This window comes from Haladaptatus sp. SPP-AMP-3, assembly GCF_049568665.1.
Taxonomy (GTDB): domain Archaea; phylum Halobacteriota; class Halobacteria; order Halobacteriales; family Haladaptataceae; genus Haladaptatus; species Haladaptatus paucihalophilus.
Genome location: NZ_CP145901.1, coordinates 1 through 57,671, shown reverse-complemented (window position 1 = coordinate 57,671; position 57,671 = coordinate 1). Strand labels below are relative to the sequence as shown.

The 57,671-nt window shown below is 55.2% G+C and carries 47 protein-coding genes and 2 pseudogenes; 15 read left to right on the top strand and 34 right to left on the bottom strand.

Annotated elements, in window-relative coordinates; genetic code table 11:
- Nucleotides 1-856: 856 nt before the first annotated feature.
- Nucleotides 857-1,615: a DUF7260 family protein gene (locus V5735_RS20535; RefSeq protein ID WP_423747223.1), complete on the bottom strand. Its 759-nt coding sequence runs from the start codon at nt 1,613-1,615 to the stop codon at nt 857-859.
- Between the two features lie 153 nt (nt 1,616-1,768).
- Here V5735_RS20535 and V5735_RS20530 point away from each other — a divergent pair, with 153 nt between their 5' ends.
- Nucleotides 1,769-2,041 carry a hypothetical protein gene (locus V5735_RS20530; RefSeq protein WP_423747008.1) on the top strand — a complete coding sequence of 91 codons (273 nt, stop codon included), beginning with the start codon at nt 1,769-1,771 and terminating at the stop codon, nt 2,039-2,041.
- On the opposite strand, the gene V5735_RS20525 is transcribed toward V5735_RS20530, so the two are convergent.
- The 8 genes from V5735_RS20525 to V5735_RS20490 all read right to left on the bottom strand — a co-directional run bounded on the left by V5735_RS20525 (nt 2,016) and on the right by V5735_RS20490 (nt 10,142).
- Nucleotides 2,016-2,708 carry a DUF4397 domain-containing protein gene (locus tag V5735_RS20525; protein ID WP_423747007.1) on the bottom strand — a complete coding sequence of 231 codons (693 nt, stop codon included), beginning with the start codon at nt 2,706-2,708 and terminating at the stop codon, nt 2,016-2,018. The genes V5735_RS20530 and V5735_RS20525 overlap by 26 nt on opposite strands.
- Nucleotides 2,709-3,989: 1,281 nt before the next feature.
- Nucleotides 3,990-5,147 carry a methionine synthase gene (locus V5735_RS20520; RefSeq protein WP_423747006.1) on the bottom strand — a complete coding sequence of 386 codons (1,158 nt, stop codon included), beginning with the start codon at nt 5,145-5,147 and terminating at the stop codon, nt 3,990-3,992.
- Nucleotides 5,148-5,331: 184 nt separating this feature from the next.
- Nucleotides 5,332-6,006 carry an ABC transporter permease gene (locus V5735_RS20515; RefSeq protein ID WP_007983272.1) on the bottom strand — a complete coding sequence of 225 codons (675 nt, stop codon included), beginning with the start codon at nt 6,004-6,006 and terminating at the stop codon, nt 5,332-5,334.
- A 1-nt stretch (nt 6,007) separates the two neighbouring features.
- Complete coding sequence (locus V5735_RS20510) at nt 6,008-7,015, bottom strand: ABC transporter ATP-binding protein (RefSeq protein WP_423747005.1); 1,008 nt, start codon at nt 7,013-7,015, stop codon at nt 6,008-6,010.
- Between the two features lie 35 nt (nt 7,016-7,050).
- The gene (locus V5735_RS20505) at nt 7,051-7,782 is read right to left on the bottom strand and encodes an ABC transporter permease (RefSeq protein ID WP_423747004.1); all 732 of its coding nucleotides are present in this window, start codon (nt 7,780-7,782) and stop codon (nt 7,051-7,053) included.
- Nucleotides 7,783-7,787: 5 nt separating this feature from the next.
- A complete protein-coding gene (locus V5735_RS20500; RefSeq protein WP_423747003.1) occupies nt 7,788-8,741 on the bottom strand; it encodes a glycine betaine ABC transporter substrate-binding protein in 954 nt (317 codons plus the stop codon).
- A 72-nt stretch (nt 8,742-8,813) separates the two neighbouring features.
- Nucleotides 8,814-9,263, bottom strand: a complete 450-nt coding sequence (locus tag V5735_RS20495; RefSeq protein ID WP_423747002.1) for a universal stress protein — start codon at nt 9,261-9,263, stop codon at nt 8,814-8,816.
- Nucleotides 9,264-9,362: 99 nt separating this feature from the next.
- Nucleotides 9,363-10,142: a carbon-nitrogen hydrolase family protein gene (locus V5735_RS20490; protein ID WP_423747001.1), complete on the bottom strand. Its 780-nt coding sequence runs from the start codon at nt 10,140-10,142 to the stop codon at nt 9,363-9,365.
- A 177-nt stretch (nt 10,143-10,319) separates the two neighbouring features.
- Here V5735_RS20490 and V5735_RS20485 point away from each other — a divergent pair, with 177 nt between their 5' ends.
- The 4 genes from V5735_RS20485 (at nt 10,320) to V5735_RS20470 (ending at nt 14,046) form a co-directional block, all read left to right on the top strand.
- Nucleotides 10,320-11,426, top strand: a complete 1,107-nt coding sequence (locus V5735_RS20485) for an amidohydrolase family protein (RefSeq protein ID WP_423747000.1) — start codon at nt 10,320-10,322, stop codon at nt 11,424-11,426.
- A 10-nt stretch (nt 11,427-11,436) separates the two neighbouring features.
- On the top strand, nt 11,437-11,910 hold the full coding sequence (locus tag V5735_RS20480) for a Rieske (2Fe-2S) protein (RefSeq protein ID WP_423746999.1): 474 nt from the start codon (nt 11,437-11,439) through the stop codon (nt 11,908-11,910).
- A gap of 1 nt (nt 11,911) precedes the next feature.
- Nucleotides 11,912-13,231, top strand: a complete 1,320-nt coding sequence (locus V5735_RS20475) for an MmgE/PrpD family protein (protein WP_423746998.1) — start codon at nt 11,912-11,914, stop codon at nt 13,229-13,231.
- A gap of 119 nt (nt 13,232-13,350) precedes the next feature.
- Nucleotides 13,351-14,046: a helix-turn-helix domain-containing protein gene (locus V5735_RS20470; protein WP_423746997.1), complete on the top strand. Its 696-nt coding sequence runs from the start codon at nt 13,351-13,353 to the stop codon at nt 14,044-14,046.
- A gap of 160 nt (nt 14,047-14,206) precedes the next feature.
- On the opposite strand, the gene V5735_RS20465 is transcribed toward V5735_RS20470, so the two are convergent.
- Nucleotides 14,207-15,190 carry an LLM class flavin-dependent oxidoreductase gene (locus tag V5735_RS20465; protein WP_423746996.1) on the bottom strand — a complete coding sequence of 328 codons (984 nt, stop codon included), beginning with the start codon at nt 15,188-15,190 and terminating at the stop codon, nt 14,207-14,209.
- Between the two features lie 419 nt (nt 15,191-15,609).
- Between V5735_RS20465 and V5735_RS20460 the strand changes: the two genes are divergently transcribed.
- Both V5735_RS20460 and V5735_RS20455 read left to right on the top strand, forming a co-directional pair.
- Nucleotides 15,610-17,157: an amidase gene (locus V5735_RS20460; protein ID WP_423746995.1), complete on the top strand. Its 1,548-nt coding sequence runs from the start codon at nt 15,610-15,612 to the stop codon at nt 17,155-17,157.
- Between the two features lie 334 nt (nt 17,158-17,491).
- Entirely contained in the window at nt 17,492-18,001 is a 510-nt protein-coding gene (locus tag V5735_RS20455; protein ID WP_423746994.1) for a VOC family protein, read from the top strand.
- A gap of 121 nt (nt 18,002-18,122) precedes the next feature.
- Here V5735_RS20455 and V5735_RS20450 read toward each other — a convergent pair whose 3' ends face one another.
- The 5 genes and pseudogenes from V5735_RS20450 to V5735_RS20430 form a co-directional block, all read right to left on the bottom strand.
- Nucleotides 18,123-18,281, bottom strand: coding sequence for a hypothetical protein (locus tag V5735_RS20450; protein WP_423746993.1), 159 nt, complete (start codon nt 18,279-18,281; stop codon nt 18,123-18,125).
- A gap of 1,002 nt (nt 18,282-19,283) precedes the next feature.
- The gene (locus V5735_RS20445; protein WP_423746992.1) at nt 19,284-19,640 is read right to left on the bottom strand and encodes a hypothetical protein; all 357 of its coding nucleotides are present in this window, start codon (nt 19,638-19,640) and stop codon (nt 19,284-19,286) included.
- Between the two features lie 228 nt (nt 19,641-19,868).
- On the bottom strand, nt 19,869-22,856 hold the full coding sequence (locus V5735_RS20440) for a prolyl oligopeptidase family serine peptidase (protein ID WP_423746991.1): 2,988 nt from the start codon (nt 22,854-22,856) through the stop codon (nt 19,869-19,871).
- A 124-nt stretch (nt 22,857-22,980) separates the two neighbouring features.
- Nucleotides 22,981-23,109 (bottom strand): hypothetical protein, encoded by a 129-nt coding sequence (locus tag V5735_RS20435; protein ID WP_423746990.1) that lies wholly within the window; start codon nt 23,107-23,109, stop codon nt 22,981-22,983.
- A 56-nt stretch (nt 23,110-23,165) separates the two neighbouring features.
- Nucleotides 23,166-23,561: pseudogene (locus V5735_RS20430) on the bottom strand (enolase C-terminal domain-like protein); the annotation flags it as partial.
- A 773-nt stretch (nt 23,562-24,334) separates the two neighbouring features.
- On the opposite strand from V5735_RS20430, the gene V5735_RS20425 reads away from it, so the two are divergent.
- Nucleotides 24,335-24,514: a hypothetical protein gene (locus V5735_RS20425; protein WP_423746989.1), complete on the top strand. Its 180-nt coding sequence runs from the start codon at nt 24,335-24,337 to the stop codon at nt 24,512-24,514.
- Between the two features lie 114 nt (nt 24,515-24,628).
- Here the strand turns inward: V5735_RS20425 and V5735_RS20420 are convergent, their stop codons facing one another.
- The 7 genes from V5735_RS20420 to V5735_RS20390 form a co-directional block, all read right to left on the bottom strand.
- Nucleotides 24,629-25,564, bottom strand: a complete 936-nt coding sequence (locus tag V5735_RS20420; protein ID WP_423747222.1) for an ImmA/IrrE family metallo-endopeptidase — start codon at nt 25,562-25,564, stop codon at nt 24,629-24,631.
- Between the two features lie 297 nt (nt 25,565-25,861).
- Nucleotides 25,862-26,866 (bottom strand): DUF6610 family protein, encoded by a 1,005-nt coding sequence (locus V5735_RS20415; RefSeq protein ID WP_423747221.1) that lies wholly within the window; start codon nt 26,864-26,866, stop codon nt 25,862-25,864.
- Nucleotides 26,867-27,104: 238 nt separating this feature from the next.
- Nucleotides 27,105-27,380 carry a DUF7389 domain-containing protein gene (locus V5735_RS20410; RefSeq protein WP_423746988.1) on the bottom strand — a complete coding sequence of 92 codons (276 nt, stop codon included), beginning with the start codon at nt 27,378-27,380 and terminating at the stop codon, nt 27,105-27,107.
- A gap of 169 nt (nt 27,381-27,549) precedes the next feature.
- The gene (locus V5735_RS20405; protein WP_423746987.1) at nt 27,550-28,041 is read right to left on the bottom strand and encodes a hypothetical protein; all 492 of its coding nucleotides are present in this window, start codon (nt 28,039-28,041) and stop codon (nt 27,550-27,552) included.
- A 204-nt stretch (nt 28,042-28,245) separates the two neighbouring features.
- Nucleotides 28,246-28,695, bottom strand: coding sequence for a hypothetical protein (locus V5735_RS20400; RefSeq protein ID WP_423746986.1), 450 nt, complete (start codon nt 28,693-28,695; stop codon nt 28,246-28,248).
- The gene (locus tag V5735_RS20395; protein ID WP_423746985.1) at nt 28,688-29,254 is read right to left on the bottom strand and encodes a DUF7342 family protein; all 567 of its coding nucleotides are present in this window, start codon (nt 29,252-29,254) and stop codon (nt 28,688-28,690) included. The genes V5735_RS20400 and V5735_RS20395 overlap by 8 nt, the downstream gene beginning before the upstream one ends.
- A gap of 267 nt (nt 29,255-29,521) precedes the next feature.
- Nucleotides 29,522-29,959: an SWIM zinc finger family protein gene (locus tag V5735_RS20390; protein ID WP_423746984.1), complete on the bottom strand. Its 438-nt coding sequence runs from the start codon at nt 29,957-29,959 to the stop codon at nt 29,522-29,524.
- A 907-nt stretch (nt 29,960-30,866) separates the two neighbouring features.
- Here V5735_RS20390 and V5735_RS20385 point away from each other — a divergent pair.
- The gene (locus V5735_RS20385; RefSeq protein ID WP_423746983.1) at nt 30,867-32,039 is read left to right on the top strand and encodes a hypothetical protein; all 1,173 of its coding nucleotides are present in this window, start codon (nt 30,867-30,869) and stop codon (nt 32,037-32,039) included.
- A gap of 50 nt (nt 32,040-32,089) precedes the next feature.
- Here the strand turns inward: V5735_RS20385 and V5735_RS20380 are convergent.
- The 3 genes and pseudogenes from V5735_RS20380 to V5735_RS20370 form a co-directional block, all read right to left on the bottom strand.
- Nucleotides 32,090-32,761, bottom strand: a pseudogene (locus V5735_RS20380) (IS6 family transposase).
- Nucleotides 32,762-33,102: 341 nt separating this feature from the next.
- Nucleotides 33,103-34,638, bottom strand: a complete 1,536-nt coding sequence (locus V5735_RS20375) for a PQQ-binding-like beta-propeller repeat protein (protein ID WP_423746982.1) — start codon at nt 34,636-34,638, stop codon at nt 33,103-33,105.
- Nucleotides 34,639-34,705: 67 nt separating this feature from the next.
- Nucleotides 34,706-36,091: a PQQ-binding-like beta-propeller repeat protein gene (locus V5735_RS20370; RefSeq protein WP_423746981.1), complete on the bottom strand. Its 1,386-nt coding sequence runs from the start codon at nt 36,089-36,091 to the stop codon at nt 34,706-34,708.
- A gap of 108 nt (nt 36,092-36,199) precedes the next feature.
- On the opposite strand from V5735_RS20370, the gene V5735_RS20365 reads away from it, so the two are divergent.
- From V5735_RS20365 to V5735_RS20350, 4 genes are all read left to right on the top strand, one after another.
- Nucleotides 36,200-36,391 carry a hypothetical protein gene (locus tag V5735_RS20365; protein ID WP_423746980.1) on the top strand — a complete coding sequence of 64 codons (192 nt, stop codon included), beginning with the start codon at nt 36,200-36,202 and terminating at the stop codon, nt 36,389-36,391.
- A complete protein-coding gene (locus V5735_RS20360) occupies nt 36,388-39,507 on the top strand; it encodes a hypothetical protein (protein ID WP_423746979.1) in 3,120 nt (1,039 codons plus the stop codon). The genes V5735_RS20365 and V5735_RS20360 overlap by 4 nt, the downstream gene beginning before the upstream one ends.
- 836 nt (nt 39,508-40,343) lie before the next feature.
- Nucleotides 40,344-40,793 carry a DUF1254 domain-containing protein gene (locus tag V5735_RS20355; protein ID WP_423746978.1) on the top strand — a complete coding sequence of 150 codons (450 nt, stop codon included), beginning with the start codon at nt 40,344-40,346 and terminating at the stop codon, nt 40,791-40,793.
- 24 nt (nt 40,794-40,817) lie between these two features.
- Entirely contained in the window at nt 40,818-41,279 is a 462-nt protein-coding gene (locus V5735_RS20350) for a DUF1214 domain-containing protein (protein WP_423746977.1), read from the top strand.
- A gap of 617 nt (nt 41,280-41,896) precedes the next feature.
- On the opposite strand, the gene V5735_RS20345 is transcribed toward V5735_RS20350, so the two are convergent.
- The 4 genes from V5735_RS20345 to V5735_RS20330 form a co-directional block, all read right to left on the bottom strand.
- Nucleotides 41,897-42,295 (bottom strand): type II toxin-antitoxin system VapC family toxin, encoded by a 399-nt coding sequence (locus tag V5735_RS20345; protein ID WP_423746976.1) that lies wholly within the window; start codon nt 42,293-42,295, stop codon nt 41,897-41,899.
- Nucleotides 42,292-42,435, bottom strand: coding sequence for a hypothetical protein (locus V5735_RS20340; RefSeq protein WP_423746975.1), 144 nt, complete (start codon nt 42,433-42,435; stop codon nt 42,292-42,294). Before V5735_RS20340 ends, V5735_RS20345 begins: the two co-directional genes overlap by 4 nt.
- 298 nt (nt 42,436-42,733) lie before the next feature.
- Nucleotides 42,734-43,648, bottom strand: coding sequence for a hypothetical protein (locus tag V5735_RS20335; protein WP_423746974.1), 915 nt, complete (start codon nt 43,646-43,648; stop codon nt 42,734-42,736).
- Nucleotides 43,649-44,029: 381 nt separating this feature from the next.
- Nucleotides 44,030-44,374, bottom strand: coding sequence for a hypothetical protein (locus V5735_RS20330; protein WP_423746973.1), 345 nt, complete (start codon nt 44,372-44,374; stop codon nt 44,030-44,032).
- 354 nt (nt 44,375-44,728) lie between these two features.
- Between V5735_RS20330 and V5735_RS20325 the strand changes: the two genes are divergently transcribed.
- Nucleotides 44,729-44,980 (top strand): ArsR family transcriptional regulator, encoded by a 252-nt coding sequence (locus V5735_RS20325; RefSeq protein ID WP_423746972.1) that lies wholly within the window; start codon nt 44,729-44,731, stop codon nt 44,978-44,980.
- Nucleotides 44,981-45,150: 170 nt separating this feature from the next.
- On the opposite strand, the gene V5735_RS20320 is transcribed toward V5735_RS20325, so the two are convergent.
- Complete coding sequence (locus V5735_RS20320; protein ID WP_423746971.1) at nt 45,151-46,011, bottom strand: DNA-binding protein; 861 nt, start codon at nt 46,009-46,011, stop codon at nt 45,151-45,153.
- 672 nt (nt 46,012-46,683) lie between these two features.
- Between V5735_RS20320 and V5735_RS20315 the strand changes: the two genes are divergently transcribed.
- A complete protein-coding gene (locus V5735_RS20315) occupies nt 46,684-47,910 on the top strand; it encodes a PQQ-binding-like beta-propeller repeat protein (RefSeq protein WP_423746970.1) in 1,227 nt (408 codons plus the stop codon).
- A 926-nt stretch (nt 47,911-48,836) separates the two neighbouring features.
- Here V5735_RS20315 and V5735_RS20310 read toward each other — a convergent pair.
- The 4 genes from V5735_RS20310 to V5735_RS20295 are packed head-to-tail and all read right to left on the bottom strand — an operon-like array spanning nt 48,837 to nt 57,671.
- A complete protein-coding gene (locus V5735_RS20310) occupies nt 48,837-50,342 on the bottom strand; it encodes a primase-associated protein (RefSeq protein WP_423746969.1) in 1,506 nt (501 codons plus the stop codon).
- On the bottom strand, nt 50,339-51,238 hold the full coding sequence (locus V5735_RS20305; protein WP_423746968.1) for a DNA primase: 900 nt from the start codon (nt 51,236-51,238) through the stop codon (nt 50,339-50,341). The genes V5735_RS20310 and V5735_RS20305 overlap by 4 nt, the downstream gene beginning before the upstream one ends.
- Nucleotides 51,235-55,422 (bottom strand): hypothetical protein, encoded by a 4,188-nt coding sequence (locus V5735_RS20300; protein ID WP_423746967.1) that lies wholly within the window; start codon nt 55,420-55,422, stop codon nt 51,235-51,237. Before V5735_RS20300 ends, V5735_RS20305 begins: the two co-directional genes overlap by 4 nt.
- A gap of 32 nt (nt 55,423-55,454) precedes the next feature.
- Nucleotides 55,455-57,671 carry a VirB4 family type IV secretion system protein gene (locus V5735_RS20295; protein WP_423746966.1) on the bottom strand — a complete coding sequence of 739 codons (2,217 nt, stop codon included), beginning with the start codon at nt 57,669-57,671 and terminating at the stop codon, nt 55,455-55,457.

Genomic DNA, 57,671 nt, shown 5'->3' with positions numbered 1-57,671 from the left:
TCCGAAGCCGACGGAAATAGTCCCCCGTTCGTCCCAAATATCGTCCGCATCGCCGATTATATTCCAGCGGAAGGTGCGACCGAGTGAACCGCTCCGACCTGTCCCGTCTGTAGACGCCTGACGTAGCCGACTTTCTGTCCGCCGATCGGGATAATAAGCGGCAAAACGTTGATCAACTCCGACTAGGCTACCGTGGAGCGGCATCGTGACCGTTGTGTCAGCGACTTTCGGAACTGAGGGGGAACCGCGAAGAACGACGGATAACAGGGACGCGAACAGATCGATGTAGCAAGGTGATACTTTTTCGAAGGACAGAATATAATGATAGTTGATGAATTGGATGGATGATAGAAGTGACCAATATCCGCTCAATAAATTTAATGGTGGTGATTTTATGACGTTTATATACAACGGATAGTTTCCGTCATAAAATGATTCAAAAATGTGGTGGAGAAATTGGCGGCGACACGACATATTCTAGACACATATACGTACTGAAAAAGAACTTATCGTGTTAGACTTCAAATAGCAATCCGAGTGCTCAAAGAGAAAGCATACTGTCCACGATGCGAAAAAGAACAGCCAGTGGTTGCAACTGTGAGCTGGCAATCGGATATGTGTCGAGTGTGTAGTGCGTCCATCGAGACCGAGGAATCAGACACCTAGAGGAGGCGGTCGGACGCCGAGATGACCAAATAGCGACGGTATCGACGATACGAGCGACGTATTGGGTACATCGACACTACCATTGCTAGTCGGGGAGACTACCCTGCCGAAGACCCCCGTTAGGAGTGCACCACTATCGATGAGCGGGTCAGTTCTCCAGAAACCCGACGCGAAGTAAAATATCTCTCCGTTACTGGGTCAATCCAGCCCAATGGCGGAGCTCGATACGGTCTAGAATCCGGCGGGCCGTCGCAAGGGCTGCTAAGCCCGGATAATCAGCGTCGAGATCGGCATACAGATACACGGTGAACAGTTTCTCGTTCGACCGCTTGCGGCGCCGCAAGTGCGCTTGCTGGTCACGTATCAGCGCATCTATCCGTTCCTGAATCGACGTCAGCTGCTCACTCCGTTCGCCAAACGGGTACTCGGCCCGTTCGATTGCAGCGAGGTCCATACCGATTTCAGCCAGTGAACTACGAAGTCGTTCGAGTTGTTCCCGCTCTTTTGTCAGTACCGGGAACGCTTGTTGTCGGCTTTCGAGGGCTTCCTCGGTGGCGTCCTGCAGTTCGTCCATGAGGAGTTGTGACCACGTCGCTGACCCACCCGCCAAGCCGGCAGTCACTTCGGGACCGAATTCGTTTTCGATACTCTCGAGAACGGTTTCCTCGCCGTATTCGTCTTCCCAGTGGGAAACTGATAGCACTGTTTCGCGGTATGCAGTTCGAACGGCCCCCTGCAACGTCGGTGAACTTCGTGGTCGAGATTGAACGGCCCCTTGCAGCGACCCCCCACCGGTTTGGTACGGGTGTGGCGAAATCTCATCGAGTCGATCGAGAAAGTCCTCAAATGCGTCTGCTTCGGCTCGAATCTGGGATTCCTCTTTCTCGACGAGTTGCTGCGCTTCCGAAAGTTGGGTGTGATTGATGAGCTCTGTTCCACTTCGAGTCATTGTTAACCAGTACCATACTACCGAGGGCAACTATTATACATTATTGGCCGAAAACAAACAATGAATTATAATGGGCGGAACATGACTGATTTGGTGAAAAACATCCATCTGCGTCGCCCCGTACAACGGTGATGTCCACCGAATAAACGACAGGTGCTCGTCGATATCGAGCACATCCTCGTGGTGTTCACGGCCGTAAGTCGCATCGTCAAATCCTATCGCGGCTTCATGCCGGACGCGCCTTACGACTCGCTTGCTGTGCGTCATGTAGGTCGAATTCCGTCGCTGGGCCGATTGAGGACGAACCCCTCGACGGTGGAAACGTATCTCGATTTCGTGCAAAAAGGGGCGATACGCCGGACCTCCTTGATTCTCACCCCGTTTTCTGTCGGTATCAACGTCACCGGCGGGCATCAACCGCGGTGACGAGGTCGAACGCTTGCGATGAGTCGATGGTGGTGACCAGTCCGACGGCGAAGGCGGTCACGACTGTTCCACCAGTGAGTGAGACGGAAAACGTTCCGACGGAATCCGTCTCGCCTGCAGACGTTACACGAAGCGTGGAGGACCCGGTCGGGACGGTGAGATAGTCGCTGGCATCGCCGAAGCCGAGATTCGAAACGAGTCGCGTGCCATCCGCCGCCACGTCCACCGCTGGTGCATCCGGCGAGAGATGAATCACGCGAAGTCGAACCTCGTCGCTCGCCGAGACGGCATTATCGTCGACGTAAACCTCCGAGTCCGGGCTTTGCAGTCGACCCGTCGCTGCGACGGTGTAATCCGTCCCCGATTCGAGGGTCGCCTCTCGTCGGACGCTGCTCACTCGCGGTTGACCGACTGGTACCACTCGAATGGTGTGTTGGCCGGAAGCGAAGTCGAAGTACCGACTCACTCGTTCGTACGAGAGGTCGTTGATGATTCGGGTGCCGTCGACGAAGACGTCGACAGGTGGTCCCCCGGGAATGGCGTAGATTCCCCGAACGCGGGCCGTATCCGCTCCGTCGGTCGTCGTTTGCGCGGTCGTGACTCCACTGAAACCGGAAACACCCCCGAGACCGATGGCTTTGAGAACGTTTCGTCGTGTCTGTTGCATTTTCTCCCCCAGTCGTCCTTCGACGGCCGAGAACAAAATGCTGTTTCGATATATTCTCTGTCTGGATGTGGATTTATCGCTCTCTCTTCGCGTGATTCTGGAGGAGAGACGAACGGGGGTGGAATCGAACCACCGGGGCCACGAAGTGGCCGCCATCGACACGAGGTCGATGGTGCTTCTACCAACAAGCAACCCGTTCTCACCCCAATCTGTGTGGGAGAGACTGGTCGTGCCGGGATAGTGGGCACGACCTCGTTGGTGTCAGTATGACGTACAACACGGCGTTTGTTAGCGGTGCTCGAGCGTGTAGGGGACATGGCGACTCGGGAAGCATCCTACGACGCCCGCACTCCATCCAAGGACCGCATCCGGTATTGTTATGCGGTCCCTTCTGTTGAATTCGCTAACAGGAACACACCGAAACGGTCCCTGAACCGATACCCAATCGACCCAATCACGACTCGAGATTTCTTGTGGATATCCGCTGCCGAGGTAGACAACGGGGATGGTGGTTTATCACGGGGTCCAGAAAAGTTGCGAATTCTTATTACGTTGGACGCGGAAGGACAAATGCCATGTCACTCTCCGCCAAGGTTCGGCGGTGGTTGTCCGAGGATGAGAACACCGTTTACGAGTGCAGGCATTGCGGAACGACACTCATGTCTGCTACACAGCAGTGTCCCACCTGTGGCTCGACTGAAATAGTGACGTTCGACGTCTCCTGATTTCGATCGGTGTGGTAGCCAGCGTGACCATCGATTCCCGTCGTGGTGAACCCATTCAGCAACCGCAATAGAAGGAGAGGGCCAGTTCCGTGACCAGTTGGAGTAGTACTGAAGCTTCCACTTTGGAGGAAATGCCTCGGAATACAACTCGCATTAGCAACGAACAGATCAACTGGTTGTCAGACAGTACTATATGGAAGAGACGATTGGGAATCCCCCCGACACCGAACCGAGTGTACTGAGACCAGCAACACCACTAGAATAGCGTACCGCAATGTCGGTTTCACAGTCTTCCTCCAACGAACGGGTCGAACAGTGCGAAAATTGTGTGGCGAAAACCTCCCACAGCGTATGAGTCGAGTTGATCACGGAAAGCGGGAAGGAAACGAACGCCGCCTCCTCTCGGAAACCGTATCGAATCGCGGAATGTACACACTGTGGGACGAAAACCCGTCAGCGGATGCACGAGTAGGGGGAAAGTGTCCTCGCTGGCGGTCGAACCAACCAGCGGATGTCAGTCCCCCCCTTGAAGCCTCTCCGAGACACTTCGTCCCGTTTAGCTGTCGATGCGCTCGGTTGCGATATCGGCACCCTCGACGAGTGCCTCCAGTTTCGCCCACGCTATCTCCGGGCTCACCATTCCGAGTCCGGCCTGCGTGCCGAAGCCACAATCGGGCGCGGCGACCAGCGGCGTCGCGTCGTCGACCTCGTCGGCGACTCGTTCCAGACGGTCAGCGATGGTCTCGGGGTGGTCGATGATGTTCGTCTTCACGTCGACGACACCCGGAATCAGCGCCCAGCCGTCGGGGACCGGGTGTTCGGCGAACGCGCGGTACTCGTGCTGGTGGCGGGGGTTCGCCTGCTCGATGCTGAGCCCGGTGATATCGGCCTCGTAAATCTCCGGGAGCATCTCGACCAAATCCGTATCGAGATGGTGGGGACCCTCGTAACTCCCCCAACAGGTGTGAAGCCGAACCTGCTCCGCCGGGACGTTCGACAGCGCCTCGTTAAGCGCCTCGACGTGGAGGCGCGTCGCCGCTTTGACCTCCTCGAGGGGTTCATCCGCGTACGCCGCGGTGTGGCCAACGGTGAGGAGTTCGGGGGCGTCGATTTGGAGGGTCATCCCGGCATCGGCGACGAGTTCGTACTCCTCGGCCATCGCATCCGCGACGGCGAACAGAAACTCCTCGTAGGAGTCGTAGTAGTCATTGACGTGCGTGGCGGTGACGACGCTCGGCGACGCCGAAGTCATGAACGTCCCCTCGAAATCGGCGTCCACGGCGGTAAGCGCATCCTGGAACTCCGCGAGTTCGGTCTCGGCCTCGTCACGGCCGGTGTACTCGACGGGACCGGTGACGACGGGGTGCATCGAGAGGTCGATGACGTCCGTTTTGAACGTCTCGTCAGCGTAGTCGGGGAACTCCTGCAAGTCTGCCCAGAGTTCCTGTTCGCGCTTCCCCTCGATGCCGCTGAGGCGGTCCGCGACGTACCAGTTGAACGAAACACGGGACTGCTCGCCGTTGTTGGCGACGTCGATACCGACTTCGGCCTGACGCGCAACGACGTCGCGGGTCGCGTCCGCGACGGTCGCATCCCACTCGTCGGCGTCGACGGTCTCGCCGTCCTGGCGTCTCGTGAGTAGGTCCAGTAGCTCCGGAGGTCGAGGCAGGCTTCCGATGTGCGTCGTGCGAATCCGGTCGTCGTTTGCTGTCATTAGATACTCACATGAGTAATAATTCTCACCCATAAAATAACTCACGGTATTCGAAACGGATCGGTTCCTCTCGGCAGTGACCGGGTGAGAGTTGCGAGGAGGAGCCATTCGGATAGGGAACCCACCCAACCACTCATCGACGGGGGTCGCCTTGCCAATCCACAGTTGGAGTGACGAAGATGGATTATCCGGTCGCGATAGTCTGTGTCTGGGCCGAATTCGTCCCGAGCCGTCGCTCGATGAGCGCGAAGAGGAGGTCCAGCCCGATAGCGAGCAGCGCACCCGGAATCGCCCCCGCGAGGAGTTGTGGCGTGTCGAAGAGAGAGATGCCGGTTATCACCCACACCCCGAGTCCGCCACCGCCGATGAAGAACGCGAGATAGGCGGTGCCGACGTTGAGGACGGCGCTCGTCCGGATTCCCGCGAAGATGACGGGAAGCGCGAGCGGCAACTTGATCTTTCGCAGAATCTGGTTCTCCGTCATTCCCATGCCGCGGGCCGCCGCGACCGTACTCTCGTCGACGTCTTCGAGGCCAGCGACCGTGTTCGTAAGAATCGGCAACAGCGCGTAGGTGAACAGTCCGACGAGCGACGGGAGGAATCCGAGGCCGAGCAGGGGAAACACGAGGGCGATAATCGCGAGCGTCGGCACCGTCTGTGCGACGTTTCCGACGCTCATCACGACCCGTTTCACCTGCTTGTTTCGGGTGGCGAGGACACCCAACGGAATAGCGACGACGATAGCGAGTACGACCGACACGAGAACGAGCGCGAGGTGCTCCCGCAACAACGTGAGGAACGTATCGAAGTGCGAGAGGATATAGGTGAGCGCCGCATCGAGCGTTCCGAGGACGCTCATATTACGCACCCACCTCGGTCATAGACCGGTAGTCCCGGATATCCCGTTCGGTGACCCGTCCCACGACATCGCCGTCCTCGACCACACGGAGTGCTTCGGTGTCCGTTTCTATCATCCGAGAGAGCGCCACCTCGGCGCTATCGGTCGGCGACACGTGAACGTCAGCAACCGACGCCGCCTCGGCGTCCGACGTACCCCCGTCGACCGCGGCCGCCTGCGGTTCGCTGTCGACCGTTGCCGGGCGCATGATTTCCTCGACACGGGTTATCTGTAACTCCTTGAGCGCCCGATTGTCGCCGATGAACTCCCTGACGAAGTCGTTTGCGGGATTCTCCAGTATCTCCCGCGGCGTTCCGTACTGGACGAGTTCGCCCACGTCGAAGACCGCGATTTTATCGCCCATCTTCAACGCCTCGTTGATGTCGTGTGTAACGAAGAGGATGGTCGTGTCGATGCGTTCCTGAATTTCGAGGAACTCGTCCTGCAGTTCGGCTCTGGTGATGGGGTCGAGCGCGCCGAACGGTTCGTCCATCAAAATCACGTCCGGGTCGGCGGCGAGCGCACGCGCGACGCCGACTCGTTGCTGTTGCCCGCCGGACAGGGCGGACGGGTACTGGTTGCGGTACGTCGCGGGTGGAAGGCCCATCAGTTCGAGGAGTTCGTTCACGCGACCGTCGATTCGGTCTTCGTCCCAACCCCGAAGTTCGGGCACCGTCGCGACGTTCTCGCCGACGGTCATGTGGTCGAACAACCCGATTTCCTGAATGACGTAGCCGATGTCCCGTCGTAGCTCGACCTTCTCCAACTCTTGAATGTCCGTTCCGTCGTAGTAGACCGTCCCTTCGGTCGGTTCTTCGAGTCGATTGACCAGCGTCATCGTCGTCGTCTTCCCGCAGCCGGAAGGTCCGACGAAGACCGTCGTCGTCCCTCGCTCGACCTCGAACGTGATGTCCTCGATTGCGACCGTTTCGTCCGGGTAGACCTTCGTGACGTTCTCGAATGTTATCATGCTGGATGCCTCCTGTGTGGATTCGTGTGTGTCGTTCATGCTATCGACCGCCGAATGATGCGCGTGACGAGCGCCTGTTCAACGTCCTCTCCGTTTCGAAGCCGGAACAGCTGTTCCAACACGCCGAAACCGTAGTCGAACGCGAGTGCGAGCAGCGAGACCGCCACAGTCGAGACGACGATTGCCGCCGGATAGGCCTCGCTGATACCGTTGAAAATCGGGTCCCCGAGGTTGTTCGCCCCGATGAACGCGCCGATTGCGGCGATACCGATGAGGATGACGACCGCGTTGCGGACGCCAGCCATGATGACGGGTATCGCTTGGGGAAGTTGGATACGCTGGAGGCGCTGTCGTCGGGTCATACCCATCCCACGACCGGCTTCGATGGTCGCGGAATCAACCTGCGTGAGACCGACGTACGTGTTCCGAACGATGGGTAGCTGTGCGTAGAGAACCAGCGCGATGACGACCGGTATCTTCCCGATGCCGACAAGGGGGATGAGCAGGCCGAACAGGGCGATGCTCGGCACCGTCATGAGCATCCCCGCGGTCCAGAGGATGCCCTTCCCGAGCCGGTCGTCGAACGTGGCGAGGATTCCGAGCGGCACGCCGATGACTACCGCGAGCCACACCGAGTCGACGACGACGATGACGTGATTGATGAGTAGCTCCCAGAGGAGCGATTGGTTCTTCGTGAGATACTCCACGTAGCTTTCGAGCGCTAACGGCGTAACCGCGTGCGAGAGTGCGAGGTGGCTTTCGAACATCGATTTTAGATGACCTCCTTTCGCTGCAGATACTCTTTCGCGACCGTCTGTGGGTTCTTCTTCTCGATGGCCACCTGCTTGTTGAGGCGTCGCATCACGTCGGTCGTGAGCCCGTCGCTGGCCGCGTTCAGGATGGATCGAATCGACGGGTGGTTCTCCAACGTTTCGCTGTCCACCAACGGAGCCGCGTTGTAGACCGGGAAATATCCCTTGTCGTCGGTGAGTACGCGGAGACCGAACTGGAGGATTCGGGGGTCGGTGTTGAAGCCGACGCCGACGTCGGCAGACCCCTTGCCGATGACCTGATACAACAGGCCGGAGCCGATGTTGTTCACGGTGACGTTCCCGAGGTCGTCCGCGAACCCGTAATGCTCGCTCAGTCCCGGCCAGCCGTCGGCCCGACTCTGGAACTCGGCGTTCAGCGCGACTGTGAGGTTCGAACCGCCGTTCTGGAGGAACTGCGCGAAGTCGGAGAGGGTCTCGACGCCCGTCTTCTTCGCCCAGTCCGGGTTCGCCAGAATGACGTACGTGTTGTTGAGCTGTGCACGCTGAAGAAACGTCAGCCCGTGCTTCTGTTCGAACTCCGCCTTCACCTTTCGGTACAGCTTCTCGGGGTCGGAGATAACCGTGTCGTGTTGGGGCGGGAGCGTCTGCCACGCCGTCCCGGTGTACTCCCAGTACAACTGTACCTCGTCGGTATCGAGGGCACGAAAGTTCGTCGTCGTTCCACCGAGACCGACTTGGTCGGTGACGTTCAATTCGGTGTTCGCGGAGAGCGCCTCGTACGCGATGTAGCCCAGAACCTCCTGTTCGGTGAATCGCTTGGAGCTGACTTTGACCGACCCGCCACCGAGTTCGGTAGCGAGGGTGAGACAGCCCGAAAGCCCCCCGATACCGGCAGTAGCGGTGAGACCACCTCCTGCCGCGAGGAACCTTCGTCGTGTGACTGACTGTGGCATACCCCGTCTTTGTGCGAAGAGGGGCCTAATAATTGACCCGTATTAGTTCATCATTTATAAGACGAGACCAAATTACCCGGTCACGTTCGACGGAACGACGGTGACCGGAACGGTGGCGTTGAGTAGTATCCGCTGAAGCGTGCTTCCGAACACTGCCTTTCCGGTCGGACTACGCTTTCGTCCGTAGAGATACAGGCGCTCTACTCCCGCTTCATCGGCGACGGTGAGGATGCTGTCCGCCGTCGTCTCCGCCTGTTCCAGTCCTCGAACTTCGACGGACACGCCCGCGTCTTGGAGGGTTTCACGCGCCGCCACGATGCCCGACTTTCGTGCCGCGAGGTCGTCCACCGTCATCGACCCGCTCGAATCGATGTTCTCACGGGTGGACGAGAGTTCGTCCCCGTCGAACACGTGGAGCAAGAGGGCGGTGACGTCGCCCGATTCGACGGTTGCAGTGGCATCCGCGACGGCTTCCGCCCACGGTCGGTAATTGCGCAAGGGGAGCAGTATCGTCTCGCTCATATCGTATCGGACGGACTCCGATTCGATAGTCGATTCGTCGCACATGGTCGCCTATTAAATACTCCACCGAAGGCGACGGCGAGTGAGCATCGCCGATAGCTACTCCGACCGCACCTGAGTCCGTTCCCTGCTCTTCCGAACCGGGTTCTTGTCGCGTGCCCGTGCGAGCGCCGACGACGAGACGGACGCGGAGACGGCCACATTGCCGTCGGTCGTCTTTGCGACGATATCGCCGCGCGGTCCGGCGATACAGCTTTCACCGGCGTGGCGACGACCGGCCTGCGTTCCGACGTGATTCGACCCCACGACGTAGCAGGTGCCGTCGAGTGCCCGTGCGCGGCACAGCAACCGCCAATCGCGTTCGAACGACCGTCGCCACGCCGCGCTCACGGCGAGCAGGTCACAGTCCTCGCGTCCGTATTCGAGCGCCAGTTCGGGGAAGTTCAGGTCGTAACAGAGCAGTAATCCGAGCGTGCCGACCGGCGTCTCGACCGTAACGGGACCGGTTCCCACCTCGAAATGGTCCGCCTCCGCACCCCAGAGACGGCGTTTTCGATAGGTCGCCACGACGCCGTGTTCGTCGACGTACACGAGCGAGTTGTACACCGATTTTCCGTCCGCTTCCGGTAGCCCGACCACGAGCGCGACCCCGGACTCGCGCGCGACGGTTGAGAGTCGGTCCGTTATCGGCCCCGGAACCGGGGTGGCGGCGGTCGAAACGTCGGCGAGGTCGTAGCCGGTTACGCAGAGTTCGGGGAAAACGGCGAATTCGACGGTCTCCGGCAATTCAGATGCCAGTACCGATATCGACTCGATGTTCGCGGCCGTCTCGCCGAGACTCGGCTCGAACTGACACGTGGCGACCCGCGAGGTCGTCATGGTTCCATCCCCGTACGGACTCGTTGCATGGTCGTTCGAAGCGACGCCATCACGGTAGCCCTTCGCACCTACATCTCAAGGTCTTTTATGGACTCCGAGAATTCGGGAGGGGATATATATCCGTTACAAGTTCGCCCTGACCTATAACGGGATTTCCCGAGTTGCTACTTCCAATCGATGACAAGACGACGAACGCAGCGGTCCACCGATGGCGCACCGACGCTCATCGACTGTGACATCCATCAGCGGTGGAAAGACGAATCGGAGGTTATCCGGTATCTCCCCGAGCAGTACAAAGACCGGGGACTGCAGGCACCGGAAATCCTCTACGACAACGTTGCGGAGTTCTCCCGACGCGACGCCATCCCGGACGACGGGAGCCATCCGGGGTCGGACATCCCGAAGATGAAAGAGCAACACCTCGACGAGTTCGGGGTCGATTACGCGATTCTGACGGGCAACTCGTACCTCAACCTCTCCGCACTCCCGAACGACGATTACGCGGCCGAGCTCGCCGTCGCGAGCAACGAGTGGGCCATCGACCGCTGGCTTTCGGAGGGTGGACCGTTCGTCGGCTCGCTGCTGGCGGCACCGCAGAAACCGAAGCGGATGGCAGAGATGATCCGAAACCTCGGACAGCATCCACGCGTCGTCCAAGTCGTGATGCCGATGGCCGCACAGCTCCCCTACGGACACGAGTACTACTGGCCGATGTACGAGGCCGCCGAGGAGATGGGGCTTCCGATAGCGCTCCACCCGTACACGGAGGGACACGGCGTCACCCGACCGCCGACCGGGGCGGGGTACCCGCGCACCTACTTCGAGTGGCACACACTCCTCGGCACCTACGCGATGGGCCAACTCGTGAGCCTCGTCGCTGAGGGCGTCCTGCCGTCGTTCCCGGACCTCGATTTCGTCGTCATCGAGGGGGGCCTCAGTTGGGTGCCGCACTTCCTCTGGCGGATGGACAAAGACTGGAAGGCGCTCCGCGCGCAAGTCCCCTACCTCGAAAAGCCGCCGAGCGAATACGTCAAAGATCAGGTTCGTTTCACCACCCAACCCATCGAAGAACCTGACGATCCAGAACACCTCCTCCAGATTCTGAAGATGATGAACGCCTCGGAGACGGTCATGTTCGCCAGCGACTATCCCCACTGGGACACGGATTCGCCGCTCTACGCACTCCCGCCGATGCCCGAGGAGATGGAGACGGGTGTGATGGCCGGAAACGCACAGGAACTCTACGGACTCCCGGACGACCCGGCGAGCCTTCCGACCAAGTGAGGTATCACATATGGAAAAACGATTCGAGATATGTCCGACGACGGAGCTACCGCCCGGAGAACGAACGATAACCGAGTTGAACGGCATCTCGGTGGGAGTGTTCAACGTCGATGGCGAGTACTACGCGCTGAAAAACGATTGTCCACACCAACGAGCGCCCCTGTGCATGGGGAAGGTGACCGGCACGACGTCCGTCGAGCGCACCGGCGAGGTAAATTGGGAGGACAACGGCCACATCCTGCGCTGTCCGTGGCACGGCTGGGAGTTCGACATCGAAACCGGCCGCTCCGTGTTCAATCCGCACAAGGTCCGCGCCCGGTCGTTCGAAGCCACGGTCGAATCGGTCGACGAGGACTCCGCGGACCATGAAGCCGACCGTCCGTCCACGCCCGATGAATGTGACTGCGGTTCGAGCGGCGACGAACCACCGGTCGAAACCTACGAGGTGACCGTCGAGGACGAAATCGTCGTCGTCTACCTCTGAGATGACCGCGAACACGATGGACACGACCGATGCGGTCGCGTTCGTCCACTCGGCCACGCTCCGCGAACTTCCATCGTCGGTCGAACGAGCGGTCAGAGTCCGCGTGCTCGACACGCTCGCCGCGATGACGGCGGGGTATCGACAGGACGGAATCGATATCGTCCGCCGGTACGCCCTCGACCGGTTCGGCGGCGAATCGACCGCGACGCTGTTCGACGGCAGCGGGACGAGGATACATCCGGAAGGTGCGACGCTCGCTAATTCGACGGCGGCGAACGCCCTCGATATCGACGACGGTCATCGGGAGGTGAAGGGGCACCCGGCCGCGGTCGTGGTCCCCGCGGCACTCGCCACTGCGGAATCCGTGGATGCGACCGTCGAGACGTTGCTCGATGCCGTCTACGTCGGCTACGAAATCGGCGTCCGGGCCGGACTGGCGATACACGAAATCGACGGTGTGTACACCGGAACCGGGTCGTGGGGTGCGGTGGGTGCCGCCGCGGCCGTCGCCCGCCTACGCGATTTTTCGCCAGAGAAAACCGCTCACGCGCTCGGAATCGCCGAGTATCACGCTCCACGGACACCCATCATGCGTGGCGTCGAACGGCCCGGTATGACGAAGGACGGTATCGGCTGGGGGGCGTACGTCGGCACCGTCTCGGCCCAACTCGCCGCGTCCGGTTTCACGGGGTCCGGGACGGTCTTCGACGAGGTTGATACCGGCGTCGTCGCCCCGTTCGGCGACGTCAATCACGTCACGGAGGCGTACCTCAAACCGTATCCGTGTTGCCGGTGGGTACAGCCCGGCGTCGAAGCCGCGTTGTCGCTGGCGGAGTCGACCGCTATCGACCCGACGAGCGTCGAGACGGTTCGCGTCCACACCTTCGAGGAGGCGACCCACCTCCGAACTCGGTCGCCCGATTCCCCGGAAGAAGCGCAGTACTCCTATCCGTTCCCGGTCGCGGCGGCGCTCGTCCGCGGGCAGTTCACGCAGGACGAACACACGTCGGACGTGCTATCCGACCCCGACATCCTGGCGCTTTCCGACGCCGTGGAACTGCGCGTCGATGAGGCGCTCGACGGACGGTTCCCCGGCGACTGTCTCGCTCGTCTCGAACTCGACACCGGGGACGAAACGTACGCCTCCGACGTCACCCGCCCACCGGGTGCACGAGAGCAACCCCTCGCCGACGACGTGCGACGGGAGAAAGCCCTCCGTCTCGTCACACCGACGCTACCGTCGTCGGCTATCGAAAAAACGGAGCGGCGTCTCCGTGATTCCGTCTCGGTTGCGACCCTCCTCGCCCCGTGGCGAACGTGATCGTCGTCCTGCTGCTTGTCGTCCCGCCGCTCGCGCACATCTCGTCGTGCTGCTGGCACAGGCGATTGCGATGCGGTAACGAAGAACACTTATAAAACCGGCACGCTGTCCTCAGTACGATGTTGACGTCCGAGGTGCGAGTCCGGTACGACGGCGATTGGACCGCCCAACTCGCCGAATACGATGTCTTCGGCGAATTTATCGCATCGACGTTTCGTAACCACCGGTATATCGGAATGTTGGCGCTGGAAACGAACGACTACGAGGAGACGCTCGACGTCATTCGGACGCACGAGATGGTCGATAGTATCGACGTCGTCGAACGGTACGAAACGTCCGAAGGTCGATTTGCGGCGACCGTATTGCTCCGCGGTCGTCTCACCGAACTCACGCCCTTCCAGGCGCTCATGTACGAGGGATACCTCCCCATCGGGCCGACGAAACTCGAGAACGGCTGTGAGTATTTCAATCTGCTTCTGGGTGACCGCGAGGAACTCGCGAAAGCCATCGAACTTCTCTCGGATTTCGGGAGCGTGTCGGTCGAACGCATCACCAGGGATTTCCGTCGGGAGGTCATGCCGAGTCGTGCAGAGTGGCAGGAACTGTTCGCATCGATTCCACCGCGACAACGCGAGTTTCTGAACACCGCGGTCGAGAGGGGCTATTTCGAAATCCCGCGGGAAGTGACGCTCGAAGAACTCGCCGACGAGATGGGAATCACGAAAACTACCGCATCGAACCACCTCCGAAAAGCCGAACACACGCTGATAACGTTCGTCCTTCCGTACATCAACCTCGCCGTCAGCGACGACTGACGCCGCTAATTTCCACGCGCGGGAAGTGGCTGTTAGTCGTCGGCACTTGACCGCGGATTCTGGTTGGATCACGAGATAGAGGCTCGTGAACGCTGACAGAGGATTCTTATTCGAAAACGCGCTCGATGAGAGCCATCTCCACGGGGTCCGAACGCGGCCGTCAGTTGTTCGACGGTGCCAACGCTTCGATGGTCCGCTCGGTCATCCCTTCGTCGGCGTTGCTCGGGATGGTCACCAGCGGTCGGGTGATGCAGTCGATGTCGGTGATCTGCTGAAACTGTTCACGGGCTTGTTCCGGCGTTCCCGCGACACCGAGCGCCTCGACCATCTCGTCGGTGACGTACTCGACGGCCGTCTCGCGGTCGCCCTCGCGCCACGCCTCGGCGACGGCGGCCGCCTCGTCCGGGAATCGACGTGCAACCGATCGCTCGTAGCCTCGACCGTTACCGACGTAGTAGGCGACGTGCCCCCGTATGGCGTCCTTGGCCGCCTCGACATCGTCGCTGACGGCAGCGGGGACGTACGGCGCGACATCGATGTCCTCATCGCGACCGGCTTCTGCCGCGTGGTCGGCGATGTACTCGAAGGCCTCCTCGAGGTCGGGGAATGGCACGTTGTGAGGAATCCAGCCGTCGCAGAGCCGTGCGACGACGCGCCGATTTGCGCGACCGAGCGCGGCGTGATAGATGGGTACGTCGACGTCTAGCGACGGGAAGTCCCGAACCGAAAAGACGTCGCCATCATACTCCACACGGCCCTCGTCACCGAGGAAAGCCCTGGTCAGTTCGATAGTCTCGTGCGCGCGTCGGATCGGGTTGGGGTCGTCCCACTCCACGCCGTGGAGGTCCTCGATGGCCTTTTTCGTCGACGTTCCGACGCCCAGCCGAAACCGACCGTCGGAGACCTGGTCGAGCGTGGCTGCCGTCATCGCCAAGACGGCGGGAGTCCGCGAGAAGACGTTGAGGATTGCCGTCCCGAGGTCGACCGTCTCGGTGTGGGTGGCGATATCGGTGAGCTGGACGACCGAGCTCGTCCCCCAGAGTTCGCCCAGCCAGAGCCCATCGTAGCCGAGTGCTTCGGCGCGAACGCCGAGTTCGGTCTGGTCGAGGGTCGTCACCTGTGGCAACAACAGATCGGTTGGCATGGTCTCTCCCACGTGCTGGCGAGTGAAAACAGGGCCGATGGTAGAGACGGGATTTCTCCGTCCAGTCAAGAATTCGATCGCGTTACATCGAACAGTCTGACTGGTAATACTGAATAGTCATACTTTCCAGTAAGACTATTTGGGGAGTGGTTCCTCATTAGAAGCCGCCAAGGACATTCTGCGGTCGACGCAAGATGCCGAACGGGTTCGCGGAACCGGATTCACGATACCCCGGAACGGTCGCAGGTCGCACGCCCGGGCCGGTCGGTCGTGAGCGAAGCAAAGGAGACGCCAGTGAGCAGTACTCACTGGAAGACGGTACGCGGCGCGCGGACATCTCGTTCACGTACATCAGAAAACCAAGGATATTGTTACCAACCCACGTGATTAATGGGGTCGTAGAACGCCTTATAGAGGGTATGTCAGACGTTCCACCGAACATTCAGCCACCGACGCCCGAGGAAATCCGCGAGAAAGCGGCCGAACACTATATCGACCTCACTGACGAGGAAGTCGAAGACTTCCGCGCAGCAATTCCGGGGATGCTCGAAGGCTACGAACGCCTCGACGAACTCGTCGAGCCGCGGCCGAGTCGGAAGTACACTGACCGAGAACCGGGATATCGACCGAGTGCCGAGGAAGACCCGCTAAATGCGTTTGTGACGAAATGCGAGGTCCGCGGTGCCGATTCCGGGCCACTCGCCGATTACGAAATCGGGGTGAAGGACAACGTCGCAGTCGCTGGCGTCGAGATGACGTGCGGTTCGAAGCTCTTCGAGGGCTATGTACCTTCGAGGGACGCTACAATCGTCACGCGCCTCCTCGACGCCGGTGGCACCATCACCGGAAAGATGAACATGGAGGATATGGCGTTCTCGGGGAGCGGTGAGTTGTCGGCGACGGGCCCCGTCTTGAACCCACGTGACCCGGAGTACATCGCTGGCGGCTCTTCGAGCGGGTCGATAGCAGCGGTCGTCAACGGCGACGTGGACGTGGCCATCGGCGGCGATCAGGGCGGGTCGATCCGTATCCCGGCGGCTTGGAGCGGCGGTGTCGGCCACAAACCGACCCACGGCCTCGTTCCCTACACGGGCATCGCGGGCCTCGGTCGCTCGTTCGACCACATCGGCCCGATGGCCACCACTGTCGGAGACTGTGCTCGTGTCCTCGATGTTATCGCTGGCGCGGACTCACTGGACCCGCGTCAAGGCCACGCCCCAACTGACGACTACACGAATGCACTCACGAACGACCCCGAAGACCTGACAATTGGCGTCGTCGAGGAAGGCTTCGGCCACGAACAGAGCGAATCAGGTGTCGACGAAATGGTTCGCGACGCGTTGGATCACTTCGCCGACGCTGGTGCCGAAGTGACAGACGTCTCGATTCCGATGCACAGGGATGGTTTGCCGATTTGGAACGGCATCGTCATCGAGGAGACGACGGCTACCGTCAACGCCGACGGTATCGGCCACTTCGGCGACGGACACTATGATACACAGTTCATGGACGCCTTCGGCAAGGCACGTCGCGTACAGGCCGATGACTACCTCACGACGGTCAAGTTGACGCTCGTCCTCGGTCAATACCTCGCTGACGAGTACCGTAGTCACTACTATGCGAAAGCGCAGAACCTCAGCCGGGCGTTAGCCGACGAATATGACGACGCACTCGCCGACGTTGACGTCCTGGCGATGCCGACTACCCCACAAACCGCCCACCGACAGGACGACGACTTGAGTCGCCTCGAAGTCATCGACCGTGCGCTCAACATGCTTTCGAATACGGCACCGTTCGACGTTACAGGTCATCCGGCGCTCTCTGTTCCCTGTGGAACGTCCGATGGCCTTCCGGTCGGTCTGATGTTCGTTGGTGAACGATTCGACGACGATACCGTTCTCCGCGTCGGTCACACATTCGAACAGCGACACGACTGGAAGGAGTTCCAAACGGAATCGGCGATGTGAGGTCGTTTACTCGTCCTCAAGTGCTGCGTAGATGGCGGCGTGACGGCGTCCGTCAAACGTTCCCATCTCCAGAGCCGTCTTGTGACGTTCGCCGTTGCCCTCAGCGGACTGACATCTCTCGCGCAGTCGACGGGCTTCTCATCAACCCCCGAAGAATCGGTGCTGGACGCCATCTCTGTTGTGAATGTACTCACTGTCCCCGGAGGTGCGACGAGCGCCTGCGCGGAAGTAGATACCACGAGAAAATTCCGTCAGTGACAAGACACGACGGAGGGCAAGAGACTATATTTAAATCCAGAAAAAGAGGTAAGTCGTAGTACATCTAGTACATATCATGGTATTAGATAACATGCCACAACTGGATGTCGGGATTCCGGAACTAACCCAAGTTGGGTTCGTTGTCGAAGATTTAGATGATGGGATGGATCGGTTTGGCGGATTGTTAGGTGTTGGGCCATGGGAGGTATATCGTTTCGAACCGCCGCGATTGACTGAGACGACATTTCGTGGAGAGGAACACGACTACTCGATGGCGTTAGCGATCACAGATTTAGCCGGAACGATGATCGAACTCATCGAACCCCTCGAGGGTGAGAGCCTCTACACCGAACACCTTGCCGAACACGGTGAGGGGCTCCATCACATCGCGTGTTTCGCCTTCGATGACACGGAGGCGGTTATCGATGAGTTCGAGGATGCGGGGATGGGTGTCATCCAAAGTGGCAACTTCAACGGTACCGAGTACTGGTACTTCGATACCGCGGCGGAACTGAACGGCGTTATTTTCGAGACGGCCGCAAATCTCGAGGCGCTTCCTGCGCCCGATCGAGCGTATCCCGAGTGAGGGTCGCAATTGGCGGAGTTTTGACCATCATCGAATGTGATGCCACGAAGGACACATAATAACGAGAATTCAGAACACTTCACCCCATCTAAAGAACCTTCGACAGTCGATATGAGGTAGCTTACGGAGAGCCCTCGGTAACGGGGTACCCGATGCGTTCGTTCATGTACCCTGTTCCGGTATCCACACTTTGTTCCTCTTCGAGTTTTATCTCGACGCCGCTGCCCGAGAGCTTCCGATACCGAAGGTTCACCGTGTCCGACCCGTTGAATGTCTGCATACCGGCGATAAACTGCGGTTGGTCGTACTGGTAGTCGAACGTAAGGTTCGTCCAATTCTTGTCGACCGTCGTTCCAGGTTGCTGGACTTCGAACGGTCGTCCGTTTAGATGACTTTTTGCGAGATCCCGAGGTTGTCGATATACCGGTCACCGTCCAGTGCGATAAAATTCGCCTCGATGTATAGTTCGACCTGTAGGAGCATAACCCATTCCGAGATAGACTGGTGGTCGGGTGGAATGAATGGCGGAAAGAACCGTTCCCACCTAGTCGTCACCGGCGTTCTTGATGCCTTCCCAATTATATTTAATAGACTATATAATCTTTATAACCCTCAGAACGGAATGGCTAGTTGGTAGTGGGAGGCTACCACGGTAATAGATAACAACACCCCCATGACAACAGTGCACCAACAACGGTCTAATGAGACGGACACGCACCAAGAGTCAGAACCATATGCAGTGGTGGTTGCCACAAAACGAGAGGATATAGTGGTCGTTCTGCGTGGGTTATCGGCAGACCGAGCGGAACGGATCACCACTCGAAAAAATCGAGAGATGAGCGGGGAATCTTCGACTCATGCATTACCAGAAAAGGAATTGAGGGGAACGAACTACAACGACCACCAGATAGTTACATCGTTGTAGTTCAGTTCTGTTGAGACCCTCTGGCGTATACAAAACCTTGGGGCTTGACCCCGAGGCTTTCACGTGGACTCCAGTTCTAACCGCTAAGAGCAGTAGGCGAATATTCGCCATTCGCGTACAGCGTCCCGTAATTCAATCGAACATCTATAGATACACTCTTGTCGTTCGCGTTTTGCCGACGTTGACATGAGTCAACGCTCGTGTGCACCAGAACGCTCCGTGCTTGAGGCGTTCGACCCCGCTATTGACGCCTTCAATCAAACAACGACTCCCTTTTTGGATGAGGTTCGCAGTGTGGTCGGCAGCAATCACCGTACGAGGATTTTAACAAGACAAAGATAGGAAATTCCTGTGTAGTCAATGATACTCAAGGAGATCGTCTTTTGTGATTGCTTCGGCATCGCGTTCAGCAGCACGCATCGCCGGATCATCAACTATCCCAACGATATCCGCTGCACTGCGATCCGCTGTTTGTTCTGCAAGCGTTTCAAAATCCTCGTCATCGAGATTTGATGGTAATTCACGGAGTCGTACGCGGAAAATCAGCTTCCGTGCCTCCTTGTCAGGAAGGTCAACCTCGTATAGGATTGCAGGCGAGACTACTACGCCCTTGAAGGCGTGGATGAATCGCCGTCTTCGGGTACTTTCACTGTACGGTACTGTCTTAGGTACTTTTCCCGTGTCCCTGTGGCCGTCAATCCGATGGCACCCCATCGAATGCTGACAGTCCGAAAACTAGCAGTTGGCTAAGTTTTCATATAATCAAATAAGTAACATATATGATAGATATAATAACATAAAATAACCATGTGCCACCAAGTCTCGTCCGCTGTCCGAACGAGAGAGGTGTAACGGTACTGTGGCAGTGCCAGCACCTCGTTGAGGTTCGAACCATAACCGTCCCAACGAACCGCCCAGTGGTGGCCGTGGGAGGATGTCACTCTAAGGGCTATCGTCCTCCTCTCCGATGTCTCGTTCGTCGTCCCCCCGACCGACTCCGACGGAACTAGTCGAACGCAGGTAGCCGAGTTCCAGCGCGACCTCCCAGCGTTTGTCAAAGAATCCGGCGGCCCGACAGGCGTTCCACGACTGGAAACGAATCGAATCATCGAAGACGGCGTAGTCCGGCGTGGCCTTCTGTGTCGGTATCCAGTTGCGAACGCGCGTGAGTTGGACGCCCGCAATCGACGTGCCGGTTTCGACCTGCACAAGCTTGTCGTGGTGTTCGGGGTTCGGGTAGACGAATTCGACACCAAGATCACCGGAGTAGTCGTGGCCGGCGATGCTGGCGTGGCCATCGTGCACGTCGATAGGGAACCCGTCTTCGAGTCGCTTGTAGACCGCGTTCGAGGACGGACGGCCAAACAGCACGAGGTTGTACTCGGCCATTACCGACCTATCGACGGCAGTATCCGGAATCACGGTGGCTGGTGCCCGCGCGCGTTCGACAAGGCGCTGTGAGCGAATGTTCGCGAGATTACGGTTGACGGTGGTTTCGACGTCACTCCCCTGTGTCCCGTAGACGAGACGGTAGGGGTCGTGGTGGATCTCCTTCAGCGGACCGTACTGGTCCGGGCTCTTCCGGAGAGCGTTCCGTGGTCCCCGTCTCCAACGGCCACCGCGTGAGGCTGACGGACCATTCTCGAGGTTCACGATGATACGTTTTCGACCCCCGCTTCCGGGCAGCTTCACCGTCTTACCGTTCACCGTCGCGGTCGGTTTCCCGCGAACGCGGACGGGAGCCTCCCTGAACACTTGCGGATCGATGGAGAGGATGGCAACGTTCTCAGTGGCGATTCGGAGTCCGTCGCTCGATATCTCGGCGTCTACGCGCGTCGGGGCGTGAACCGTCTCTTGTTCGAGGACAGCGACCCAGTATTTTCGATGTTCGATTCGAAGATTCGTTGTGAACAGATGGACGTGAGCAGGATAGCGGTCCCGAGTGGTTGAACGCAGGAAGGTTCGGAGGTCGGGGTGGTTCACCGAATCGTTACCCTCGCCGATGCCCGCGTCCCACCAATGGGATTGCCCGGGCACTTCGAGATACGCCACGTCTACTTCGGTGGAGTCGGGCGTCGAGTACCGCTCGCCGACTTCGCCCTTCACGGAGAGGCCGCGATTTGACAGCGCCCGGAGATAAGTTCGAGGGTGGAGCGACGGAACAGATGTGTCCGCGCCGCCGTGGAGTGCGAATATCGGGAGGGTGCCGTCCACGGCGTTCTCGGTCTTCGGCAGCGCGAGGTTCTTCTGAAGACTGCTCTCGGCGACCGTCTTGAGTCGCGGGAAAGTATGGAGTTTGTCGTGGTCGAACGGAACCGTGAGGTACGTCTCATGGTCGGTCCACCCGGCAGAGGGTGCGAGCCCGGCGAACCGGTCGGGATTCGTCAGGCCAACGTGCCACGTGCCGTGACCACCCATCGAGTGTCCTGTGAGATAGATGCCCGTCTCGTCGATGTCGAAGCGGTCTTTCATCACAGCCATCGCTTCTAAGTCGTCGAGTCTGCCGAGGTCCTCGTGGTCGTAGTTCACTGGGCCGCGAGCACTCGGTGCGACGATGTAGGCGCCGTCGCGCTGGACATTCGCTCCGGCCTGGTTGATCGCGGGGACGTTCGCACCATGTAGGGAGACGACAAGTTCGAACGGACCGCCCGCATCGGGGTTCGTCGGTTCCTTGATGCCCATCGTCTGGACGCTCTCGTCGTGTTCAGAGACGAATGTCGTCTGCCAGCGGGCCTCGTTGGTGCGCCGGATTCGAAGCGGAATCGCTCGCTCGTCTCGCTCCTCGCCAACCGAGACGAGAGCCGTCGTCCCCGACGAGGCGGCTTCAACGGTGAACGTGCCGCCGCCTGTCTTCTGTGCCCTGTCGCTTCTCGCCAGGTCTGCCGTCTCGGTGCTAGTCATCGCCAACCCGGGAACCGTCTCCTGCTCGACGGAGGCGAGACTCGCGCCCTGTTCCGATATCCGCCCCTTCGTCACGACTCGCGTCTCGATTCGTCGGGTTTCGAACGGTGCGAGCGGGGGGTCCACGGCGACGGTCTGGGCTTCCAACAGGTCGCTATCGGGTGCGAACTGCAGCGTCGGTGATTGCTCTTCGCCGGTCGTGTTCGTCACGCGAACAGAGGCAGGACGGTCGGTGCTCTTTCCTTCTCGGAGGTCTGGCAGGATGACGTTCTGTGGGGTTCCGCGGAACGAAGCGAGTTCGTTCACTTCGACCGGGGTGCGCGGCGACCGGAACTTGACCGAGACGGATCCGCTGCCAAAGGTGATGGTATTCTTCAACAGGAGGTAGTTCGTCCCGGACTCCAACACGACGCCCTGGGGTGGTTCCTCGTAGCGCGTTCCGTTGAGCCACGCGACCGACGCGTCTGTCTCCAACATGGCGCGTCGCGTTTCGGGAACGTCGAAAGTGGCGACAGCATAGCCAGCCGAGTAGAGTACTCCACCCACGCCGAACCAGTCTTGAAAGTCGTCGAAGGCACCTGGTTCGCCGGTCAACGGCGTCAAGTCGCCTCCAGTCGGGTCGATACGCTCACCGAAATCGAGCGGGACCGAAGACTCACCCTCGGTGAGACCAACGCGCTCCCACGTTACCGTCGCACCGCCCGCGAACGCTGACTGAAACCGTTGGCCGTCGTCGGGTGTTCGTTCGCCTGTAGCGTAAGCTGATTCACTCCCGTTCGGAAACAACCACCCAGTCTCGACGCCGCGTCGTTGATACTGGAACGGGCCGACCACGTCCCACTCGGTCGGCGTGAATGATTCCTCGATTGCTGGTACATTCGGCGCGTTCGTGTTCGAATCCCCCTCTTTGGCGGTTGCAGGTCCGACCGCGGCCAGCGCGGCCGCCCCTGCGACTGATTGCGTAAACGCCCGCCGAGTGAGTTCCTGCTCCGTCACCTCTATCTTTGAATGGCTGCTATTCTCTGTCACAGAGTTTTAATTCTATTATAGATATAAAAATATTATCGGAATTAGAGATAATTGCGCACTGTGGGGAAATTTATTCATTACTGTTGTACCCCTGTCCCTCGTGGAAATACCCATAGTGACTAGCCTACTGTTCAGAAGTTAATAACACGCCGGCGTCTTCGTCTATGTCTCCCCCAAACAGGACCGCCAACACGAAGAGCAAGCCAACAACTGCCAGCACCGTTCTGATAGCCAATGCAACTGTTTTTCCCATATCTGCTGACTTCTCCACGTCTGGGATAAGCTTTCTGGAAAAAGTGATATTGGGGGTTAGAATCCCGTGGTACCGTCGAGGAGATGGTCTTCGACGACGTTCTCGTCGAGTTCGATGCCAAGGCCGGGAGCTTCCGGGACCTCGATGTATCCATCCTGGATGAGGGGGTCGTCGCGGACGAAGAGGTCGTTCCACCACTCCACCTCCAGGGCGTGGTATTCCAAGACATCGAAGTTTGGGACTGCGGCGCCTAGGTGGACGCACGCCATCGTCCCGACGGGGCTACACACGTTGTGCGGGAACATCAGGATATAGTTTTCCTCTGCACGGTCAGCGACCCGCATTGTCTCCGCCAGCCCGCCGACTGTCGTTGGGTCGGGGGTGACGACGTCCACGCCGTGTTCGTAAATGAGGTCGGTGAGTTCGAACACGCGGAAACGGTTCTCTCCTGTGACATCCTCCCCGCCGTAAACAGCGGGGTCTCCTTGCTACTGCACTGATGAGTTCTGGTAAGCTATCCCCTCGTGGATTCCCTGTGGTTGACTTCCCCCCTATGCTCTTTCCCGCCAGACAAATCGATAGGGGTGTGAGTGTGGTCTTTGGATTACCGTCAGGATATATTCGCCCATCACGTCTAGAGAGTGCTATCCTCAATTTCGTCGTTTTTCACCTCATTAATTTCATAGTATCCGTCCATGGATTCCTTTACAATGAACAAATCGATAGAGGTGCGTCTCTCCAGCTACTCAATCGGAGTCGGACACCTTAACAAATGTAGAATCTCGAGATTTAGATGGGTGGCCGATCTGTTCGACATTGAGAAAGTAGTAGATTCCTAGTGTGAATTGCCAGTTCCAATTTACTCGTTAGAGTCTCTCCTGTGTTTGGTCGATCTCTCTTGGTTAGTTTTCTATACCACCCATCAGCACCCGGTACGTCGTGTCCGTATTCTCATGTGGAATCGACTCATCTTGTTGTGAGCGAACACTCAACCCGCGAGCCAGCGTTTTGTTTCACTTCCGCTCTGGCTGGCTGACTTCTTTATCAATCGCCTTCGAAAGAATAACTGCAATCGTCGTAACCCAGCACACAGCGTGGCTCCTGTGCCCCTACCCATCCTGCCATGCCGTGTGCTCTCCTTGCATCATCAGACCACCAACGAGGCAACTGTGTGTCATTATGTCCCAAGGATTTACGTCGGTAGTCAGTGTCTGTGAGTATACCGATGATTTCGAACCGGCAATCACCACTCACACCACTTGTGCAAGAATCGCTCGATGCACTCGCGAAGGGACTGCCGAGTGAGGGGGAGCTCACGTATGAGCACGCGTACGCGATTCTCAAGGAGCAGGAGGAGCTTGCCCAGCCCGTGGCCGAAGATATCATCGAACGACTCTACATGTGAGGCCACATCTACGAAGTCGAAGGAAAGATTCGGCTGACGGATTATCAACCTGAATAGCAAGCATTGACTCGGTGATACAGCCGCATTCGGCGCTCGAATTCGACGGTCCTCCACTTACTTACGACTTGTTTCGAATCCCTCGATAATTGTCGCTGCCGTCGTCCGGATTCGTCCAAGTCGATTGTGAATCACGTTCGCATCATCGTCCTGCCATGCTGCGAGGTAGAACGCTGAGCCACTCGTGTCCAATCTGACGTACCGACCGACGATGTACGCGACGGCTTCTGCTTCGACTTCGCGTTTCGATCGCTCACACTCATCGTCAACATCGAAGTGCAGCAGTGCGTGCGCGTATTCGTGGATCAACGTTACAGCGAGATCCGCCTGATTTACCCGATCTTTCACTTCGACGATGGGCTGGAGATCGTACAGACTTCGCTGTTTGCAGACACCCTTTGCTTCTCCGTGTTCCCAGTCGTCAGCGTCGACGATACGAACCGTCACACTGAGCTCATCGGCTGCCTCTTGGAAGGGAGACACGAGATTTTCAGCATTTCCGGTTGCTTCGGTCTCCAATTCGGGAAGTGGTTCTCCCTCCGTCTGAGACACATCGAATACAGCCGTGGGTTTGAATCCGACGAGTCCTTTCGACCACGCTTCAGGCGGCAATTTGTCATATTCACACTCACTCTGCTCGTGGTAGCTCGGTGAGTTCTCACATTCGGGACACTGTTTCGTGATGATGGGTGCCCAGATCCAGATTCCGTTCTCGCCTTCCTGGACGTGACGATCGAACTCAGTTCGCCAGGTGCTGTACCCTGCGACCTTTGTCGCGTTTGGACACTGCAGGGTAATCAGGAGCGTGTTCCGATGGGAGTAGTCATGGAATTTCGACTGGACATCTAGCCACTGTTGGAACTGTTGACTCGTTCTCGCCTCGTCAGTCAATGTAGTGAGGTCGTCGATCCAGTGTTCGATCGTGCTGTGCATCTCGTCACGTCGGGTGTCGTACTCGTCGAACGACACCGCTGAGAAGTCACTCGTCGCCATGAGTTCGTACTGGAGCACTCCACTTCGGACTGCCCCGCACCCTTTCGGGGCCAAAAAAACTGCTGTGTCCGAACGAGATACATCGGGCTTCGATCGCTTCTTCAGCACAGACGTGCGTCGGGTTTATAGAAGCCATCCGCCGGTTCAGCGCCGCTGTTTGCCGGGGTGGCCTACTCAATGATGCGCAATTCGTCGTCGACATCGTAGAGATACCTGCGGAGCAACAACATCTCGAGCAGATCGTCAGCCTGCCTCCTCAAGTGAGTGGCTGGTAGACAGGACACCCCACTCATCGCGTCACCCGGGTGGGAAATACACGCTCTGGTCGCCCGCGACCTCCTCCAACTGGTTTTGATGCCGATGCGTGAAATAGCAGTCGTAGCTGCAGTACCCACAAATCATTCCCGTATCGTATTCGGCAACGAACGGTCCACACTCGGTCGTCCAGACATTCGTTCCACACTCGGTACAAGCTGGGTTCTCGAGATCATCCGGTGATGGGCCTTGATATTCGAGGGCGAATCCATCCGTCTGTGGCGTCGACTCAGGCCAAATGCCGTGTGCTTGCCAGAAATCACGAACACGACCGAGGCTGTGGCGGACGGTCTTTCGGATCGTCACATGATTGGCGTTGCGACCACTGTCGTCCCAGCCATCGGACGTCCAGAACTCGCCGAACTGCGCACCTCGATGCAACCCGTTCCAATCCATTCCGACGATGTCAGCTGGTGGGTCGCCCGATAGCGTCGGTTGCGTGAGTTGGTCGATGACGGCCAACTGTTTGGGTGGGCTTCCGCCAAGGATGTGGACACGGCGTCCCCGCCAGTCGACCGGATCGGAGAATTCGTGAGCGAGTTTGTCGGCGTACCCGCGAGAGTAGCCGAGGACAATATCATCTGGAATGGCTTCGATTGCCGCTCGGCATTTCGGGACGATAACGAACTCCGTGTTGGGAACGCTCGCTTCGAAATCTCGAATCGTGTCAACGTACGTCCGTGCCTCTGTAGTGTCGTAGGCGTCACCGATGACGCCAACCGCGGGTTCATACTCGAAGACACGGTCGATGTATCGGTCAAGATCTGGATTTCGAAAATCGTTGTCGAGCATCCCTACTGGACACTCGAGATCAATGAATTGCGATTGTTGGTACGTACAGTCCTCGCGAAACCCCGGGAGATATCCGAGATGCAATGCGTCGATGGCGAACGGAACGCGATGGAGAAACGCCACGTACTCTGCCTGCCGTGCGTCGGCGTACGTTTTTGTAGTGCTATTGCTGGTCGTCGCTGAGTGGTCGTGAATCGACACTGAGAGTCACCTGCAGGACGAGTGCGCCCCGCAGCTCTCCTGGGGCGAAAAAACCAGGTCTGTGACTCTTAACCAACACAGGCTAGAGAATCGGCAGAATGTTGGTTAATTCTCGCACAGGCGACGGTCTTCACGAACAGTTTCGACTGGTCGCTGACTGCCAATTGTTCTCCGTCTGGCCGGACATCAACGCCGAACTGATTTTCCTTCGAAAAATCGGCTCTCGGGGACGCTATTCGGGCTCGTCCGGTTGAATCTGCCGCACGTCATCGGCAAGCTCGTGAACGTACGCTCGAAGCGTCTCCATGTCTTCACGCGCCTCGTCCAACGTTCTTGCCTTTACTTTGGCCGTGATCTTGTCCTGATCTCGCGTGCCAGTTCCACGAGAGAGCTTCACCGTGAGTGAAACACCGACGTCAGTCCGTTCAACGTACTCCGTCTCTGGTGATCGCTGGCAATTTGGATTCGATTCGACGTCTGTCTCTGGTACTGGGTTGGTCTCTGTCATGTGTACTCCGCGAGTGTCTTTGTCTGCCCTCGCACCCTTTTAGGGGGTGAAAAACCGTTCTTTTCGCTTGACTCGTAAAGGAGGACAGTTGCTCGACTTAACCAACGTCGCTCATAATAGAACCGCACTGTTGGTTAATTTCTGAATGAGGGGTGTAGCTGCTGGTTGCTTAATAGTGGACGTCTGCCGGGATGATCCACACCTGCTCATCAGCACTGAGTACATGATCGAGGTGTTCACGATTTCGAATCGCGTCGCCGAATTCGGTGTATAGATAAAGCGACGGTCCACGATACGCGCCAAGATTGTAACAGGCGTGTCGGGAGAGATCTTTATCATGCATGAGTTCATCGTCACTGAACTCGGTGACCGCAGTTCTCACTCGTTCGAGATTCCGTTCGAACTCTTGCCTGGTTGCCTCCCAGCCACGTTCTAAGAGTTTTTCGCCGTCGTCTGAGTCGACTGGTGCGACGACCGGAAGGTCGCCCCACCGAGCCTTCCCTGCGACGGACGATCTCTCGTCATCGAACAAAACATAGTAATCAAAGATGGCAGTATTGTCGGGACCAGCGCCGACGAGCCGGTCGAACGCCGCTTTTCCGCATGCAAGTGCAGTATCTTCTGTCGATGCTTCCACGAGTGCGTAAATTACCTGGTGCATATCGGTCACCTCGCCGACGCATTGGTTCGACACAACTCTATCACACAACACTTCATCTGTGCGCCGGCACCCATCGCCGGCGCCAAAAAAATCCTCCTGCAAGAAGCGTAGATTCATACGTGATTCGCACTACTCCTCCTGAAGTTCACACTGATCAAATCGCACAGGACCAGCACGGAAAGCCACCAAACCAATTGCAGATTTTCATGCCCAGAATGCTTTGATTCGGTCGTCTAAGTCTTCCAGAATTCGTGAAAGTACATCCCGCCAATCGCGTGCATAGTCTGCATCGGTACCCGGTGTCGTTGCATTCGGTGGTGGGTGGAAATGGGAGCGGGTATTGTGGCTGTTCGGATGTCGATCCCACCGGCACTCCCACTGGTCACCGTCCGTGTATTGTTCGGAGTAGTGGACGTTGAAATCGTTTGTCTCGTACCACCGAATCTGGAGATACGCACGACCGATGGCTGCCGGAAAGTATCCCAGATCATACTCTGCCACGACCGAGCTCGGCGCATACTCTGGCTGAAACACGATCTCTGTGAATCGATGGCTGTGTCTAAGACGCTGTCCGATTTGTTCAAGAACCTCGGTATCGACCCCACCGACGTTCTCCGCGACGGTATCGTCATCACCTGCCTGGTCTTCAGGCATCGACTGTTGCCCCACCACTTGACGGATGACCGTTCTGGCGCGCCGCATCTAACAACTCTGCACGCTGCTCAAGTGTCTTCCACTCACTCACCGCTTCCCACAGCTCTTCGACCGATGATTCTCCACTCTCATCTACGAGCGAGACATCGTCCGGACTGCTGGTGTCGAAACGCGCTCGATATTCTTCGAGTTGCGCCATCGTCTCTTTGAGTTCCTCGACGATTTCGCTCTCCGAATACTGTTCTCGAATCCGTTCGATTCTGCGCCACCGCAGATACGACTCGTTCCGCTCATACCTCACAGGCCGTCCCGGAATCTCGCGTGTCATCCCCATCGAAGTGAACCATTCCAGGTAGTCTCGTGCGGTTTCAGTATCGCAGTCAGCTTGTGCTGCGATTTCAGCTACTTTTGTTGGGGTACGAAGTTGCAAGATGACTCCGAGAAGTCGTTCTCGCGTTGGGCCACCTTTTAGAACCTCTTCGGGTGCATCCCAATTGGTAAAATCGGGGGGTTCCTCGTTCGGTTCTCGAACATCGTCGGGGGTGTCGGTCAAATCCATCACTATCCACCGTGTGTTTTCTAAGCTAAGGTGATTATCGGTCATATATCTATCGTACACTGAATTATTTCTGTCTTACTTTCTTCATAGATATTTACGTGGGAATTGAATGGAGTACTAGCGTATAGGACAGCTCCAATTCGACGATCGAATACCCTCTGCCAACGCATGCGACTACAAGTTGTGGCACCGTTTGATTCGCCGGTACCCTCCGCCGGTGCCGACACAATCCTCCTGCAAGAAGCGCAGACTCATACGTAATTCACACTACTCTTCCGGGAGATCGCGACACCCGGATCGCACACAGGGCCAACACGGAAACCCACCAAGCCCATCACAGTCACAGTCCGCTGGCTGATCCGTGTCACTGTCTTCTACATGGGTTTCAGCTTCCGTCTCGATCTGTGTTCCACCATCTGCAACAAGGGAGTGGTCTGTCGCCGCTTGCAGGAGTGGTGTTCGAATCGCAACGCCAACCCGATGTTTGCATGCCCCATCATAGCGGTCGTCCGCAGGACACTCACAGGCAATCGGTATTCCATTGTGAACAGTGACGAGATATTCATGATCGGCTGGATTCGCATGGCTCGTATTGCGAACGAACACACCCCTCGTTGTGAGTGAAAATTCGAGGGCTTCGTATTGGGCGCGCTTTGCAACTCGGTTCGTGAACGTCAATTCTGAGAGGACGTTTTTACTGGACATACTCACTCCACGAGGCACATCTGCTGTGCCCCGCACCCCTCCGGGGGCGAAAAAATGCCTGCGGTCAGGTCACACTGTCAATTAACAAGCACGCTTAACACGATTCACAGCCGATATCTTGTGTCTGTGATTAGTATATTATACTAACTCAGTCCCGTTCGATGCCTTGCCCGTCGAGAACCGGACTTTCGGAAATCCAAATCGGAAACGGATGGAGCGGTGTCGGATTCCACCGCCCTTGCCGAACGTTCTGATCCTGATCGACCACGGTAGAGTCGCGTCCAACTGCGACAGCCGAAGCAGAATTGAGCTATCGACACCTTGGTTCCAGCAGTCCGTCGGATCGCTGTGGAACTCATCACAAATGTATCGGCCAATTCGTTCGACATCAGCGCGTCCTCATCGAGATTTGGTGCACAAAATGTAGGACCCTGCGTGGCCGAATGGTCAGAGACAGCGTGAGTTTCCGGTTGGGTTTCTATGGGTGATATGACCCCGTCTCCACCACCAATGGAGAGCGAGTGTTCCACCCTTTGCTGCGCTGCCCAGCACGGTAGTCACTCGGACTGGTCGATGTTGATTCGTTCTGTATTGGAATATTCGGAAGCGACTCTGGCTTGCCTAAGGGGATCTTGGTAGTCGTGTTTACCCGCAATGAGTCAAACCAGCCATATTGAAGAAGGATGGGACGCGTATCGACGAGCGCTTCGACCGACTGATCAAGCAGTCTTTGATCGACTCTTCGAGTATGCCCAGCTACATACTGATCCCAGCACGGTTTACAAACCCCTGTTCGTCGAGACGCCGGTCCTAATCTCGATTCTGATCGAACAGCAGCGACAACTCGACGACTTGGCGGATCGACTCGATCATGTAGAGGACGATTTGAACAATCGGGGATGAGGCGATGGTGTACAAAATCGACTACGTCAACGGCGACGTGCACACCTGGTCGGTGATCGAGACGGGGGTGAGTTGCGAGATCGATGAATCGTATACGCCGACAATCTACGTGTCTGTGCATGGTGATGGCGACTTTTCGACGGCACGTGCTGCACTTCGTGATCATCCTGCCGTTGCGCAAGTTGCTGTGGTTGATGAACGCGTGAGTTTTCGCCACGACCTCGAGCAAGTACTCCGAGTAGATGTGGTCGACCTCAAGGCGGTGAATTCGGTGGCACGAATGGTGAGTAAATGGGGTTCACCTGGTGCATATCGCTGTTACAACGTCGATTTCTTGCGAGAGTTCCGCTACTGTCTCGAAGAGGAAATTGACCCACTGCCGACCCACGAACTCTCGCAGATGCAGATTGCCGTCTCGGAGACGGAACTCGTGAGTGAGCGGGTTACAGAACTCACGATTGACAATGAGACGGTGACTGGGAGTGGGGATGACGTGCTAACCACACTGTCGGCTCGTGTTGAGCGTGTTGACCCCGACGTTCTGTTCTTAAATACGAGCGATCTCATTCCAGTTCTGTTCCAGCAGGCTGACCGACTTGGTGTGGAGTTTCAGCTTGGGCGACGTCCGGGGTGGCAGCAGTTGGCGGGCGAATCAACCTACGAAAGCTATGGACAAGTCGGGCACTCACCGGCACGGTACAATCTCCCTGGTCGAGTGATCATCGATGGCTCGAATACGTTTATGTGGAATCAGACGAATCTCGATGGCTGTTTGTATCTCGTCGAGCAGTCGGGCAAACCACTGCAGGAATTGGCCTGGTCGTCGATTGGAATCATTCTGACCGGGATTCAGATCCAGGAAGCACGAGTTTCAAAGAAGAAGGAGGACTATTCGCAATCGACGCGGAGTGTGGCGGCACTGGAGCGAGCGTCTGATTTGGGGTTAGCGCATGCGCCTGGTCAAAGTGTGTCGTATGTGGTGGTGGATGATTCGAAAAAATCGCGTGAATGGGTGCTGTTGGAGAGTGAGGAATCAGACGAGTATGATGTCGGGTTTTATCGAGAGTTGTTGGTTCGTGCTGCGGCGAGTGTATTATCACCGCTTGGGTGGCGTGAGAAGCGTATTGAGCAGGATCTAGGACAGTATACCGAATCTAGTTTGGCATCGTTCGGATAACGAATCTCATTAATCTTCGCTTAGGGCGTGCATTTCTTCACCGGCATTGTCTAGTTAAGCTCCTCCTCGACAGGCGTTCGGCTTTCAAGCGGTTGATGCAGTCTCTGATGGATATAGTAATGTACAAACTGTTCAATCCATCGCTGAACGCTCGGCCGACTGCCCACCCACGGCGTATAGAAGCGGTCGATCCGCTGTTTGAGCGTGTTTTCGATCAGGTTTCGCTCTGTGTAGTCGAGCCCACCGCTCAACCCAATTCGAAAGAGGGCAGTTCGATAGCTGTAACCATCAATGAGAGACTCGGCGTCCGAGAAATCGTGTTTTTCAGCTAATCTAGACAGAAACGCAGCCGCCGAATCAGTGCCATGCTGATCAAACACTTCGAGACCGAGCAGCAGTTTTGTTTCGGTGTCTATTGCAATGTACACCCAAGACCACTCGCCGTTAATCTTGACAGCGGTTTCGTCCACCGCGACCCGCGTTGGCATCACCGACGGCGGGTCGAAGAAGCTGTCAGATACCCGACGGACCCATTGAAAAATCACTTGGTGAGGCCGTTTCACGCCGAGGAGCGCGAGAATCGCTTTTGTTTCTCTGAGTGAATAACCGATCGTGTGAAGCCAGACGGCAAACGCCCTGACGGGCGTCGCCGTCCGCTCATTCTCCTAAGTTTCTTCTAAATCCGCGTTTAAGCCATTGCTGAGGAGTTCTTCGAGCGTCATGGACACATATGACAGGAACTCCTCACCTTCTCAAACTGGCCTAACTAGACAGTGCCATTCTTTCTAGTTTGCCACCGCATTCAGGGCAAACAATATGCGGGCTCATCGCGCTTGCGGTTTCTTTGCACCGATCCACCGAGACAGAGGTGAGTTGAGTGCAACCGATTTGTTTCGACCAAATAAATTTTTCAACAATGACGTTCGTCCTATTCATCATATGTGTCGTAGACACACTATATATTTTAATATCAAAATATCACTGATTGGTTTACAACTGCTTTCTACCAGATTTGAAATCAAGCTTTATTCAAATTTTAACTCGATAAGTGGTGAGGAGATAGTCATTCTAATGAAGATCGAAGATGTGCCACAAGACCAGATAGACCGCCGATAGCTGTGAGCACACCCAACCCCGGCTGACCATCAGAGGATGTCGTTTTGGTTGTATTTGTACTGGTTAAGCTACTAGATGTTGTCCTCCTGTTAGCTTCTGTTGTCTGTATTGTAGACGAACCAGATTTGGTGGTATTGGTAATGGTTGATTGAGTAGTGGAACTCGTATCCGTTTTCGTAGAGGTTGTTCCTGAATTCGTTGAGCTTGTTGTGGTTTGCGTAGTGGTAGAGTCCATATCTTCCCCCAGAACATGGAAGTTTCCGTACTCGGTGTACATCCAATCCGTAGTTGAGTTCATTGGATATGTTACCGTGTATATTTTCCCATTAGCAACAACCGGAGAATTAGCTGCAGGGCCATATTCGTCAAAATTCCAGCTGCCAAAATCATGACGCCATTGACGTGTGCCAGATTCGGCATCTAACGCTAAAACGACCGCGTTCCCTGTTTCAGTGTCTATATCACTTCGGCCGCCAGCATAGAGAGTCCCATCGCCTACAGACAGGGCTCCCGAGATCGTTGCATTTGCATCATATGACCAGACTTCCTCTCCATTGCTTACATTGAGTGCCCTGATGGTATTCCCAGTATGGAATAGGACGTGTTCACCTGTGATTGTGAGTCGAGGATTCGACCAAGTGACTTCTGTTTCAACTGTATATGACCATTGGACTGCCCCATCATTAATGGATCGAGCTTTTATAATTACTTCAGAGCTACCATTATTCTTTACAGCGTAAACCCTTTCCTCTGATACAGTTTGTAGCTTCTCTTTCTCACTGGATACATTCCATAACACAGACCCATTGTCAGCATTCAATGCGACGCCATTTTCGTAGAAAAGAGTATTATCTGCAAAACATGCTGGTCCACTGGCTACATCAGTTTGCCATATTGCATCACCAGTGTCCCAATCATGTTCGCTAGCATGACTTGAACCGCTAGCGAACAGGCGACTATTTACGATTAAGGGATTTGTAATACCAAATGATTCCTCCTTATTCCACCTTTCTTTTCCAGTTGAGGTATCAAGAGCGAAAAAACCTGATGAATTAGATGACTTTGATCCATTGGTGTCAAAATATAATACACCATTCTCATATGTTGGTGTTCTTGGTGGAGAGATTCCATCAAATTTCCAGACTTCCTTTTGTGTTTTTGGATTATAAGCAGCTACATAGCCGCTACCAGATGATGGTGTTTGTTGTGTTGTTACAGCTAAATACAAGAGTTCATTACCGACAATTGGTTCGACTGAACTCATTCCTCCATTTAAATCGAATGACCATTCCGTTGTAATATTTGTCTCAGGACCACTGTCAGAGGTTGTACCGGTGCGACCTACGTTTCCCCGAAAGGTTGTCCATGGGTCACTTGATTCTCTAGCCTCTGCTATCGAAAGACCAAATCCCGATCTAATCCCAGCTGCTGTACCAAGAATACCAACACCTTTGATGAAGCTTCGTCGAGTATTTTTACTCATATAAATATAATTTATATTATGGAATATAAATTTTGTGATAAAAACTTATTCGCTGAAATTTATCGGGTCAAGGAAGGGTTTCCTTACTATTACCAGATTTACTTTCTAAATTACCCAATACAAAAAAGTTGGAGTAGAGTAGATATTCATAGTCAAGCATTGAACCAGCAGGATACGTAGTTGTGTATATTTTTCCGCCAGCGACGACAGGGGTTCCCGCAGCAGGTGGCTCCTCTGGAGAGGTTTCAAGCGACCCGGTGTCAAGTAAATGAACCCATTTGAGATCTCCTGTGGCCACATCAATCGCGTAGATAAGTGCTTTACCTACACCAGGTTTGGATGGTAGCATGTACCGACCACCTATATAAACGGTATCGTTAGCAGCAGTTGGTCTACTGAAAAATTCACCAGCTAACTCTTGTGTCCATTGCGTTGATCCGTTTTCAGGATTGAGTGCTATCACAGTGTCCTCTTCACTTGAATCAAAGAGAATAAGAGAGTTATCTGTGACTGCAAAGCGTTTATCTACTGTTGCTGTATTTTCGAGACCACGTGTCCAATCAATTGATCCATCTGCTACTAATCGAGATTCAAGTGTCACTGTATCATCGCTACCGTCGATGTACCCTATTTTGAGGTAGTAGACTCGCTTGTTTGAGACAATATGATTGGCATATGTAGCGGCTTTATCACCAATATCCCATCTTACTGACCCATCCGACGAGTTCAAGGCTTTCCCATCACTAAAGAAGAGAACCCCATCCCCATAACTTAGTGCACCATCACTGCCGTCAGTTAGCGTACCGATACCTGGTGTTCTCCAGATCGTCTCACCAGTTTGTTTATTAAGTGCTACTGCACCGTCTTCATTTGCTGTAAAGACTTGATCCTCTACAACAAGTGGGGAAATCCAACGAAGATCATCAGTACGACTCCACTCTATGCTTCCGTCATTAATATCGAGAGCATAAAGCCCCCCGTTATTCGCTTCTGGGCTTTCTGGTACGTTGGTAGCGACATACAGCAAGTCATCGTCAACGGACGGAGTTTTTGGTGATGGAAGATCAGACTGCTTCCATTTTAGATCACCTGTCTCACGATCGTAACCAGCGATATAACCCGCACTCTCTTCAGAATTACCATTTGTTGTAATTGAGAGGTATATTGCGTCATTAGTTACAATTGGCTCCTTATGTAGCATGCTACCATCCAAATCCAATTTCCGATCTGTTGTTGCATATGGTTTTGGTCCGTCACCAGAAATGGCACCAGTCCGATTTGGATTTGACCGAACTGTTGTCCACTCGTTGTTAACAATTGGATCCTCACTATCAGACTCCTTTGCAACAATATTGCCGGTTTCAATCGCAGCCGCACTCAATGTAAGACCGACTGTTTTTAAAAAAGTACGTCGGTTGTTTCTCTGATTTTCTAATTGAAGTTGCTTCTTCATTAATTAGCTCATATAATAAAAATATATAATATATGCTTTTTGGTTCCGATCTCAAGAGACTAAAATAGGAAAAATTTTATATTGAGGAAAATGAATTCCTTTTATCTCATGAAAACACTCATTAACAAAATTAATAGCAAGAAACATAGTATTTTGATAAGTTGTGTGAAAGAATATCATAGCTTCCTCATCTCTACAATTTCATGGGTGGAAAACACAGAAGAAAATATAGGTGAAAAATGGATCCCATATTCAGAAAAAAGCAGGCACTTGATTGACTATTGGGGTATGTCTGAATGACAACATATAATATTGTCGAGGAAGGAGCAGATGACAGTGGTGACACCCCGATCGATAGCGTATTGAATAATATTGCCAGAGAGGACACTACGATAGTCTTCCCCTCAGGAACGTACAAACTCAATGAACTCCTTGTTCAGTCAGGTGTTGACAACCTTCAACTCATTGCACCTAACGGTGCTCGCCTGGTTCCCGGCCAGTCAGGAGATAACATCCGGTGGATCGATGTATACTCACAAGGATTCGTCATGGATGGATTCGAACTGGATATGCGTAATACGCCAGTGCCACCATTTGTTCGGATGAACTACGAATCTGGGGATTGGGAACTCAAGCGATTGGTTACTCGTGGAAAGGTACGGGCTGCCACAGACTCAAATATTAGGTCTGGTAACTCAAGTGAGGCTCGAACCTATTTTAGACTCTCCTCGGCAGAGGGTACTCGTGGTCTTTTACAGGACTGTTATTTCCATGAGGGGGCATGTGAACCCGATGAAGCGAGTAACCGCCGAGCTATCCTTGTTGAATCAGGAAAGGGTGAACTCGTGTTTAATCGCTGTTGGTTCGAACTCTGGGGTGAAAACACAATATACGCGAAGAATCCTGAAGGCCCTATGAAGGTTTACAATTGTTTTCAGCGAAATACTCAGAACGGGATGCGCTTAGGTGGGAATACCGAAGTTCGCAACTGTGTCTCAATTAAGGATGATAAACATCCAATTCAAGCTTGGTCTGGTGGATCACTTCAGCGTGGTGTGAACGCAGAAGGTTCGGTTCCAACTGATTCATCACGAGGTGTCAGTAGCTATAAGGGAACAATTACTATTGCTGATAGTGATTTCTATCATCGTTATCCAGAAACCTCTTGTGGGGGGCCAATCACAGGGCCAACACCGGTCGAGCGAATTGACGTACAAAATGTCAGAATCAGCTATAACTCTGAAAAAAGCCACGACGCAATCTATACGTTACCCGGTCGTATGAATGATGGGGATATTGCTAATCTCGAATATCTTAAGTTGCAAAATATCCAAGTCGAGAATGATCATCCATACACATATGCTGTTTCCATCGATCAGACACCCGATGAATGGGGCACGGTCTCAGGTGTGTTAGGTGGGTCCGGAAAACAGACGGATTCATCGTATGTTCGAGACCAGATGGTTACAAACGGTGACCCGACATCTCCTGATACACGACCACCGCTCCCACCTGCACCACCGCTTGGAGAGGTCCCACTCCAATCAGCACAGCTAGTTCGTATTGACAATACTGGGAATGACACCGCTGCATCCTTCCAAATTACTGCTGGTACGTATGTTCTCCCAGCGGGTGATAACGGAGCAACTGTGGCAATGGATTGGGGGCCAGATGACTCACCAGTGCGACCACCAGATTCACAGCAGGCTACCGGATCGGTTCCACCAGGAGAGGTGTATGCCTTTTACGTCACCGATGGTATTGTTTCGACTAGTGGTAGTGGATCTGCAACATGGAGTGTTGATGGAACGCCGTATTCTCCAGGTGATGTGCTTGCAACAAATACGCTGACTACCGATCAGACATCCGAAGACCAATGGCACTACGTTGAAGCAAGTGATCAATCGACTGGTGTTGTTGTTGCGAAACCTCTCTCATACTATGGCGCTGAACCAGCACATGTTCGGCTTCAAAATGATATCACTGGTGGGTTTGAGTATAAATTGGAAGAATGGTACTATCTTGATGGCTCTCACACTACAGAAACGTTTAACACGCTTGCTGTATCGCCTGCGGAATATAATCTCCAATTGGACAATGGTTCACCATACCAAGTAAAATCCGGGACGGTGATCGCAGACGATGAATTTACATCGGTACCTCTTGATGATTTCTTCGGTTCGACACAACCCGTCGTTCTAACGCAAGCAGAAACATTCGACGGTATTGATCCGATCGTCACACGAGTCGCTGATCTGACGGATGATTCATTTAACGTAAGAGTTCAAGAAGAAGGAAATGAAAACCACACTATAGAAACAGTTGGATATATCGCACTCCAACCCGACATTGGGTATCTCAATGGTAGACCATTCGAAGCGCAACAGACAGCGCAAGTAGTTTCTGACGAATGGACACGCATTGAGTTCCAACAACGGTATCAAAGACCGCAATTCGTTGCCGATCTCCAAACATACCATGGTCTTGATACGGCAGCGCTTCGCTACCGCAATCTTACCAGTACAGGTGTCGAAGTAAAAGTCGAAGAGACACAAAGCAACGATGAAGAAACAGACCACGCTACCGAAGTGATGGGATATGCTGTCTTTGGAGAGCCAACAATCTTAACGGACACAATTTCCAGTAATCAGCCGAACCGTGATTATTGGCACCAGGCTCAATTAGATTCACAGTCGCATCGTGTGATAATTGCAAAACCTCTTTCGGGTAATGGTGGTGACCCAACTCATGTTCGATTACAAAATGTTACTACTGATAGCTTCGAATACAAGCTAGAGGAGTGGAAATATCTCGACGGAGGGCACACAGATGAAGTATTCCATATGATGGCTGTGGAACCTACAGAGCAGGAATTACTACTAGATGATGGCACTTCCTATCGCGTAAAAGCTGGAACAACATCCATATCTAGTGGTTTCATCAACGTTTCGCTAGGAAGTACCTTTGGAACAGAAAGGCCGGTTGTCTTCACACAGGCTCAAACATTCAACGAAGCTAACCCAATCATCACCCGGCTCCGAAACGTCTCTAGTAGTTCGTTCGATGTGCGCCTCCAAGAGGAGGAGGCCAAGGGTGGACACACGACTGAAACCGTTGGCTATGTTGCACTTCAACAAACAAGTGGGCAGATCAACGGGAGACCGTTTGAAGTCCAGCAAATCGGAATCTCGATCGATAATAATTGGGCGCAGCTTACCTTCGACCAGCAATACGACCAACCTAAGTTCATCGGTGGCATGCAGACATTCAAGGGTCCTGATACGGCCAGCCTTCGCTATCGGAATCTTACCGGTACCGGTGTGGAGGTCAAAATTGAAGAGGAACAAAGTGTCGATACTGAGGTATGGCATGCCTCTGAGACAATAGGGTACGCTGTCTTCGAAAACTCAGTATAACTTAAGCAGGATTCTTTCGCTCCTTCTTTGCCTAGCTAAGCGTCCGTTCCCATCGTCGGAAATGGGTCTCTAACGACACCAATCTATTTCGTTCAGACAGCGGTACGCAACACCAGTCTTAGTGCTTCGGCTATCTGGGTGCAAGAGTGTCGAAGTAGTTCTCTCACGACTCGTCTTTAGTTCGTGCAGCAGCGAGTGTTGTCACCACTTAGGTGGCGTGAGTCGGACATTGAGCAATTCCTTTCGAGTCATGACGAAATTAGCCTCAAATCGTATCTCTAATGACCACAGGATAGAGGCTGGATCAGTTGCACACCTTCTCTTCTAACGAACCACAAATTACGGCCTCGCTAGAAAGCTCCAATCGATATCCGATTTCGTCGGTTGTGCTGGTTGCAGAACACGAATCAAGCCAGCCACGAACGTACACAGGAGATAGGTAGGTTGTTCAGTACACAGAAAACAGGTCTCAGATCAGAACTGAACAGGTGGCCAACCAGTTCTCACCGCCATTCTGTCTGGAATTTATGTTATTTTAGAGATATTAATTTGTAGGAGTCCGTCGTATGGAGTGCGAGTCGGGTGGGGCAGTGCTGTGGGCATCGTGCGGAGGAAAGAGAGACACCAACCATGAGTAACGAGACACACGCCACGACGGCTGACGCAGAATCGAATTCTAACCCGCTGCAGGCAACCCGCCGCACCGCGCTTCGCGGGGCAAGCCTCGCCAGCTTACTTGCGATGGGCGTCGGTAGTGCCAGTGCTCGCCAAAACACATCGACACAGACTACCAACCCAGCGAGCAACAGACGCCAGAAGATGACGAGTCAGTCCCGGTGACGTGGGAGAACTACCCACGCGCCAACTGTCATGCTGCGTTCCAGGCAACCGTCGACAGGGATGGGTTCGGACAGCTCTATAATTACAGAGAGATAACCCCTGTCACGGACCAGTTGGACATCGAGCCAAATCGTGACACGATTTACTCACTCGGGGTGTTCGATCTGACCGAGCCAGTCTCTATCACGCTCCCAGACAGTGGTGACCGCTACCAGTCTATGAGTGTCCAGAACGAGGATCAATACGTGAGAAAGTTCGCCACCGACGCCGGCGAGTACACGATCACACAAGAGATGGTCGGGACTCGGTATGCTGGCGTCCTAATCCGCATGTTTGTCGACCCGAACGACCCGGTCGATCTGGACCAAGTCCGGCAACTCCAGGACGTGATTGGCGTCGAACAAGCATCGGCTGGCTCGTTTGAGATCCCCAACTGGGATCCATAATCGTTCGAACAACTCGACGAGGCGATGACAACGGTCTATAGAACGCTCGAGGACTTCTTGGGCGCGTGTGGTGACGTCGGCGAGGTCGACCCCGTGAAATTTTTCATCGCCAGTACGGGAGGGTGGGCCGGCCCCCCGCAGCCATCGGAAGCGCTCTTCCTCCAACGGATTCCCTCCCAGAATGACGGCGAGACGTCATACACACTCACCGTCAAGAATGTCCCGGTCGACGCGTTCTGTTCGGTCACCGTCTACAACCGTGATCTCTTCCTCGAGGAGAACGAGTTCGACGCGTACACGGTCAACAACGTGACCGCAGAGCGAGCCGATGACGGCAGCGTCACGATCCATTTCGGTGGCGATCCCGACCAGCCGAACTTCCTCTACACCCCAGAAGGATGGCACTATATGGTCCGGCTCTACCAACCGCGTGAGCCAATCATCAACGGGAGTTATCAGTTCCCCAAAGCTCAGCCGGTCGAGTGAGGCGAATGTGCGGATATTTTCTGTGATTGCTCCTGGCAATCGGTTTGCTGCACATTACAATGTCGTAATAAGGGGGTTTGGCCGAGGCAACCCCCCTTGTTTTGCAGAAAATAACGTACTCTACCGTACCCAACTAACTAGTACCACCATGTGTCACCGGCAATGCGGTGTGAATCTCGTGTAGTGGCGTGGTTCGAAAGGGGTTCGACGAACCTTCGTGAGTACAACGCTCTAATTAGCGCCCTCCGTTCTCTATTTCCGCGTTGGTTTCGTGGGCGCGCATCCATCCCGCTATTTCGGGATGGGCGAACGTGATTTCGATGTGGAGACCACCGACGCCCATTGCATCGTCCACACACAACGTCCGTGACTCTTTGTAGGTCACTCCGGGCACACGCTCGTCCGTCTCTTCCATCACCCGATAGCCGTCGTTCTTGTATGCACAGCCGTAGTGCGTTGCGACTTCCCGATAGCCAAACCGTCGACCATCACGTCGTTCGTCTTGGCAACGTTCTTCGCGTGCTCGAGGACGTCGAGATACTTGTCCTCGACGTGCTGGGTATTTATCTGCGTTAAAATGAAGCAAACGCCGATGCTTACAGGTTCGATAACGTTGTCTATGAATCGTCGATGATTTCTTCCGGTGAGCGCGCTCCTGCTTCAATGAGTTTCTTGTCGAACGAGACTAATGTCGTGTCTTGGCTCTCGGCACACGCTAAAATAAGGCAGTCCATCGGATAGAGCAGTGTTTCCTGATGTCGTTTATTTGCAGCAAGCATATCGGACGCATCCGGAACGACAATTTCAACCTGGGATGTAACTCGTCGTTCTAATTCGGCCACACGCTCCTGTTTGAGTTGCTTCTTTTTGCCAAGAACACTCCGCAACTCCATCACATTCAGTAGCGAGGTATAGAAGTCCGCCTCGTGGTTCAAGAAGTCGACTGCAACATCTCCTCGGTTGGGTTCGTCTGTAAGTGCCGCTATGAAAATATTCGTATCGACAAAATACCTCATTCGCGTTCCCGTAGCTCTCGAACCGCAGCAACAGAATCCACGTCCAGTTCGCTTGCTTCGCCAGCAAGCGCGTCACCTAATCGCTCTTTTTCATCGGTGGTTTTTGTCAGCTCCGTGAAGTCGCTCGCTAAGATACTCATTACATAGCCATTTGTGTGCCAGCCTAAGAAACCTTCCCCGTATTTGCGAACCAGACGTAGCACTCAAGCAATCACGGGATTTCGGTGTCCCGCTCCGACCACAGACGCGGTGGCCGGTACCCGCTCTCCCCCTCCCGCTGGCTTCTAGCCGATAGATGCCGATACAACTACCATACTCACAAGTAGCCATACGGCGTCTGTCCCGAACTGTGTCAATTCGGGACGTCCACGACCACGGTTGTGTGGGGGTTCGTGTTAGAGTCGTGACCTTCTCGGGTGTGATTTCGTCCCGACCACGCTACTCTCCGGCACCTCCGTCTGTGGTCGGGCTATCGTCCGCGTCCGTGTTCTCTTTCAAAACCTCACCGGGAAGCTCCACATCGGCTTTCAACACGAGACGAGTCTCCTGGTAGTTCAGTCCGTCTTTGGATCGCTGGCGTTTGATTTTTCCAAGCCGATTCTTCGAGAGTTCGCACATTGCGTCCATTGTCCGCCGTGCGAGTTCCTGGCTGTACTTCTTGCTCACGCCACACTCTTTCAGGCGAATCCACTCAGCAAGATCGGAGGCATCGAGATAGGCACGGATCTCGCCACTGCCGGTCGACCAGAGCGAATACCGACTGGCATCGTCACGTTCGCGCCACACCTTGGCTGCGAGTTCGTCGGGCTTGCGATTGGTTACGGACGCCAGCATCTCGTCATCATAGCGAGCCAGTCGCTGGATCGGCAAGAGATCGGCTGTCGAATGCGCAACGGCACCACCGCGACCGAGGGCATCTTCCTCACCGGGGAGTCGGAAGTAGGTCTTGCCGTCGTCTTTGGTAATGCGTTCGAGTCTGTTCCCTGCAACGGTGATTCGGTCTTCGTCGACGTTTTCGGCGAGTAAGTGGACGCCTTTCTCGAACTCACGAGCTTGGAGTTCATCGATTCGTTCGTCGCAGGCCTGCGTTTTGCGGGTAATGGCCGTCCGATGGGCTTTTGCGTCGTCTACTTTGTTCGCTAGATCCGCTACTCGCTCTTCGAGTTCCTCGATCTGGGTGTCTTTCTGTTCGAGATCGGCATGGAGATCCGAGATGTGTTCGTCTTTCTCGGCCACATCTGCTTCGAGGTCGTCGATACGGTCGGTAAGCGTCCGGACATGGTCTGCGAGGTCGCTGACCGATACGTCACCAGCGAAACTACTGGCTGCTCCGGAAACAGTGGTGTTACTCATTGGCACGCACCTCCGTTCTGACTGCCGTGTCGTCTGCTGGTGCCGAAAGCCGAGGGTAATGGGCGATGGTGGTAAGTGACCCGATACAGCGGGCAATGGTGTCACTGAGAGTGTGCGTGTATTCGATGACCGTCATGGGAGAATCGGACTGGAAAGCCGTACAGTGGTAGATAGCGTGCTGTGCAGTCGTTCTTAGTGGTGTCGTCAGAACAAGCTGTGGTGCGTGGGTGGTCGATGGACGTGTCTCCCTCACCGTGAGAATCGTCCGGGGTCGTTTGGTCACCGTGATGCGAACGCAATCACCTGCCGAGAGCTGGTGGGTAAGTACGTTGGTGTCGCGTGGATTCAACGGCCGCGGGATGATCGCACGCTGGCTGGTCGTCATTCCTGCTCACCCGCCGTTGGGGTGGTGATGGCCTCGATACGCACATCAGTGCGGAGCCAGCTGTACCGGCCATCGGGTGTTCGCTCGTAGTGATCGAGTTTGGTCTCGGTGTGGTCGATCTCGTCGTAGTACCGGTACTGCAGTCGATAACGGTCATTGCAAGCAGTGGCGAAGTACAGCGTATATTCGCCCGGCTCGGGTCCACGGCAGGTGAATTCAGGTTCGCGGTGGTCGCACTGATAGACGATCCCCGTGAGTGTGCAGTTTGAGGTAGTGATTTGGATGCGATCGGTTGGATCGAGACTGAGAATCATCTCTGTGCGTGGCGAGTGGTTAGTCATTGAACCTCACCCCTCCACGGGTGTGAAAAACTTGGCTTCGTCTGTCGGTGGATGGTGGTTGGTAGGTGCTGCGGCTCTCGGACGGGACACTTTTGTCCCATGTTCTCGAATATATACATGGCTTCTCGGTAGAGAGCCAACTCGGATTCGTGTTCACGGCACGAATCCACTACATTCCTTTCGGAGGCAGTGAATTCCGAGTGAGCTCTTGGTGTATCCTAACAACTCTATCCTAATAAAATTGTAGCTCATATAGGCTACTACAGTATCTTTTATAGGTGACTATTTTCTATTATCGACGCGACTAAACGTGCTACCAGAATTGTCGCGGATATGCGTCCGCGGGTCTCATGGATGACGAACGCTGATGATACTATCCTTGAGTTTTTCGAGGATCATGCCATCGCCCTTCCCCCTGCAGCTGTTGCCTATAACATCGACTTCTCCTACTCTCACGTCCGCAATCGGATGCGAACACTCGCAGACCACGACCTTCTGCAGAAGGTTGACGAAGAAAAGGGCTACTACGAAATCACTAACCAGGGGATCGCGTACCTTGCTGGTGAACTCGAAGCGAAGGAATTAGAGTTAAATTCGGAAAAGTAGAAATACCCAGATTTGGGAGCAGAGGATTTTTCTGTGAGTCAATTCATATATTTTCAGCCAATCTCAGTGGTTATGGCTGCGCGCGCAGCGAGGCGAGCACGGAGCGGAGGGTGGGGCGGTGGGGCTTGGGTCGGTTCGGCATTAGCAAAAAAGAAGACCGCATTAGCTGGCTACGCGTCCCACCACCGACCGCGCTCAGGGAAATGCAGGGCCGACCACCCAGTGACGGCCACCGAGACGCGTCCCTCGTACCAGTTCTTTGCAACTGATCGCAACTGCACCCTCTCACCTTCCTCGACCATCGTCTTCCGCGACGCTCGCCACACGGTGAATTTGATGCGACCACTGTCGTCTTCGATCAGTCCAACTTGCTGGATCTTCGGACTCCCAGGAGTCCACAGCTGGGTAACTTGCCCCTCGATGCTCACCTCCTTCCGATTCACGTCCTGCACATCCGCGATCGGAATCACCTGCCCGGGGGCCGTCCGCAATTCTTCATACACACCCACAACTGCACCCATTATGCCTGTCTCATCCACGACGCGTTCAGCTAACCGCCGACTGATCGCTGCTCTTGACCATCCTTCAAGCTTTTCCGCTAACCGCATCGCCTGCTTGTTCACTGCCGCTAACTTCTCCTGAGCTAACTCCTCGCGGGGATCCCCTCTCTCCGGGTCACACCACGGATCTACACTTGCCGCTCGCTCCTGGAACGCACAGCGCCGCTCTCGACTCACTGCTTTCGATGCTCGCCGACACTGCACTTCCCGTTTCGAATCTTGTGATCGATCCCATCGCTCACGCGTTCGTGTGATTTCTTTCTCTCGTGCCACCATTCGCTCTTCTGCCGCCAACGTCAATCCACGTCCGACCCCATCTGGATGATTCGTATCGACTTTCCCTTGGATCGTCTGCTCAACCGATGGCCGCAGCTCAGGTGTTTTTTCAACGCCCTCGAATTTCTCTTCGCTACATTCAATCGCCTGTTCATCAACCGAAACTTTTTGACCGATCGTCTGTTTACTACTCATTGGAATACTCCAAAATTCCGAAGGCGCGTCCACTACCGCGTCTTTTCCGACACTCGCCACTACACGAGTCACATCTCTCCACTACACGAACTCAATCCGACTCCTGCGCGCTCGCTTGCGCCTTCGCGAGCGTCCCCTGGGCGCGAAGCGAGCGCGCGTTTTCGAAGGGACACGACCAGCACCGCGCGGCGATCCGCCCGACGCGAGCGACCAGCACGCAAGCCGGTTTCGTGTCCGTCGACCAGCGGGAGACGCAACCGAAAGCGCGCTTGGTGCTGGCGTCGAAACCAGATGCCCGGAACGGCCGCAGGCCGCACGCCCGGACTGGTCGGTCGCGAGCGACGCGGAGGGCGGCACGCGGCGAGCGGGGCGTGCCGTTCACGAATCACCAGTTAAACAGTGAGTACCAAATCTCGACTACCCGAATCGGGTGGGGACTGAAAGGGGCCGTGCGCTCGTCGAGCGAGCCGACGTAAGCACCGCAACGATGTGAGGAGCGCAGCGAGGCGCAGCCGTCGAGCGCGCGGGGGCTTTCGAGGTGATACTGTACCGCCCGGCGGCGGTTGATCCCACCAGAAAACGTATGCCATGGCTGTGTCGACACCTAACATGGCTCCACTGACGCGTCGCTCCCTCCTTCGACAGATGACGATTGGGGGTGGGATAGTGAGTGTGAGCGGCTGCATCGCTCCGACTATCCCAGGACTTTCGAACGGGAAGGGCATTCCCAAACCGTTCACAAACGACGCATACAAAGCGAGCTACGTCCCAGACGGTCGTTGGGGAGTTGAAGGCCATGATGGGGGACGAACCAGCTCTGCTGCGTCGACACTCCCACACGGCGATGTTGGCGTCGCGTGGCTTCGCCGTCCAGGCACGGACCCTCACGGAGCGACGCCACCAATTGTCGGTCCGAATCGTGTCTATATCGGCTATACTGAATCAGCAACAGACGCTAACAACCCAGACGCCTATCTTGCTGGGTTCGATGCGAAAACTGGCGCCCAGCAACTCGAAAAACATCTCGACACGGGTCGAACTGTGGGGCTCGCAGTGGCTGGTGACAGACTACTTGCTGTAACCCGAAGCTCAAACTACGACCAGGCAACCCTGACGGCTCTCACCCGGAATGGTGCGATCCAGTGGACCGACACGCTTCCAGACGTGACTGGCTCGCCAGCAGTTATGAACGGAACGTGTTACCTAGCAACGCGAGACGAGGAGAACGCAGTGTATGCCTATTCGCTCGATGGCACCCAACAGTGGCGAACATCTATCGATGGGGAGTGCTACACGGCGACCTGTGCGGATCGCGACGGTGTCTATGTCGGGTTAACCGACGGGGGTATCGCGGCGCTTGATGCGACCACTGGTGAGCAACGGTGGAGCAAACAGATCGCCACACCAGTTGAGTGTTGTCCGGTCATTCAGGCCACCCCCACGGTAGCCGACGGGCGTCTGTACGTCCCGGGCCTCGCTGGGGAACTCGTCGCAGCTGATACCGCCAATGGAACCGTTCTGTGGCGGACGACCATCGGCGACGAAGACGACGGCAACGCGATTCCCTCACCAGCAGTCACGGCGGACACTGCGTACGTACAGACCTATCACGGAGGGCTCGTTGCAATCGATATTGCAGACGGGTCGATTCGCTGGCGATCAGCCGAGAAGGAGGACAATCAACCCCCCGCTGCCGGTGACGGTGGTGTGGTCGTCCCACAGAATGACTCGGTTGTTGCCTACGAGACGAGTGACAGCCAGGCGTGGACGATTAAAATCCCGGTCCCCGACATCGGGATGGCGGGCTACATCATGGATACAGAAGTCGCCCTGGCACACGGGATGTGCTACGTTGGGGTCGCTGATGGTCGGCTCTATGCAATTGGTGCTCGTGAGTAGTCTGATCGTTCGGATGCCGATTTTGCTTCGAGATCACGAGGTCCCAACGGCTTCCTCCGCACTGTGAAAGACCACTTCGGCGTCTTCAACAGGGCTGCCATCCATATCTACTGCCAGTCTAACCACAAAGAAATCCGTCCCGCTTGCTGGTGCAAATTGACCTTCTCAATATGCTCTGAATATGATAAATGACGATGAAAGCCGGCGATTGTACTGCTCGCGATACTGGGGTACCACTCGACTCAATCCATGGTAGTATGTCCTCACTTGACCCACGACGACTGTACGCACTCTGCTCAAAATATACAATTGTTGAAACAATCGGGTGGTAGTGACTGCGACCTCCTTCACGAGGGATCGTCCATTGGTTGACCCCCCATTGTTGTTCTTTGTTGTCGGGTCGCCACCTCTCTCTGTACGGTTCCAAATGCTCCATTTTCTTTGCTCCACAACATTGATACTTCCGTGATTGTCGCGATCTTCGCCCTCCCTCGCAATTCAGCAATTACATACTCTCCACCTGCACCCCTGTACCCCACTATTACTTTGGAAGATTTTGGAGGTACAGATCGGCCTTTGGCAGCTTTAAAATTGCGTATAGATCCGTAGGGCTGGTTTCCGGCCGTAAAATCCAGCCTTAGGATCATCGAGAGCAGTTCTAAATCGTAAATGAAGCCTTACAGCTACTCAAACCGCTAATAACACCACTTTTCGATCTACCATCCAATTATGTAATTCATCCAACCTTAGGCTTCAAATTTCTTGTTACTATTCCAACCTTAGGATTTGGGGGGTCAAAACCGCTGAGGAGCCGAAAATCCTTGCATAGAAGAGCTACATCCAGCCTTAGGTTTGCAGCATTGTCGCCAACTGGGAAACAATAACTGACATTTGACTATTTTGTGGTAGAGTAGTCCATTTCCGGTTCAATTAGTTCCCAATGTCGATTGACTATCGAGCTGCTCGTACATTTCGTCCAGGAACGGAAGACTGCCGTAGATCGAGTATGGACACTGGTCGCGCCCGATGCAGTAGCGTTGCATATCATCGTTCGAACAATTCATTGGAAGAGGAATCTCGCCGTCGATCTCGTTCTCAAGTTCGTATCGAATCTGGTACTCCGTTGTCTCTTCATCGTACCAGGACCACCGGGAAAACAGGTCTTTCACACCACTGATGAATTCTGCTGTGCTTGCGTCTCGATACTGGGGCAACCACCATGCCATCCGCACGAGATTAAACAGGTCTTTGCGGACCGGTTTTTTCTCCTGGAGCCGTTCGTCCATCGCCGCCAGGCAGGGAAGTTCAAAGAGGTCCTCGAGATCGTCGATATGAATCGGTTGTGCACCATCGCTGTACTCGGTAAGTGTATAGCGATTTTGCCAGGCCTGTTCGACAGTTACGCTCGCGTGATTTTGCATCGCGGAGAGGATGTTCCCGAGGCTTCGTGGGGTCGAAATCGCGTCACAGGCGTGTTGTTCCCACAGTTGATCGGGCTCATAGGCGTCCAATGCATCATAGAGTTCTCGTGCTGTCTGCGATTTGCCCAGCTGCGCCGTGTCAGCGTCCGCCGCCTTGACAGCGTTGACGATCGTCAGCAAATCCCGCTTCTGTCGGCTCCAGTTCTTCCAGAGGCGATGAGTTTGCCCAGCGGCGAAAAAGCGGTCGATCCGCTCGGTAATCGCCGACTCATTTGCCGTCAGCCAACTTCGTTGCTCGGGCGTGAGCGCTTCTTCTTGAGCTGTGAGTAGTCGTCCAAATGCATCCTCGGCATACGATCGATACTTCCGCATAAAATCCGAGACTGGGACGTAGAGGTGGTTGTCTGCGACGTGTGCCTGGATTTCGCCCTGTTGGTCGCCGTCACGATCTGTCCGTGCCAAGCATTTCCGCGAGGCAGCGACGAGTGGAATCTCAAGATAGTATCCGTCACCGAACGCAGGGCGTGTCGTGATGTCTGTACAGACGCGTCCAGAGTGAGGACCGTCTTCACCAGGCTTTTTCGCATAGAGAATTTCGGCGATCTCCTGATGCAGGGTGAAATCATCATACTCGCGAATGAGCGAGCCGATGTTGTTCACATAGAGTTCCCGCAAATCCTCAAGAAGTGCGAGATGACGCGGGGGTGTCTCTTCGAGTTTCGGGTGATCCATGATACAGACCGCACCAAGAGTGGTAAGGACTGCGAGCATTCCTGGATCATCAACATAGGGTCGCTCTGCGGCCTTCCGACGTGTGCTTGGCGCAAATGCATCGCACGTGAATCGCTCGATATCTGCAAGCAACTTCTCTGTTTCTTGCGTACCGTCGACCATCCAGCGCTGATATCCACGTTCAAACAACTGTGTCAACTGGTACTGATCTTCATCACGCGGCAGTGCCGCCACTCGATACGCCATATACTCGTCGTTTAGTGGTGTCGTTCGGCTCATGTCGTGAGAAAACTGGGGGTAGCTTCGGTTCGGAAGTCGAAATCCGGACTCTCGATCGGTTGGACGATACGCGAGACATCAGCGTGCAGCGAGTATGGCAGTCGCAGTACGCGGCGACGGTCAGCCGTGACAACCGGATCGATGGGGATCTCGTATTCTTCGAGCAGCAGGTCGTTGATCACTTCCCGACTCTGTTCGTCGTAGCGATGTTTGTGGTCAGTATCAAGCAGATAGACGTGACATCCCTGTCCCGAGTACACGACCATCGTTTCCGTGGCTGCAAAGTCGTCCTCGAAGATTTCCTGGACAGCAAATCCGTATTCGAGAGCCTGCTCGATATCCGCAAATGCGTAGGGGTAGCCCTCGGGTGCGCTGTCGAGAATGCCGGCATCGCGAAGCTGGTCAGATCCGACTAATTCCGTGGACTCGGCGGTCGTTTCTGTCTGAGGCACAACTCGTTGTTCCGCAATATCTTTCGCGTCGATATCGACGGCAAGCACCCACGGACGCTCCCAGTGGTCAAGTGCATAATAGACCGCGTTCGGTCGGGGCTCGGGCCGTTCGAGGAGATCCTGATCGGCAAGTGCATAGTTACTTCCGTGGAACGGATCGTGCCGAGCTGGATACTGGATGAACTCGACCAGCTCGTCTAGTGAGTCGAAGTGTTGTGCGATTCGATCTCCTGAGTTGCTTGTCTGCCACGTCTCCCGCCGGATGAACGTTCGATCGGGTGTATTCTGCTTCCGAACGGGATATGGCTCGCGGAATGCGAGAGCGTATTCCTTCGGTCCCTGGACAGTAATAAACGACGGCAGCACGTCGGTTTTCCCTGGGAATGACTCCGTGTAGTAGGTATGAAGCTCGTCGCGAGTTGCTTCGCGCCACGTCGACATCATCGCTCTGTGTCAACCTCCGTTTTGAGACTCCGGAACGTATTCACAGCGGTCATGCCGGGGATTGCCTTTTGGCTGAGAGCGGCGCGAAGCGCACTGACGGTCTGTTTCTGGGTGGCAGTCAGCGAAAGATCGAGCGGACCAGTCTCGATGAGCGTGTCAATCACATCGGTAGCACACGCTCGATCTTCGAAGGCCCACGCAGCGTTTGCATCGGCCTTCGCGAGCTTTTCGTAATCAGCGACCACGGCGTCCGTGTTATGACTCGTCGTTTCAACTTCGCCGACCCAACAGAGGTCGTCTGAGGCGTCAAATCCTGCAACGTCGAAAATAGTCCCCGAGTCGTGCTGATAGTAGCGTTCAGTTCGATCGACATCCTGGTACTGGACAAGCCACTGTTCAAGAAACACGACACCGGCTTTGTGCGGGGTTTTCTCGCCAAGATCACCAATTCCCGGGTTCACAGCCAGTGATCGGTCGAGGAAGGTTCGCCCGGCTGGCAACACGGTGTAGTACGTCTGCCGGAAGGCACGATGCTTCTCGAGGAACCCCTTCTGTATGAGTGTCTCCACGTTGAGAGTGGAGAACGGCTCGTCGAAATCGGCCATACTCTCTGTGAGTGAGTACTCCTCAAGCTGGTGGTTCATCGCATCGAGAACAAGGCCCAAGAATGCTGCCTCATCGCGTGTCACACCCTCTGCTCGGAGCGTTGTATCGGGAATGTTCGTCGTTGCGTCGCTGAAACGACCTGCTGCCGTCGTATCGTGAGTCTGTGTCTGTTCGGGTTCTGGACGTGGCTCTGATGTCTCTTCCTCCGACGAGACGGATTTAGCAGGCTCATCGAGCGATGCAAACTCTTGGATAGAGATTTCGATGCCGTAGTCTTCGGCATGGGCTGCGATTTTCCGGAGTCGATCGAGGAGGTCACTCGTGGAATCAGTCGTTTTGTGCGCTCGACGAGCGGCAACGAAGACCTCGTCTTTCGACGCAAACTGACAGCAGGCGCTCGCTCGTCGCTCCTCAGACGCCGTATATTCGGTGCCACAGAGATCACAGATGTAGCCATCGGTCTCCGTATCGTAGTGAACGTGCTCGGAGAGTGCAGCATCATCGGGTTCGTCTCCCGTGTTATTCGTGTCTGTCGGCTCTTCGCCACTAGGTCCATTTTGGGTACCCGTTTCTGTCTGCTCGGACGACTGGGAGTTCGGTGTGTCGTCGGGTGGTGACTGCTCCGTCGTCGGAGCGCCGAACATGGAAGCATCTCCGAAATCCTGTTCGTCACTCGGTCGGTCGCTGGCCGGTGTGTCTCCCATACCCGTTGGGACCTCACCGTCTGCGGCTGTGCCTGTGTCGTCACTCACACCTTCTGTACCGAAGAAGGGTGTCTCGGTTGGCGTGCCACCGTCGGCAGCTTCAGTGTCGGCTGTGTGCTCTTGAGACCCGTCTGTGCCTGCAGTGTTCGCATCACTCATCTCTGCAAGCGTGTCCCGTGCATCGTCATGCCCAATCTCGTTCGGACGATTGGGGATACTGCATTCGGTCTGGGTTCGTCGTCTGACCTGCGGACGGGCCATCTCTTCAAAGAGGTGGCGTGCGTCACCGGCGAGTGGCTCATCACTTTCCGGGTGGCCTTCTGGAATTGGCAACGGAGCAAGCGAGAATGTCGTCGGATCGGTTTTGCCAAAACCGGGACTCGGGAGTTGCACGATCCACTCGCCAGACGGCAATCGTTGTATCCGCTTGCTGAGATCCTGCTTAGATAAATTCTCATGAGCCATTGATTTCGCGAGCTCATCGTCAACCTCGATATTCCCGATGATTTTCGTCTTCACGTTGTTCAAAATCTCCTTATACGGTCGATTTGACCGACTGTGATCATTCACTTGGTCGGGGTACTGCATGATCAGGCCAAGGCTCACGCCGAATCCTCGTCCTTGGGGCAAAAACTCCTCATAGACGAGTTCAGAGGTCGCAACCGCTGCTGCCTCTTCAATAATAACGTTCGCAATCTTCTCGTCACTGCCCATTGGTTCTTCCTCGCCTGTCCTGCTCTCATCGGACCATCCTTGTGCGGCATCCCAGAGGTTGCTCAGCAGAACCATCGTCAACGCGTTGCGCGAGTCGGTACGCAACTCACCGATGTCGAACAGAATCACCGCATCTTCATCGAGAAAATACCGAAAGTCGAAGACGTTCTCGGTGTATTCGTTGGCTTCGTCGTCCCACTCAGGAACGTGATTGAAGATCTGATAGAGGTGTTCGAGTTCGACCAGTTTGTTCAATCGATTCGCAGCCCCACCCATTGACTGCTGGAATTGCGCCTCGTCCAACTCACATTGCTGGAGTAACGCCCGCTCGATGTGGGCATTCTCTGCACAAATTTCCGGGATGATGCGTTCATGGCGCATCTGATAGACGGCCTCAATGAGCGTATCGAGACTAAACGCATCTTGCCCGTATTCCTTGTCAAACAGCGCTTTGATCAAGAACGTCAGGATCTCGTTCGCAACGAACGCTCGATCGTGCGTTTCTTTCCCGAGAATCAGCCGCATGACTTCGTGAAAGTGCTCGACGGTATCCTGGATTGCATCTTCGCGGCGCCGCCCCATTGCAAGCTTAGGACGGATATCGAAAAACGAGAACGCTGGAAGCATCTCCGGCGCATCAAAGTGATAGACGTTGTCCAGCATGCCGAATTTCGCGTAATGGGCTTTGAGGTAGTTTTCAACCATTGCATCGCCTTTCGACTCAAGTAACACTGTTGGACCGCCGACGTGCTCACTCAGTGTGAGCATGTCATTCTGGACGCTTTTGGACTTGCCCGAGCCAGTCGAGGCAGCGCGAATGTAGTGTGTAACGAGTGTCGATATGTGGGCATAAACCGCGTCATCAAGGGGTTGGTTTCGATCTTTGAGCGGCAGCCCAATCGCCATGCCGGGTGCTGATAATCGGTCTAACATCTCCGGTGCTGGGAGTGCCAACGGCTGGCGGAGCCGCTCTTTGCCACGAGTCCCACGAGCGCCCTCAGTGGTCAGTGTATGGGCACTCGGTACAGCCACGAAATTGGCGAGTTCGTCCGCATTCAAAATGAGCTGCGAGCGTTTGCGCCCTTGGCGAGAGATGTTGAGTGACCGATCGAGCAGCCGTTTGAGCTCTTTCTTTGCTGGATCGCGAATATTGGTCAGTCCCTTCGCGAGACGGCTCCCGTCGAGTTCATAGTACGCTCCATCGAGATGATTGAACGCGTTCGCAAGTGCGTCGACCTCACTCTGCACCGTTCCAATAGTCGTCTCGGTAGCGTCAGAGGGTGGAACTCCCGCTGCACGCATGTTTACGAGAAACGTTTGGGACGGGTTTTTCTGGTCGATGAGTGCCTGCCGGGAGGCAGCTCCTCCACTTGTGGCGTTTGGTGACTGTTGGATATTCTCCCCGATCTGCGGTGCGTCTCGGCCACGCCGTCGATCGCGAATCTCTTCTTCGTCATAGCCCCGAAGCATATCTCTGAAATTGGTCTTCGTGGTCTGGACGAACCCATCACGTTTCGTCTGAATATTCTCTTTGCGAGTGTTGGCCGCTTTCTCCCAGTCCGCATACCGAGTGAAGAGCACTTGCAAAACGGTGGGGGCACTCGCTTTTGCAAGCCGCTCGACGGCCGTCGCAAGCGGGGCTTTCGCCGATGCACTGTCACCATTATGTGTTGCGTGGAGCTGGGAATACTGTGTGAGCGGCGTCATCCAATCATCAGTGCGGGTTGCCACGCCCTGCCACCGAGCCGCGATTGGCGACCGGTTCAATAGTTCCGATCGCGCATCACCGATCGGCTGGAACTCGACAGTATCTTCGTCGGTATCCGTATCGGGTTCCCTGGTGGATGGCCCGAGAAGTTCGTCGGGAAGTACGAGTTCTTCCTCTGAAAGATTGTAACTCGCCGGATATGCAGTAGTCAACTCCGAGCGGACCGTCGACAAGAGCGATTCGTCAGTGGCACCGAGATAGAAGCGCACCGGCGTTTGGTTCCCCTGTGTGAGTGCGAGAAACTCGAACGTTGGGGCATTCTTCTGAGGGAGATATTTGACTTTCCAGCCAGATTTGAGCTTGCGTAGGCCGGCGAGACGAGAGATGATATCGGAGGGGGTAACACGTTCGTGGGCTGGTTCAATTCGAATGTAGCGACGTGTGCTGGTCATGGGTGGTGAATTGGTTCCTGTAATTTCGTGCGTTAGCTGGTCGGTGTGGATTCGCGGGCCTGTTCGAGCAGTGATTGAGGAATGTCGTACTCTGCGGCGCGTCCGTCCGCAAGCAGGTAGGAGACATCGCCTGTGTCGAGCGCATTCTGCTCGATGAGATACTCCCACGGGTCGAGATCCTCATCGAGGACGTGGACGGCAAACTCATCCACGTGGAGCTGGATACGCTTCTTCCAGTCGTTGACGAGCAACAAGCTCTCCGAGTGGGTCCCGTCTTCACCCGTCTGTGCGGAAGCGATGAACCGCTGTTCGTTGTGCGTCAGATCGTGAGCGGAAATCATCTCCTCGCTCACCGATTCGTGCCGGAAGATTTGCTTGATGTTGCAGAGATTGTAGATTTCGCGGGCTTTCTCCAGTGCGTCCGCGGACTGTTCAGTGGACTCAACGAGGAATTCATCCACCGTTTGGGAGATCAGCGTCAGTCCGGTGTTGAAGTGGCGACTATGCCGGATGAACAAGTCGATCAAATCCGTCGTGGCTGCTCGGCGCAACAGATAGTGTGCTTCGTCAATCGTCACCTGTGTACGCCGATCACTGCTTTGAGCCCGCTGGTAGATCCAGTCGAACATGACGTGCATAAACAGCGGCGCTTGTCCCGTATCGGAGAACATGGACATATCGATGGTCACAAGCCGATTGTCGAGTTCGACGTTCGTCCGGCCGTTCAGATTCGCGTTCTCGCCGCCTTCCTGGAAGGCTTCGAGTCCGAGCAACAGTTGGTAGGCTAGCCGCTCGTCCGTCTCTCGGAACCGATCAGCGATGTCCTGGACTTTCGAGGCAACTCGTCGTTTGTCGGCATCAGGATGATAGTCGAGGAACTCAGTGGGATCATCGCCATCGGTGATGTGTTCGAGAATATCGATGATATCCCCGATAATTGGACTCGTGTTCTCGTGGGTTACTGGATCCTCGGTGATTCCGTACTGGTAATAGGAAAGCAAGACAGCACGCCGAAGAATCCCCTCTTGCTCATTTGAAAGCGCTTGGCCATCACCCGATGCAAAATGTAGTCGGAATAACTCCATGACCGACCGGTACTTCTTGAGGAACGGATCTTCAACGACGTCGTCGATCCCACGACGGATTTCGAGTGGGTTGATCGTGTTCTCACCACCAAAGCGGATGACTTGCCCACCAAGATCCTCTGCAAAGTCGACGAAATCCGCCAGTGGATCCAGGACGAGAAGCTCGATTTCGGGATCCATCATCATTCGATGGAACATCTCATACTTCTCGGCGAACGTCTTCCCCGAACCCATTTCACCGGCAATCACTTTCGAATACGAGGAGAATCGATAGCGATCGAGGAGAACCGGAGTATGTGTCCCGTCGAACCCGTAGTAGACGCCCTCGTTATCCGCCAACGCTGGCTCAATGAAGGGGAACATGGTCGCGACAGCTGTCTCTTGCATCAATTGGGTCGCCTTGATCGGATCATTTCCGAGCGGTGCAAGCGCATCCTGTGACTCGACCTGGCGTTTCTCGAGTGGGACGGCTTCTGTATTGGCCTTAGCAATGATCTCGAGTGCACGCTCGGTCGCCTCGTTCAATTCCTGCTTTGAATCGGCAATGATCTCGAAATAGATGGCAAACGTGAACAGCTTCGTCTCCCCTCGGATGATATCCCAAATGAGATCGGAGACGGCCTCATGATCAGATTCGAGTTCGTGGGTATCACTCTGATTCTTTTCGTCTTTCCGATACAGACGAGCGCGGAGTTGTGTGAGTCGATTGCGGAGTTTCCGCAGAATCTCATGGGAATCACGCGGCCGAATGTGCTGTGTGACTCGGATGTTATCGTGCGTTGTATAGAGGTCATCAAGCCACCCGAGCGGAACACGCTCCGGATAGCCGTGGATGGTCATCGTGCGCACGTACTGGCCACCACGAACCATGTACCCCGATTCTAGAAGCCCTGAGTGCTCGGAGATCTCGTGTGGGGCGATGATATCCCGGTCGGCCAGTGACTGTTCAGTCTCGTCTTGAAGAACGCCAAGACGAATCTCACCGTCCTCGGCAGTTTCGAGTTCGAGCAGATGTTTCGCTTGGGCCTGGATATTTTCCTTCGAGAGTTCGTCGCCATTCGCTTCGAGAATAGCAGTCGCTCGGTCGAAGACCTCATCATCCATCTCATCGAGCCCAGGCTCACTCTCCAACCCTGGAATGAGCGACCGGAGGCGAGAGCCCAT

Excerpts from the sequence above, each read along its gene's own strand:
- V5735_RS20305 (WP_423746968.1), bottom strand. The coding sequence starts at position 51,238 with ATGATGTCGACGTGGCGCGAAGCAACTCGCGACGAGCTTCATACCTAC.
- V5735_RS20370 (WP_423746981.1), bottom strand. The coding sequence starts at position 36,091 with ATGAAGAAGCAACTTCAATTAGAAAATCAGAGAAACAACCGACGTACT.
- V5735_RS20525 (WP_423747007.1), bottom strand. The coding sequence starts at position 2,708 with ATGCAACAGACACGACGAAACGTTCTCAAAGCCATCGGTCTCGGGGGT.
- V5735_RS20520 (WP_423747006.1), bottom strand. The coding sequence starts at position 5,147 with ATGACAGCAAACGACGACCGGATTCGCACGACGCACATCGGAAGCCTG.
- V5735_RS20500 (WP_423747003.1), bottom strand. The coding sequence starts at position 8,741 with ATGCCACAGTCAGTCACACGACGAAGGTTCCTCGCGGCAGGAGGTGGT.
- V5735_RS20420 (WP_423747222.1), bottom strand. The coding sequence starts at position 25,564 with ATGGCGACGAGTGACTTCTCAGCGGTGTCGTTCGACGAGTACGACACC.
- V5735_RS20425 (WP_423746989.1), top strand. The coding sequence starts at position 24,335 with ATGATTTCGAACCGGCAATCACCACTCACACCACTTGTGCAAGAATCG.
- V5735_RS20490 (WP_423747001.1), bottom strand. The coding sequence starts at position 10,142 with ATGACGACCTCGCGGGTCGCCACGTGTCAGTTCGAGCCGAGTCTCGGC.
- V5735_RS20400 (WP_423746986.1), bottom strand. The coding sequence starts at position 28,695 with ATGCCTGAAGACCAGGCAGGTGATGACGATACCGTCGCGGAGAACGTC.
- V5735_RS20395 (WP_423746985.1), bottom strand. The coding sequence starts at position 29,254 with ATGGATTTGACCGACACCCCCGACGATGTTCGAGAACCGAACGAGGAA.
- V5735_RS20410 (WP_423746988.1), bottom strand. The coding sequence starts at position 27,380 with ATGACAGAGACCAACCCAGTACCAGAGACAGACGTCGAATCGAATCCA.
- V5735_RS20335 (WP_423746974.1), bottom strand. The coding sequence starts at position 43,648 with ATGAGTAACACCACTGTTTCCGGAGCAGCCAGTAGTTTCGCTGGTGAC.
- V5735_RS20480 (WP_423746999.1), top strand. The coding sequence starts at position 11,437 with ATGGAAAAACGATTCGAGATATGTCCGACGACGGAGCTACCGCCCGGA.
- V5735_RS20470 (WP_423746997.1), top strand. The coding sequence starts at position 13,351 with ATGTTGACGTCCGAGGTGCGAGTCCGGTACGACGGCGATTGGACCGCC.
- V5735_RS20310 (WP_423746969.1), bottom strand. The coding sequence starts at position 50,342 with ATGAGCCGAACGACACCACTAAACGACGAGTATATGGCGTATCGAGTG.
- V5735_RS20375 (WP_423746982.1), bottom strand. The coding sequence starts at position 34,638 with ATGAGTAAAAATACTCGACGAAGCTTCATCAAAGGTGTTGGTATTCTT.
- V5735_RS20460 (WP_423746995.1), top strand. The coding sequence starts at position 15,610 with ATGTCAGACGTTCCACCGAACATTCAGCCACCGACGCCCGAGGAAATC.
- V5735_RS20435 (WP_423746990.1), bottom strand. The coding sequence starts at position 23,109 with ATGGGAAAAACAGTTGCATTGGCTATCAGAACGGTGCTGGCAGTTGTT.
- V5735_RS20405 (WP_423746987.1), bottom strand. The coding sequence starts at position 28,041 with ATGCACCAGGTAATTTACGCACTCGTGGAAGCATCGACAGAAGATACT.
- V5735_RS20465 (WP_423746996.1), bottom strand. The coding sequence starts at position 15,190 with ATGCCAACCGATCTGTTGTTGCCACAGGTGACGACCCTCGACCAGACC.
- V5735_RS20505 (WP_423747004.1), bottom strand. The coding sequence starts at position 7,782 with ATGTTCGAAAGCCACCTCGCACTCTCGCACGCGGTTACGCCGTTAGCG.
- V5735_RS20330 (WP_423746973.1), bottom strand. The coding sequence starts at position 44,374 with ATGACTAACCACTCGCCACGCACAGAGATGATTCTCAGTCTCGATCCA.
- V5735_RS20345 (WP_423746976.1), bottom strand. The coding sequence starts at position 42,295 with ATGAGGTATTTTGTCGATACGAATATTTTCATAGCGGCACTTACAGAC.
- V5735_RS20295 (WP_423746966.1), bottom strand. The coding sequence starts at position 57,671 with ATGGGCTCTCGCCTCCGGTCGCTCATTCCAGGGTTGGAGAGTGAGCCT.
- V5735_RS20515 (WP_007983272.1), bottom strand. The coding sequence starts at position 6,006 with ATGAGCGTCCTCGGAACGCTCGATGCGGCGCTCACCTATATCCTCTCG.
- V5735_RS20495 (WP_423747002.1), bottom strand. The coding sequence starts at position 9,263 with ATGAGCGAGACGATACTGCTCCCCTTGCGCAATTACCGACCGTGGGCG.
- V5735_RS20320 (WP_423746971.1), bottom strand. The coding sequence starts at position 46,011 with ATGAGTAGTAAACAGACGATCGGTCAAAAAGTTTCGGTTGATGAACAG.
- V5735_RS20475 (WP_423746998.1), top strand. The coding sequence starts at position 11,912 with ATGACCGCGAACACGATGGACACGACCGATGCGGTCGCGTTCGTCCAC.
- V5735_RS20450 (WP_423746993.1), bottom strand. The coding sequence starts at position 18,281 with ATGCAGACATTCAACGGGTCGGACACGGTGAACCTTCGGTATCGGAAG.
- V5735_RS20535 (WP_423747223.1), bottom strand. The coding sequence starts at position 1,615 with ATGACTCGAAGTGGAACAGAGCTCATCAATCACACCCAACTTTCGGAA.
- V5735_RS20385 (WP_423746983.1), top strand. The coding sequence starts at position 30,867 with ATGGTGTACAAAATCGACTACGTCAACGGCGACGTGCACACCTGGTCG.
- V5735_RS20360 (WP_423746979.1), top strand. The coding sequence starts at position 36,388 with ATGACAACATATAATATTGTCGAGGAAGGAGCAGATGACAGTGGTGAC.
- V5735_RS20325 (WP_423746972.1), top strand. The coding sequence starts at position 44,729 with ATGACGAACGCTGATGATACTATCCTTGAGTTTTTCGAGGATCATGCC.
- V5735_RS20390 (WP_423746984.1), bottom strand. The coding sequence starts at position 29,959 with ATGTCCAGTAAAAACGTCCTCTCAGAATTGACGTTCACGAACCGAGTT.
- V5735_RS20340 (WP_423746975.1), bottom strand. The coding sequence starts at position 42,435 with ATGAGTATCTTAGCGAGCGACTTCACGGAGCTGACAAAAACCACCGAT.
- V5735_RS20350 (WP_423746977.1), top strand. The coding sequence starts at position 40,818 with ATGACAACGGTCTATAGAACGCTCGAGGACTTCTTGGGCGCGTGTGGT.
- V5735_RS20300 (WP_423746967.1), bottom strand. The coding sequence starts at position 55,422 with ATGACCAGCACACGTCGCTACATTCGAATTGAACCAGCCCACGAACGT.
- V5735_RS20510 (WP_423747005.1), bottom strand. The coding sequence starts at position 7,015 with ATGATAACATTCGAGAACGTCACGAAGGTCTACCCGGACGAAACGGTC.
- V5735_RS20365 (WP_423746980.1), top strand. The coding sequence starts at position 36,200 with ATGAAAACACTCATTAACAAAATTAATAGCAAGAAACATAGTATTTTG.
- V5735_RS20455 (WP_423746994.1), top strand. The coding sequence starts at position 17,492 with ATGGTATTAGATAACATGCCACAACTGGATGTCGGGATTCCGGAACTA.
- V5735_RS20485 (WP_423747000.1), top strand. The coding sequence starts at position 10,320 with ATGACAAGACGACGAACGCAGCGGTCCACCGATGGCGCACCGACGCTC.
- V5735_RS20445 (WP_423746992.1), bottom strand. The coding sequence starts at position 19,640 with ATGGGGTGCCATCGGATTGACGGCCACAGGGACACGGGAAAAGTACCT.